Raw genomic sequence first — 56,486 nt, 5'->3', positions numbered from 1 at the left:
TCACGGTCACCAAAGGCTGTATCATCAAGGCCGAGCTCATTGCCGGCAATCAAAGCACCATTGATGCACACAATGCCAAGCTGGCAGATGATCCCATGACCGGTGTGCTTGGAGAGCTGGGTTTTGGCACGCAGGTGCTGCCGGTTTCCGGTGCCGACATTCAGGATGAAAAGGTGCTCGGCACCTGCCATCTGGCCACAGGGCGTGACGATCATCTGGGTGGGCACATCACTCCTGCTCAGTTCAAGCGGCACCAGAACGCGACGCACGATGACATCCTCTTTGCGCCGCACAAGACGCCGAACTTCGACATCAAGCAGACGCGCATGTTCCGCGATGGCAAGGTCACCGTGCTGAACGAGCATTTCCAGCCCTCGAAATATCTGCTGGAAGCTCTGGCCGCCGAATAAGCCATCCTGATGAACATCTACGAAACGCGTCGGCTGCTCGACGAATACCTGCTCTTCCACTACGGCCAGCCATCTGAGGTGCTGCCTTGGGAGAGCGGCCCGCGTGAAGCGCTGGGCTTCCCAGTGCGCACAGTCATGGAGCTCATCGATCTCCCGCGCACGCCCTGCGAGGCCGTTGCGCTTGATCTCGGCTGCGCCGTTGGCAGGTCGAGTTTTGAGCTGGCGAATTTCGGCGTGAGCGTTTTGGGAATCGACTATTCTCAGAGCTTTGTAGATGCCGCTGCCGTACTGGCACGTGAAGGCAGCATGTCTTACGAACGCGTGGACGAAGGCAGCGCAAAGACCGCGCTGGTAGCACGCGTACCAGAAAACCTGCGACGCGACCGTGTGCGCTTTGAGCAAGGCGATGCGATGAACCTGCGCAGCGATCTCGGCGACTACGACATCGTGCATGCGGCCAATCTGCTCTGCCGGCTTACCGATCCGCTGAAGCTCATCGAGCGCCTTCCCCAACTGGTGCGTCCCGGAGGCCAGCTCCTTCTGACCACGCCTTGCACCTGGCTGGAGGAATTCACGCCGCACGGGAACTGGCCCCAAGGCTCCACTCGCGAGTGGCTGACGTCTTTGCTGGAGCCGCACTTTGACCTCGGAAAGACGGTGGACATGCCCTTTTTGATCCGAGAGCACGCGCGTAAGTATCAGTGGAGCGTGGCTTTGGGCATGAGGTGGCGCCGGAAAGTCGAGGAGGTTTGAGTTTGTGAGATTGATTCCCTCCGGCGTTTACGTCTAGGCTGGGTGATCATGAAAAACGCGCTCCTTTTTGCATCCCTCCTGACTGCTGCCGCACAGGCACAGACCCCCAGCTTTAAAGAGCAGCAGATCGATGATGCCGTGGGCATCGGATACGGTCTGGCTGTGGCGGATGTGAACGGGGACCAGCGCACAGACATTCTGCTGGCGGACAGCAAGGTGATTGTGTGGTACGAAAACCCGACGTGGAAGAAACACATTATCGCCGAGCAGCTCACGGAGAAAGACCATGTGTGCATCGCGGCGCGTGACATCAATGGCGATGGCAAATGCGAGATCGCCGTGGGGGCCGAGTGGAATCCTGGAGACACCACGGGCAGCGGCGCGGTGTTTTATCTCATCCCACCGGCGGACCGCACCCAGAAGTGGGAGCCGGTGAAACTGACACACGAACCCACCACCCACCGCATGAAGTGGGTGCGCAATCGTGGCGGGCGCTATGACCTCGTAGTGGTGCCGTTGCATGGTCGGGGCAATGACAAAAACGGCGAGGGAGCCGGTGTGCGGGTGCTGGCCTACCACTTGCCGGATGATCCTCACAAGGAGTGGAACACCACCCTGGTGCAGGGCACGATGCACAAGACACACAATCTCGACATCATCCCTGCGCCTGGCACCGAGGCCGAGAGCCTGCTGCTCTGCGGGCGCGAAGGTGTGGTGCGGCTGGACCCGACTGACAACGGCTGGAAGGAGCACTGGATCGCGCAGCATCCAAAGGACTCCACCGAGCTGCTCGGCGCGGGAGAGGTGCGCTACGGGGCTTTTGCGGGTGGGCAGCCCTATGTGGCTACCATCGAGCCCATGCATGGTGACAAGCTCGTCATTTACACTCCCAAGCCCGAAGGTCCCAAAAACGGCACCTGGGAGCGTCGTGTGCTGAGTGGGGAACTCGTGGACGGCCACGCCATCGCCACGCACGACCTTCTGGGCCTGAACAACCGCCAGATCGTGGTGGGCTGGCGTGCGCAGCAAAAAATTGGCAAGGTGGCCGTGAAGCTTTTCTGGACCACCAAGGAGGATGGCAGCGGCTGGAACGAGGCCATGATCGATGATGGCGGCATGGCCTGCGAAGACGCGGTTTGTGCCGATCTTGATGGAGATCGTGATCTTGAGATCATCGCCGCCGGTCGTCGCAGTAAGAATATCAAGATTTACTGGAATCAGCGAAACCAGTGAAATGTAAAAGTTGCTCGCCGCTTTAGCAGACGGGTTGCACAGGCTCGAAACGTGCTCCTAAAATCGCGTCTGCTATGAAAGCCGCACGTCTCATCATTTCTACTGTTGGCGCCCTGCTTCTGAGCCAGTGCTCGCTGCCTGAGTTCCCGCTGTTTTCATCTCGTACTGAGGTGGTGCGTCGTCCTATGACGATCATGCCGCCGTTTGCATCCCAGCCTGTTCTTTATGTGTGGAATGGCAGCGGCAAACCCGGGCCTATGAGCGTCAATATCGACCTTAGTGAGCAGAAGGCGTACTTGTTCAAAGGCGGTCAGAATGTGGGCTGGACTTATGTGGCCTCTGGCCGCAGTGGCTTTGCCTCGCCCACGGGCACCTTCCACATCATGGAAAAGATTGTGGACAAGCGTTCTAACCGCTACGGCATGATCGTGGACCGCAACGGTGATGTGGTGAATGGCAACGCCACTGCGGGAGTTTCCCGGGTGCCTGCCGGCGGTCGCTTTGTGGGTGCCAAGATGCCCTATTGGATGCGGATCACCGGCTACGGCGTAGGTCTTCACGCGGGAGCAATTCCCAATCCAGGTTCTCCAGCCTCCCACGGCTGCATCCGTCTGCCTTACAGCATGGCGGAGACGATCTTCCAGAATGCCCCGGTGGGCACGCGCGTGACGATCATGCAGTAGCCATCGCGGCGGCGAGGATTTCCTCAAAGCGCTGCAGCCAGACTTCCGTGTTGGTTTCGCGCAGCAGCCACTCGCGGCCCGCAGCGCCGAGCGCCAGTCTTCCCTCAGGCGGCGTGGCTTCCATGGCCAGCACATCCTGCACCAGTCCGCGTACGTCTCCCGGCTCGTGCTGCAGGCCTATGACACCGTGCTGCACGATCTCACAGAGCCCGCCGGATTTCGCTGCCAGCACCGGCTTGAGATAATCATAGGCCTCATACACCACGAGGCCCAGGGGCTCCCACCAGGTGGAGGGTACGATGACCGCACGGCAGCGGCGCAGGGCCTCGCGTTTGGTCTCTCCGCCGATGTGGCCGAGCTGGCCGATGTAGGGATTGGTGCGCAGCCGCTGCTGCACGGTATTGTTCAGCGGGCCTTCTCCTGCGATGTGGAGCAGGGGCGTGTTTTTTCCCAGCTGGCGGTGCAGTTCATCCCAGGTGTCCAGCAGCGTTGTCACTCCTTTGGTTTCCGCCAGACGGCCAATAAAAAGATAGTAGCCTGCATCCTCCACCACCGGAGTCTGCGGCAGCGCATTCCAGGAATGGCGCAGGGTGTGCACCCGGGCCTCCGGCAGAGCACCGGATGATACCAGCTTTTCCCGCATGAAATCTGACACGGCGATCCATGCCTTCACACTTTTCAGCCAGCCGCTCAGGTGCAGCCATTTCAGCATGAGGGCAAAGACAGCGCTCTTGACCACGGAGTTTTGCCAGGAGCCTGAGCACACTTCCTTCCAGTAGCCGCCGTAGAGGGCATCCGGAGTCAGCTTGCCGTTGACCAGCAGCGTGCCACCCACGGAAAACGGGCGGAAATTGTGCAGAAACTGCACCACCGGCAGGCGGTTTCTTTTGGCAGCAAGATAGAGGGCAGGGGAGCCCACGGGGTAGATGTTGTGAAACACCGCCGCACCCGCACCGCTGGCATCCAGCGCGGACTCAAAACGCAGACGCGCGTCCTTGTTGTAAAGCAGCCGCTTGGCCTGCTGAAACTTTGAGGGGGCGTTCTCACCGGTCCACTCCGCGCTGTCAAACTGGCACCAGGTCATCTCGTGCCGTGTGGAGAGATCGGCGTGGATTTTGTCCACGATCAGCTCCTCGCCCCCCTTGTAGAGGTAGCGGTTGAAAACATGCAGCAGGGCGCGGGGGGGATTTGGGGAGACTTGAGCCATCTAAAAGCGGAGAGTACGGAACCCAGCGCCACAGACAGATCGGAAGCAGGACGCAGGCCACGCGGGTCAATCTTGCATGGAAAGCAGAGCCGTCTTGCCTAATTTCGGGCCACATGATATTCCCGTAAACCATGAAGCCCGCCAGCCGCAGCCTCTTCATAGGGGGATTTTTCGTTTTTTCGCTTAGTGCCTTTGCAGAGGATGCCGCGCTTCGGCCGTGGAAGGATGCACAGGGGCGGATCATCCAGGCTGCCTTTGTCAGCGCCACAGCAGACAGCGTGACCCTGCGTATGGCAGATGGGAAGGAACATCAGGTGCCTCTGGGGCGCTTGAGCGCTGAGGACCAGGCATTTATCAAGAGTCAGTCTGCAGATGGCAAGCCCCCTGCAGCACCAGCCACCGCCCAAGGTGCCTCTCCCGAAGTCAGCGCCTCAGCCATGGAGCGCCTGCCGGCTGAAAAGCGCACCTGGCCGGAAAACGTGGTGGTTCCCACCAAGTCCATCGAAATTCAGATCGCGGAGGAAAACCCGGCAGCGCGAAAGTGCGTGTACCGCTCTGAGGGCTTTGAGTTCACCTCCCAGGCCAAGCTGGCTGGCAGCGTGATGAAGGAGGTGGCGCGTACGTTTGAGGCCACCAAGACGCTCGTCTCCTCCCTGCCATGGGGGGTGGTGTGCCGCCCGCCTGAGGGCTTTGAGCGCTACCAGGCAGCACTCTATGAGACGCGGAAGGATTACATCGATGCCGGCGGGCCGGAAAACTCCGGCGGCGTATATATGAGCGGGGACAAGGTCTTCCGCGTGCCCTTTCCAAGCATCGGCCTCAAACTACTGGGAAAGACCTACGCCAAGGATCAAAACTACGATGGCGGCACGCTCATCCATGAGATCACGCATCAGGTCATGGACGCCTACCTGACCTTCCTCCCCGTGTGGGTCATCGAGGGCACGGCGGAGTACACCGAGATGCTGCCCTACAATGCAGGGAAATTCCGCGCAGACGCGCACCAGAAGGGACTCAAGGACCACATCCAGGAGATGCAAAAGCGCGGCTATGCCGTGGAGATCGGCAATCTGGAGACGCACCTGACCATGAACCGCGCCACCTGGTCCGGCATCACCAACGTCTCCAATAAGAAAATGGGGGAGCTCTACTTCCGCTCCGTGCTGGCGGTTTACTTCTTCTGCCATCTGGACGGCGACAAAAAAGGCACCCGCTTCATCAAGTTCATGGATGCCGTCTATGGCGAGACCGAGGCCCTGCGCACCTTCTTCAAAGACCCGCGTGTGAAGCGCTTCCCAGACGGCCGCTTCAGCTACCCCACCAATTTTCCGCCGCCAGATATGAAATCTGACAGCGCCCCCTTCAAGCATCTGGACCTGCTGCTGGATGGGCGCGGTTATTCACAAATCGCCAAGGAGATGACCGAGGCCTACAAGGCCATCGGGGTCAAAATTTCCGTGGATTGAGCCCATAGGGCCAAAAAAGCGGCTTTCTGGGCGTCTATTTCACGTCTTTTGCACCCCCGCGTTTGACGCACCGCATCGACTGTGCAAGATGCCGCGCTTTCCGGCCCCCGTAAAACAGGCTGCCAGCCTGTGATGGATGTCCTGACCCTGCTTTGCGGCACCTGAAAGCGCCCAGATCATACGCTTTCAACTCTCCGAAGATTCATCTTCCCCCATTCGCGCGCAGCGCCTCTTCATTCCATGCCCAAAGACACCACCATCAAACGCATCCTCGTCATCGGTTCCGGCCCCATCGTCATCGGCCAGGGCTGTGAATTTGACTACTCCGGCGTCCAGGCCTGCAAGGCCCTGCGCGAAGAAGGATATCAGGTGGTGCTCATCAACTCCAATCCGGCCACCATCATGACCGATCCGGAGTTCGCCTTCCGCACCTACATCGAGCCGATCACCCCGGAGATGGTCGAAAAGATCATCATCAAGGAAAAGCCTGACGTGCTGCTGCCTACGCTGGGTGGCCAGACCGCGCTGAACTGCGCCATGGCTCTGCACCGCGCCGGCACGCTGGAAAAGCACGGCGTGCGCATGATCGGCGCCAAGCCGGACGCCATCGAGAAAGGGGAGGACCGCCTGCTCTTCAAGAACGCCATGCTCAAGATCGGTCTCGACCTGCCGCAGTCCGGCGTGGCCCACACGATTGAAGAAGCGCGCAAGATCGCCGAGGAGATCGGTACCCTGCCGCTCATCATCCGCCCCGCCTACACCCTGGGCGGCACCGGTGGCGGCATCGCCTACAACCGCGAGGAGTTTGAGACCATCACCGCCCGCGGCCTGGATCTCTCCCCGGTCAGCGAAGTGCTCATCGAAGAGTCCCTGCTTGGCTGGAAGGAATTCGAAATGGAGGTCATGCGCGACAAGGCAGACAACTGCGTGATCATCTGCTCCATCGAAAACCTCGACCCCATGGGCGTGCACACCGGCGACTCCATCACCGTGGCACCGATCCAGACGCTGACGGACCGCGAATACCAGATCATGCGCGACTTCTCCTTTGCCTGCATCCGCGAGATCGGCGTGGAGACTGGGGGATCTAACATCCAGTTCGCCATCCATCCGGACACCGGCCGCATGATCGTCATTGAGATGAATCCGCGCGTGAGCCGCAGCTCCGCGCTGGCCTCCAAGGCCACCGGCTTCCCGATTGCGAAGATCGCCGCCAAGCTGGCCGTGGGCTACACGCTCGACGAACTTAAGAATGACATCACCCGCGAGACGCCGGCTTCCTTTGAGCCGTCCATTGACTACGTCGTCACCAAGGTGCCGCGCTTCACCTTCGAAAAATTCCCCGGCGCGGATGAGACGCTGACCACGCAGATGAAGTCTGTGGGCGAGGCCATGGCCATCGGCCGCACTTTCAAGGAGTCCCTGCAGAAAGCCCTGCGCAGCCTGGAGATCAAGCGCTTCGGCCTCATCGGCGACGGAGCCGACAAGGAAGTGGATGACGAGACCCTGACCTCCAAGCTCACCGTGCCAAATGCCGAACGCATCTTCTTCCTCGGCCAGGCCTTTGCCAAGGGCTGGAGCGTTGAGAAGGTGTTTGAGCTGACGAAGATCGACCGGTGGTTCCTGAGGCAGATTGAGGAGATAGTAAAACAAACCAAATCTGAAGCCGACTCCATCTGGGATTGTTTGTCGGACCTGAACACGGACGAAGTCTGCTCGGGTAAAGCGAATACTAATACTATCGTCGCATTACAGAGCACTATGCGCAAAGCCAAGCGGCTTGGTTTTTCCGACCGCCAACTTTCTTTTGGAACTGGCGTGCCAGAGTCTGAGATTCGTGATGTGCGCAAGAAGGTCGGCATCACCCCCACCTACCGCCTCGTGGACACCTGCGCGGCAGAGTTCGAAGCCTACACGCCCTACTACTACAGCACCTACGGCATCGAGGACGAAGTGCGGGACAATGAGAAGAAGAAGGTCATGATTCTCGGCGGCGGCCCGAACCGCATCGGTCAGGGCATTGAGTTCGACTACTGCTGCGTGCACGCCTCCTTCGCTCTGCGCGAGCTGGGCTATGAGACGATCATGGTCAACTCGAATCCCGAGACTGTCTCCACCGACTACGACACCTCCGACAAGCTCTACTTTGAGCCCCTCACCCTGGAGGATGTGCTGAACATCTACGAGCGCGAAAACCGCAACGATCAGGTGCTCGGAGTCATCGTGCAGTTCGGCGGCCAGACCCCGCTGAACCTCGCCAAGGGCCTCGAAGAAAACGGCGTGCGCATCATTGGCACCTCGCCCAAGAGCATCGAGCTGGCGGAAGACCGCAAGCTCTTCGCCAAGCTGCTCGACGACCTCGGCCTGAACCAGGCCCCGAGCGGCACCGCCACCTCTCTGGAGGAGGCCCTGGCCATCACCGCCAAGATCGGCTACCCCAGCCTCGTGCGCCCCAGTTTCGTGCTCGGCGGCCGCGCCATGCAGATTGTCTATAGCGATGCCGAGCTGACCCACTACATGAAGAACGCCGTGGAGGCCACGCCAGACCGCCCCGTGCTGGTTGACCGCTTCCTGGAAGACGCCACCGAGGTGGACGTGGACTGCATCAGCGATGGCGAGACCACCGTCATCGGTGCCATCATGGAGCACATCGAAGAGGCCGGCATCCATTCCGGCGACAGCGCCTGCGTCATCCCGCCTTTCTCCCTCAGCAAGGAGATGCAGGACCGCATCCGCGATGCCGCCAAGAAGCTGGCCAAAGCCCTCAATGTTCGCGGCCTCATGAACATGCAGCTCGCCGTGAAGGGAGACGACCTCTACGTCATCGAGGTCAATCCCCGCGCCTCCCGCACCGCGCCCTTCGTCAGCAAAGCCATCGGCGTGCCGCTGCCCAAGCTCGCCGCCAAGATCATGGCTGGCAAGACGCTCAAAGAGCTCGGCTTCACCGAGGAGGTCATTCCTGCCCACCACAGCGTCAAGGAAGCCGTCTTCCCCTTCAGCAAGTTCACCGGCGTGGACATCATCCTTGGCCCGGAAATGAAGAGCACCGGCGAGGTCATGGGCATCGACGCCGATCTCGGCCTCGCCTTCGCCAAGAGCCAGATGGCTGCCGGTGGCACCCTTCCGACGAAAGGCAATGTCTTCATCAGCGTCAAGGAAGCCGACCGCCCCAACGTGGTCCGCATCGCCAAAGGCTACGCCGACCTCGGCTTCACCATCTACGCCACCAGCGGCACCGGCGGCGTGATCAAAGAAGCCGGCATCCCGGTGAACATCCTGCCGAAGCTCGCCAGCGGCCAGCGTCCGAACGTCATCGACCTGATGAAGAACAAGGACATGGCCCTCGTCATCAACACCCCCAGCGGTAAAAACCCGCGCGAGGACGAGATCAAGATCCGCACGGCTTCGATGCAGAACCGCATTCCGATCATGACCACGCTGCGTGGTGCTGATGCCGCGCTGCGGGCGATCAAGTCACTGCAGGCCAGCGAGGTGCAGGTGCGGGCGCTGCAGGAGTATCATAAGTAGGCCTGACTCATAGTGGGCGATGAACCTCACGAAGCGCGGACGAAAGTCCGCGCTTTTTCGTTTCTAGCAGGTGCAGCCATCTTGCAGTATGAAACGCTCATGAACGACCACCCACTGCCCACCCTCCGCAACCAGCTTCTCAGTCTGCACAAGCAGCTCATGAACACCGAGCGCACGGCGTATGAGGCGGCTGGGAATGTCATTCAGTCGCCTATGCAGTTTCTTCAGCTTCTCATGGAGCACGAGCGCTTTGCCTGGCTGCGGCAGCTTTCTCAGCTCGTGGTGATGATGGATGAGGCAATGGAGGAGAAGCCACCGATCACGAAAGAGCGCATGGATGCGCTGGTGGCGGAGGCAAAGCATCTGCTCACGGGCTCGGAAGAGCCGGGGAGTTTTGCCGTGCGCTATGCCAAAGCTCGCGAACATGCCTCCGCAGTGGCGGCGGCGCATGTCGAGATCATCAAGAGCTTGGGATAGGCTCGAAGTGAGCTGAGGTCGAGGGGAGCGCGGGCACTCCTGCCCGCTTCATTAATATGGCGGCGAAGCCGCGTGGGTAAAGAGGCGGACAAGAGTGTCCGAGCTCTCTTTGAATGCTGCGATTGGTTTATGATGCTGAAGATCACAGGTTTCATGTCCGTATGGCAATGGAAGCCCCGTTCGCAGTCACCCATGAATTTCACACGCACTCTTCTCTCCCGGATCCTCGCTCTGCCTGTCTTGTTTTTTGTCTCAACGGCCGACGCCCAAAATGGGGACGCAATGGTGAAGGTGCCACCTTCGCTGGTGCCGGCGGAGCTTGTTCCGGACACGCGGGCTTTGTCTGCGGATGAGGAATGGAAAACCTTCCAGGTGGCACCGGGCTACCGGGTGGAACTGGCAGCCAGTGAGCCGCTGGTGGGGGATCCGATCTTTGCGCAGTTTGGTCCGGATGGGCGGCTCTGGGTGGTGGAGATGCTCGGGTACATGCCGGACATTGAGGGCAATCGTGAGGATGAGCCGGTGGGCCGGATCGTGGTTCTCAAGGACACCGATGGCGACGGGCGCTTCGATCAAAGCAAGGTCTTCCTCGATCAACTCATCATGCCCCGCACGGTCCTGCCGATTGGCGAAGGCGCGCTGGTGGGCGCACCGCCGATGCTGTGGTATTGCCCGGACAAGAATGGCGATGACAAGGCGGATGAGAAGATCGAGGTGGCGAAGGATGCCGGTGCACAAACCATTCCTGGCCGCCCCGAACTGGCGAACCCGGAACATGGCGCAAACTCGCCGCTTTGGGCGCTGGACAACTGGATCTACTTTGCGGAATACGCGGCGCGTTTTCGCTGGCGTGGCGCGGGCGCTTTCGAACGCAGCCTCTCGTCCATGCGCGGACAGTATGGGCTCAGTCAGGATGACTTTGGCCGTCTCTATTACAACTTCAACTCCGGCCACTTGCAGGGCGACATGTGGCCCTCCCATTACCGTCTGCGCAATCCGAACTATGAGAAGTCAGGAGGTCGCATCAGCCCGCCGGTGAACCAGGCCGTGTGGCCCATCCGTGTGACCCCCGGCACGAACCGCGCCTACATTCCTGAGAACATGGCGGGATACAAACTGAAGAACTTTACCGCCGCGTGCTCGCCATGGATTTACCGGGGCGATCTCTTCCCGGAGGATGCTCTCGGCAATGCCTTCGCCTGCGAGCCGGCTCTGCATCTCGTGAAGCGCGACATTCTCACCCTCGAAAAAGGCAAACTCGTGGCGCGTGAAGCCTACGATCAGCGTGAGTTTCTCGCGTCCACGGATGAGCGCTTCCGTCCTGTCAGCATGACCACGGGCCCCGATGGAGCGCTTTACGTCATCGATTTTTACCGGGGCATCATCCAGCATCGCATCTCACTCAGTCCCTATCTGGAAAAGTATATCCAAGAGCACGATCTGGTGAATCCACGCGGCCTGGGACGGATCTGGCGCATCGTTCCTGAAAATGCGAAGACACGCCCTGCACCCAATCTGGCGAAGCTTGGCAGTGCAGAGCTCGTCCCCATCCTCGCGCACACCAATTCCTGGCACCGGGAAACCGCCCAGCGCCTGCTTGTCGAGCGTGCGGATGCAGGAGTTGTCCCCGCACTGGAAGCTCTCACGCGCAGCGATGCCGCGCTAGGCCGCATGCATGCCTTGTGGACGCTCGATGGCATGGGCAAGACCACTTGGCCGGTGATCGAGGCAGCGCTCGCTGACGCCGATGCCCGCGTGCGCAACAGTGCCGTACGCATCGCTGAAATGTTCCTGGCCGGGAAAGGGCGCGCCGCTGCGGTGACCAGGCTCATCGCCCTCTCCGCCACCGAACCGGATTCGCAGGTGCAGATTCAAATCGCCCTGACGCTTGGCGAGTGCCAGGACTCGGCGGCCGATCAGGCCATGGCGGCGATGGCCAGCCGCGTGCCCGATCACCCCTATCTGACCGACGCCATCCTCAGCGGGGTCAAAGGCCGCGAGCTGGAACTGCTGGAGCATTGCCTTGCCAGTGGAAGCGGCAAGCATCTGATCCCAAGCCTGGCGGGCTGTGTGGCCAGCGAACGCAATCCAGCCCGTGTCTCACGGCTCCTGGCGCTCGCGGAAAAGGCCGGGGCCACGCCTCGCAAAACGCTGCTCGCCGGCTTCACCGCCAATGCGGCGGACTTCACACGGCGGAAGGTAAAGCTCGAAGCCAGACCTGCTTTTCTCGACACTCCCGGCACCGAAAAGGTGGCGGACATGCTGACCTGGCCGGGCAAGCCTGCGCCCGCAGGGTTCAAGCCGCCGCGCCCGCTGACGGCGGATGAGCTGAGCCGTTTTGAGATGGGCAAGGCGCTGTACTCCGGCATCTGCGCCGGCTGCCATCAGCCAAGTGGTTCAGGCCTCGATGGCATCGCCCCACCGCTGATTGATTCCGAATGGGTCAATGGCTCGCCCGAACGGCTCAGTCGAATCGTCCTCCACGGCGTGCGCGGCTACATCACGGTCAAAAAGAGGCGTTACCAGCTCGACATGCCTCCGCTGGGTGCTTTGGGCGATGAACCTCTGGCGGCCATCCTCACTTATCTCCGGCGTGAGTGGGAGCACGGTTCGGACCCCATCTCACCGGATTTTCTCAAAGCGGTTCGCGAAAAGGAAGGGAAACGCACCGATTCCTGGACGGAACAGGAGCTGCTCAAGATTCCGTGACCGGGCGTCTCGCCGCGTTGCCCCTTTCGGCGTTCTCCAATACAACAGGCCTCGGAGCCGCATCAAGCAGCTCCGAGGCCGTGACTTCCTGAAAGGAGCAAGGCTTGCTTACGCCAGCGCCTCTTTGCAATACTGCACGCACTTCTTCACCTCAGCGATGGCATCAGAGCCCTCAGGGATCTTGTATTCCAGCTCGATCTCGGCGGGGAAGGTCCACTTCTCTTTCTTCATGAGCTGCAGCACTTCCTTGATCGGGGTCTGGCCTGTGCCCCAAGGCACGTTGCCGCCGTCGGCGGTGCGGTCCTTGAGGTGCAGGTTGGTGATGCGATCGTGGTACTTCTCCAGCACGGGGATGGGGGATTTGCCCTTGGTGCCCGCGACGTAGTGGCCGATGTCCAAGTTCAGCCCGATGTACTGGCCGAGTTCCAGGATGGAGTCGAACTTGTCCATCTCCGGCAGATTGTTGGTGTGGTTGTGAAAGCCGACCCAGATCTTGTGCTTGTCCGCAAACGGGGCGACGCGCGCGGCCAGGATGGCATTGCGCTCGGTGGTCACGGCAGTGCAGCCCAGCGCCTTGGCCACGAGGAAGTTAAACTCGATTTCCTCATCCGACTGGCCGAAGCCCATCTTGTGGATGTGGATGTTCACGCCGGCGTCATTGTACATCTTCCGCATTTCGGCGCACTTGGCCAGCTGCTGCTCACGCTCGGCGTCGGTGATCTTGCCACCTTTGAGGCCTGCGTAAAGCTGGGTCGGCCCGCCCATGAGCTCGGTCTCGCTGAGGCCGTCATCGAGCAGTGCCTTGAGCGTCTCCTCAGCCGTCTTGGCCATGCTGCGGTAGCTGTAGGTGATGCAGCCGATGCGCACGCCGTTGAAGACGGAGTTCGGCTTCTCAGCGGCAGAAGCAAAACGAGGAAGCGTGAAGCCGGTGGCGGCGGCGATTGCGGTGCCAAGGAAGGAGCGGCGGGAAACGGGCTGTGATTTCATGAGAGGAAACAAGGTTGGATTCAGCGGAGCTAAATTTCAGCCATGTGTTTGCCACATTCCCCTCATGAAGTCACGCCAAACCGCCGAGAAGAGATCCGAGGTGTTTGCGCTCCTTTCTTGCCACCTTCAGACCTCACGCTATGGGAAGACCATGACAATCACTCTTCCTAAATGGTTTGATCTGCACACCCACTTCCGCCAGGGCCCGGCCATGGCGGCTTATGTGAAGGCGCATCTGGATATGGGCTGCGCAGGCGCGCTGGCCATGCCCAATACCCAGCCACCAGTGGCTCGGGTGTCCGGCCCTGCGCAGGCGGATGCCTGGTCCATCGAGGGGTACTCGGCGGAGCTGCGCGCCGCAGGGGCTGCCAGCTTTGAGCAGCTCATCGTGCCGCTCTATCTCACGCGCCAGACCACGACGGCGATGATCGCTGAAGGCGCTGCTTCGGGACTGCTGAGGGCCTGCAAATACTACCCGCCGCACGGCACCACGAACTCCGAGCACGGCATGCCGATGGACGACCTGATCGGCAGCGAGGTACTTCGTGCGATGGAAGATCACGGCATCGTGCTCTGCATCCACGGCGAGCAGCATGCGCTGAGCGGCCCGGACTACATCGACGCCCAGCAGAATGCAGAGACCCGGTTCTACACGGAGCGCATGCCGCGCCTGCTGGAGGCGCATCCGAGGCTGAGGATTGTGTGCGAGCACATCACCACACGAACGGCGGCGGAGTTTGTGGCGGCGGCACCGGAGCATGTGGGGGCGACGATCACACCGCAGCACCTGCTCTACACCCTGGGGCATCTGATCCAGGGGCTGAAATATCACCTCTACTGCCTGCCGATTGTGAAGTTTCAAGATGATCGCGCCGCGCTTCGCCAAGCCGTGACGCGAGCTGGGCAGGCAAAGTTCTTTGCTGGCACAGACAGCGCTCCGCATACCACCAAGGCCACCGCCTGCGGCTGTGCAGCAGGCTGCTTCACCGGCGGCTGCGCACCGCAGCTCTATGCGATGGCGTTTGAAGAAGCGGGCGTGGATTTCAGCACGGCGGTGGGACAGGCGATGTTTGAGCATTTCCTCTGCCTGAATGGACCTGCGTTCTACGGCTTCCCAGCTTCGCAGCAGAAATTCACCATGGAAAAAGCCCCGCAAAAAATGGAGCTGCTGGAAACGCCCGCCGGTCCTGTGACCCCTCTGCCCGTGGGGCTCAGTCTGGAGCTGACTTGGAGCCTTGTTGGCTGATAGAATTTCAGGCGTGCGGACCGTTGGTTTCTAGCACGCTGCTGAATTGACCGTTCTTCAGAGCTGCGTCACTCTTTTCATCTGCCAGCCGCCATGATTCAAAACGCCCGCTCCTCCCGTCGTCAGTTTCTCTCGCAGGCCAGTGCGGCAGTGGCCGGATTGGGGCTGGGGAGAGCGGGGGCTGCTGGCAAGGTCACGCTGCCCTTTGCCAATGGAGAGCGCCAGATGATGCAGTTCCCGCAGAAGCGTCCGCTCATCCTGCTGACCACACGCCCTCCGCAGCTCGAGACTCCGATGGAGGTCTTTAAAGAGGTCATCACACCGAACGACGCCTTTTTCGTGCGTTACCATCTGGCCAATGTCCCGCGCAGCGTGGATGCGGCCGCCTTCCGCCTGGAGGTGAAGGGCCTGGTGGACAAGCCGCTGCAGCTTTCCCTCAAGGATCTCAAGACGCAGTATGAGCAGGTCGAGGTGGTGGCGGTGAACCAGTGCTCAGGAAACAGCCGTGGCTTTTTCCAGCCACGCGTGGGCGGCGGCCAGCTGGGCAACGGCGCCATGGGCAATGCCCGCTGGCGAGGCGTGCGGCTGAAAGATGTGCTGGCCAAGGCCGGCGTGCAGGCTGGAGCAAAACAAGTGGTGTGCAATGGTCTGGACACTCCCGTGCTGCCACAGACGCCGGACTTCATCAAAGCCTTGGAAATGGATCACGCCTTGGATGGCGAGATCCTCCTGGCCTATGAAATGAACGGTGAACCGCTGCCGCTGCTGAACGGCTACCCCCTGCGCCTCGTGGTGCCAGGCTACTACGGCACCTACTGGGTGAAGCACCTCAACGAGCTGAATGTGGTGAAGGACGTGTTTGACGGATTTTTCATGGCCACGGGCTACCGCATCGCCACCACGCCCGGCGGATGTGTGGAGCCGGGCACCACACCCACGAGCACGGTGCCCATCACCCGCTTCAAAGTGCGTTCCTTCCTCACCAGCCATCTGGACGGTGCGCAGGTGCAGGCCGGTGTCGTCACACAGCTCAGCGGCATCGCCTTTGATCACGGTGCAGGCATCACCGAAGTGGCGGTGTCCGACGACGGCGGCCGCACCTGGCAGTCGGCCGAACTGGGCAAGGATCTGGGCCGCTACTCTTTTCGTCCTTGGACATTCGCCTGGAAGCCGCAAAAGAAAGGCCCCTGCGAACTGAAAGTGCGTGCGGTGAACCGCATTGGCGAGAGCCAGGCCATGGAACCGCTGTGGAATCCTCAGGGCTACATGCGCAATGTGGTGGAGACCACCCATGTGACAGTGGCATGATCATTCACGCATCACCTTTTTCCGCAGCATTATGAACAAGACTTTTCTCTGCCTGCTCTTCACTGTGGCCAGTGCCGCCTGCGTTTTTTCCGCAGACAAGGCCGCTGTTGCTGGTGAGCCTGACTTTTCCAGCTTTGTGTGGCCGGTGGAAACCGGCACCTACAAGCCCGGTACGGGTGCCGAACTGGCGCAGAGCCTCTGCATCACCTGCCACTCCACCGAATATGTCACCACCCAGCCGCCTCTTCCCCGCAAGTTCTGGGAGGCGACGGTGAAGAAGATGAAGGAAAAGTACGCGGCGCCGCTGCCCGAGGACAATGCGGCGCTGATCGACTATCTGACCAGCGCCTACGGCGCGAAGTGATCTCTCGAGTGCTTACTTGGCCGCCTTCTTGGGCGGTCCACCTTGAGGCACCACTTTGACAGCATCGGTCGGCACCGGGGCCTGGGCTGGCGTGACAAGGGGGAGATCGTCAGGAAGATGCTTGAGCAGGAAGTCCTTGTACTGGATCTTCATGGGCGGACCACGATGCACCTGCACGGCGATGACGCCTTCGAGCGCACGGCCTTTTTCATCGAGGTCGATCACATCCACCGTCTGCACACCGTCGATCCAGTGCTGGTGATGATTCCCTTCCACCAGCACTCGGTAGTCATGCCACTGCTCGGAGGGAAAGCTTTGAATCGGCAGCTTGCCCACCACCCAGGGCTGGGCCTGGGTGTCGATGATGACCTTCTCCCCGGTGTGGGCAAGAATGCGGCGGCCGCGCTCCTCGTAGAGCATGCCGTTGTAGTCGTCTTTGTCAGGCACCACATCGCACTGATACCCTGTGACGACCCACTCGCCGAGATCGGGGCGTTCCTGACCGCGATACTGCAGGCCGCTGTTGCCGCCTTTGGTGACTTTCACCTTCACGCGAAGCTCGAAGTTTTTCACCTTCCCCTCCTTCCAGGTGATGAAGCGGTTGAAGTCGAGCTTTCCGTCGGTGACACCGGTCAGACAGCCGTCTTCGACCGACCACCAGGTGCTGCCGCCGCTCCAGCCGCTGAGGTCTTTGCCATTGAAAATGGGAGTGAAACCTTCAGGCGGGGCAGGTGCCTTGTCCTCGGCTGCGAGGGGCAGGGTGATGGCGAGCGAAAGGAGGCAGAAAAGAGTACGGTGCATGTGCGACTAAACGCTTCAGCAGGCCGTCTCTTGTGAAATGTTTGCTTCTCTTCACTCCGGCGAGGCCGCCAGCCGCACGCTGCGCACCTTCATCCATGCACCGGCTTCACCGCTGCCCACCGGATCAATCCGCAGGCGCACCATGGCTCCGGAGTAGGCAGGGATCGAGGACAATGGAATGACATGGCGGTGAAACTCACCATCAGCGACCAACGGAAAAGTGGCGGCGGTCTTCGGGTCATAGCTCTTCGCGCCGTGAGGTTGCAGCATCACCACACCCTGCTTTTGGCTGGTATGAAAGGCGGCATCGATGACCAGTGCAGGTGCTTCTGCCGCCTGCCAGAACGTCAGCGGACTGATGAGCTGCGGATCATCCTGCTCCAGCAGGACCTGCAGGTGGTCCTTCACTGGCCAGCCGGTGTCCTGGGCATTCTGGTAGTGCCAGCCCTGACGGTCTGCGGAGAAAATCCACGCAGGCGTTCCCGGTGTGCGATGTGTGGCGGCGCGCTCGCGGATCTCTTGCACGGTGCCGAGCACGAGCTCGTAGCGAAATTCATACTCGATGTTGTGGTCCAGAATCTCCTGCCCCTGGCCTGCCAGATAGCCTGTGCTGTTTCCATGCGTGTCATTCGGGCCCGGCTTTCCCGCAAAGCCGCCGGTGAAATGCACTCGCCCCGGCGTGACGAGGCCAAGGCCGTAGTCTTTGTCATCCAGCAGCGCGGCCCAGCCTTCTGTCCCCGTCCAGAGGGTCCATGGATGCTTGGTCTGAGACTTCGGCATCACGGAGAAAGCTTCGTCGGTGAACGGTTTGGTGCCAGTGTAGCTGACCACGCGCGGAAAGGCGGCATTCGCATACACGGCAGGCAGCTCCTGCAGTCGCGCCGCATACTGCGTGTGGTCGCTGCGTGTGTTGGTGATCCGCGCACGTGCCTTCACCACAGCTCCGTCCAGCTCCAGCCAGGAGTCAAAGGTGCACTCCCCCGGCACGTTGTTCAGCGGCCATTGCAGGGGCACACAGCTCAGGTGGATGTGCTTGCCATCGTTTTCATGAGCCAGGATGCGGCTGGCGTTTTTAAAGTCGTCGCCGGTTTGAATCGGATTCCACCCGATGTGCCGCCAGTGCTCGGCGGGCTTCTGCCCATTGGCCTCAAACGGCACCGGGCCGGAGAAAAACGAAAGCTGCACCTGCCGCCCGAGGTCGTAGTTGTTGATCACATTCGCACCATCCTTCGTGCTGGCCAGAAAAGTGATCGCTCCACCCAGGTCGAGATCCACTCCGAGCTTGATGCGGTCATTCTCCAGCCAGCTCATTTTTTCCGCATGTGCGGTGGCGGCGAGAAGCAGCAGGGCTGGAAGCAGTCGTTTGGCAGACATGGTCATGGTTAAGACAACATGCTGTACCTGCCGCTTTCAGCAATCGCTGAAGAAAATGGATGCGTGCTGGAAAGCGCACGCTCTTTTCGGCTCATGATTTCCCTCAATGTCATCGCCACGCTGCGCACGTGCTACACCGACAAGTTTGGCGTGCCACGCCAGCCCGGGTTGGTGCCCAGTGCGTGGGGCATCATCGAGTTTGAGCCCGCCTACCGCCGCGCCGAGGCGGTGCGTGGCATCGAGGAGTTCAGCCACCTATGGCTCATCACGCAGTTTCATCTGGTGCAGGAGGAGCCGACATCTCTGACCGTGCGCCCTCCCCGGCTGGGTGGAAATCAAAAGCGCGGTGTCTTCGCCACCCGCTCTCCCTTTCGCCCCAACCGGCTGACCTTGAGCGTGGTGAAGCTCGACCGCGTGGAGCTGGAAGGCACCACCGGCCCACGACTCTTTGTATCCGGTGTGGACTTGGTGGATGGCACCCCGATTCTCGATATCAAGCCCTACATCCGCTACGCCGACTCCATCCCGGAGGCGCGCAGCGGCTTTGCAGACGTGGCTCCGCAGCGCCTGCCGGTTCAGTGGGACTGCGAAAGCCGGGTGCCAGATGATGTGCGCCTGATCATCGACGAATCACTCGCCCTGCAACCCCAGCCCGCCTACCACGAGGACGATGCCCGGGAATACGCCACGGAGATCGCTGGATGGCGCGTGCGTTGGGCGGCAACAACGGCGGGAGCCCGCGTGAAATCGTGCGAATGGGTGGGTTGAGTGCTAGCCTCTTGCATCATTCATGACTGAGACAGCTCTTCCCATCCGCGCCGCCACTGAGACCGCCATCGCCCATGGCATCACGCCAGACCGCTGCGACATCCTGCAAAACAGCAGCACACTCGTGCTGCGCCTCACAGGGACACTGGTCGCACGTGTGGTGCAGGACACCGGCGGCCCGCGCCAGGGCACGGAGTGGTTTGCGCGGGAAAATGCCATCGCGCATCATCTCACCGCGAATGGTGCTCCGGTGATCCCCCTGCATGCGGAGCTGCCCCCCGGCCCGCACGAGCACCTGGGATATCCGATGAACTTCTGGCAGTTCGTCACCCGCATCGATACCGAGCCCGATCCGCAGGAAATCGGTCGTACGCTCCGCCAGTGCCACGACATCATGAGCCGCTTTGCCGAGCCGCTGCCGCATCTGGCCATCATCACTGAAAGTCTAGCCATCTTGCACGATAGGGAGCTGTTCGCGCAGGACGTTCAGCAGATGCTGCGGGATCACCTGACGCATTCTATCGAGGCGCTAAACCAGCGTCCCCACCAGCCGCTGCATGGAGATGCCCACATGGGCAATCTCATGAATACCACTCGCGGTCTGCTCTGGACTGACTGGGAGGACACTTTCTCAGGTCCGGTAGAGTGGGATGTAGCCTCCATCATCTGGAATGCGCAGATCCTGGAGCAAGACCACGATACCGTGAAAAAGATCTGCGACGCCTATTGCGAAGCCGGCGGAGTCATTGATGCCGGGACACTGCAGCAGTGCCTCATCGCCCGTGCTGCGGTCATCACCGCCTGGTATCCCATTCTCTACCCCAATCCTAATGCCGACCGTCAGGAGAAGCTGGCGCGGCGCATCGAGTGGCTGCAGCAGCGGGCGGTTGTTTGACGCCGGGGCAAAAAAGCGCATCATTTTTTGTCACCACCGCGCAGTCGGCGGCCACTGGAGGGTGTCATGAATACTGCAACTCTCATCCCCCGAACTTCAGACGATGCCCAGCTCGTGGAACTCAGCCTGCAGGGCGATACCCGCGCCTTCGGCAGTCTGGTGGAGCGCCACCAGTCACTCATCTGTGGCCTGGCCTATAGCGCGTGTGGCAATGTGCATGTGAGCGAAGACCTGGCGCAGGAGACCTTCATCACCGCCTGGCAGCAGCTCCGCAACCTGCGCGAGAGGGGCAACATCCGTGGCTGGCTCTGCGGAATAGCACGTCATGTGATCAACAATTTCCACCGCCGCCAGCAGCGCACTCCCACTGCGATGGCCGCCGAGATTGATGACGCGACACATCCCGCATCCGCCGAACCAGCACCAGATGAAAGCGCGATCCAGGAGCAGGAGAGTGCACTGCTCTGGCGGACGCTGCAAACGCTGCCCGAGACCTATCGCGAGCCCATGGTGCTCTTCTACCGCCAGAATGAATCCGTGGCGGCAGTGGCCGAGTCTCTGGATATTTCCGAGGACGCAGTGAAGCAGCGGCTGGCGCGTGGCCGCGCCATGCTGGCAGAGCAGGTGGAACGCAGGCTGGGCAACACCCTGCGACAAAGCATGCCTACGGCCGCCTTTACCTGCTGCGTTATGGCAGCTCTGCCGCTGGCCACCACGTCTGCCTCAGCGGCTACTGCCGGGATGACGCTGGCCAAAGGCGGCGCGAGTGGAAAACCGCTGGTCTTGGCCCTGCTAAACGGGGTGCTGAGTCCGCTGCTGGCCTTTGTGGCGGCAGGCGTTGGCTACAAGGTCAGCATGGACAGCGCACGCTCCATGGAGGAGCAGAGAATGATCAAAAAATTCTTCCGGGTGATCCTGGCGGCGATCCTGTTTTTCTGCGCTTACACCGTGGCGCTGATAGTGTATGGCAGGTGGCTTGCTCTCCAGCATCCAGCCGCGTATGTCACACTGCTGACGGGCATGGTGGCGGGATGTGTCCTCTTTTGTGCCGGAGGTATCACATGGGCGCTGCGGCAGAGCCGAAAAGTGGCGTCCGCAGAAGCTGCGATAGCAGAGGCGGCCAGTCTGCCCGTGGGAAAATGGGGTGTGCCGCACCTCGAATATCGCAGCAGACTCACGTTTCTCGGCCTGCCACTTGTGCACATGCGGCTGGGCAGAAAGCGTGGCCAGCCCATCCGCCCTGTGAAGGCATGGTTTGCCATGGGGGATTTTGCCGTGGGTGTGATCGGTGCCTTCGGTGCCTGCACCATCGCTCCGATCAGTGTGGGGGCCTGCTCGCTGGGATTGATCTCACTGGGTGGTCTGGCGGTGGGAGCTGCATGCTGGGGTGGCCTCGGGATTGGCCTGTGGGCCATTGGTGGCTGTGCGCTTGGCTGGCAGGCCTATGGGGGCTGCGTCGTGGCCTGGGAGGCCGCGCAGGGCGGCCTTGCCGCAGCTCATCACTATGCCTGGGGAGAGGTGGCAGTGGCGCAGCATGTGAACGATGCCGTGGCCAAGGCTGCGATGAAGTCGAGTCCCTTCTTCCAGTTTGCCCGATGGGCCGTGAAGTATGCGGCTCTTCTCAACCTTGTCTGGTTCCTGCCGCTGGCACTGCTGGTGCGCAAGGCACGGCAGCTCAGGGAGCAGGAAAGCAGGGGCTGATAATCCTTGCTCAACGTGAGCTGGCTGCTTGCAGCTCAGGCACCAGCTTCGGATCATACGTGGCGCCTTTGGACACCTGGATCAGCGTCATGCGCACCTTGGTGGGAAAGAACTTCTCGGGATCAGGGCGCTTGTGGGCGTGCAGGTTGTGATCGTCCTTCAGCACGAGGTGCATTTCTTTGATGCCCTGGTCCCAGAGGATGTCGTTGTTCTGCCAGAAGGTGGTCATGGAAAGGTCCTTCTCATGCACGCCAGTGGTGGTGTAGGGCCCGGTGCCGATGCAGCCATAGCCGTGGTTCTGCCCCTTGTAAGGGATGTAGCAAACACTCCAGGAGGTGGGCTGATCTCCCGCTGGCTTTTCGAGAACCTCCAGACGCAGGTGCACTGTACCGTTTCTGTAATCCACAGGCGAGGTCCAGTCTTTGGGGCGCGACGGATTCAGTCGGTCGCTTTTCACGTAATAGTGCGACTGGCTGGGCTTCGAGGTGAGGGCGTCCTCTTGAGTGAAAGTGAAGGTGACATCGAACAGCACAAACTGATCGGCGCGGCCAAGGCTGGCGTTGGCCAAAAGCAAAAGGAGAGAAACAAGAAGAGCACGGGTGTTCACACCGTGAATCATGATGGAGGACGGAGCCCGGTCAATGCTGGAAGCGAAGCAGTGAAGCGATTCACAAGACAGGCGCAAAAGGCACGGTGAATCCATCGTTTCAAATGAATGCGCCTTCTTCTGCTCCCTCTGTTGTTTTGCTCCTCCGTCATTGCCGGTGAACTTCTTCATGAAGATTTCTCCGCCGCCGCACTGCCCAAAGGCTGGACCACTGGCGGTCGAGCCAATTCATGGACGGTGCGGGAAGGCGTGCTGCAAGGCGTCTGTGCCAAGGATGATGACCATGGCCCGGCGGCATTTGCGCCGCTCTCTGGCCGCGATCTGGACCTGAACTGCAAGGTGAAGCTGGATGAAAAAGGCAACTGCCTGATCCTCGTGGACGGTGAATCCGCTTTTGGCGGCTCCGCGCATCTGCTGCGGGTTTCCATCTATGGCAATACGCTCGCCATCGCGCAGGACCGCGGCTCGCCGCAGTCGCACATCGAGCACGGAAAGCTGCGTGCCGCACTGGCCAAGGAAGGCAAAAAAGTACCACCGCCCACGCCTGAGCAGCTGGCTGATCCGGCTTACTACCGCACCGAGCGTCTGGCTACCGCACCGCTGCAGGCCAAGCCCGGCGAATGGATCAAGCTGGATGTCGCTCTCAGAGGCAACAATGTGACCGTGACGGTAAACGACTCGCAGAAGCTTGAGGCAAAAGGGACAGTGTTTGATGTGGCGAAGTCACGTCTCGTTTACCTCGTGGGCCAGGGCAGAAAGCTCTGGGTCGATGAGGTGAAAGCCTCGAACCCGTGACCCAAAAGAAAAACGCCGAAGGATGCGTGATCCTCCGGCGCAGCGATTTTGATTTCTGAATTCGGATTACTTGGCGGCCGTGGTCGGCTTGAAATTTTTCACAAACTCCAGGCACTTGGTCACGTCAGGCTGGCTGGTTTCCCAGTCCTTTTCCCACTCGGCATCCAGCGGTCCGTAAAAGCCCTGTTCGGCAAAGAGGTTCAGCACGGCGGGGATGTCAGACTTGCCGGTGCCCCAGATCATGTCCTTGGCCTCGCGCACGCCAAAGGCTTCCAGATCCTTCACATGGCTGTCAAAGATGCGGCCTTTGAGGATCCGGATGGCATCGGTGGGCTTCACGCCGGAGCGCACCCAGTGGCCGATGTCGGCGCAGGAGCCCATGCGAGGATCGCGGTCCTTCACCAGGCTGAGCACATACTCGGGGTCCCAGTAGCGGTAGCTGCGGTCCAGCGGCTTTTTCGGATGGTTGTGGATCGCCATCTTGATGTCGTATTCCTTCACCAGTTTCTCGATGAGATCGAAGGCATCTTCCGCTGGCTCGCTGACCACGATTCCGACTCCCATGTCCTTGCAGAAGTCAAAGATCTTGCGGCACTCAGCCTCATTGTTGGCCAGGCGCACCACGCCGTAGCCCACGGGGGTGAGTCCCAGCTCCTTGAGCTTGGCCTTCACCGGAGCGCGTTCCTCAGCGGTCGTGTTATGGTCAAACTTGGACTTCGGATCGGCTTTGTTCACCAGATGGCCAGGGAAAAACTCCACCGTCTTGCCACCGCAGGCGGCGATCTTTTCCAGCGCCGTCATCAGGTCAAAAGACTTGAAGGTGTAAGCCTGGCAGCCGGCATAGAACTGGCCGACTTTGGCACTTTCAGGGAGAGGCTCTGCGGCAATGGCCAGCGAGGCCGTGCCGAGAACCAGGGAGAGAAATGTCGTGCGTATCATGGAGCGAGTCAACGGACTGCGCGTGGAGTTCTTGCAAACATGCTCGGCGGCTGGAGGCCAGATAAAGAGTTCGTTGAGATTTCTGACTTTGCTTGCACTGCCGGATGAAGAGGCCATTTTCGATCTCATGAACATTATGAAGCCTGCCTTGCTCGCCGTCATGCTTGTCTGTGTCCTGTCTGCTCGCTCTTCCTCGGCTGCGGATGTAAAAGGCGGGAAGGATCACCCGCTGCTTAAGCGCTACGACGGCTCGACCATGCTCTGGTATGAGCAGAAGAACTACGACGCGCTGAGGCTTGCTCTGGAGTGCATTGTTTTTGATTACGGAGAAGGAAAGATGAAGCCCTTCAAAAAGGTGGATGCCGAGGGTCGCAAGACCACGCTGTACTACAATCTACCCTCTGGTATCGGCACTCTGGAAGGTGCTCGTCAGTATGAAAATGAACTGAAGGAAAAAGGCTTCGAGATTCTCTTTCGCGGAACTGGCGAGGAGATCGAAAAAAACAAGGGGGACAACCTGGCCATGGAAGTTTATGGCATGACTTCGTCAAATACAGACAGGGAGCACCCTCAGTTCATGGCCATGCAGGGAGTGGACAAAACCAAGTCAAATTATCTTGCCGCCCGCCTGGCCCGATCTGAAGGAGATGTTTTTTGCTCCGTGTGGGCCTTCGAGGCAGCATGGACCGCCGCCAGTCTGAAAGCTCCTGAAAAAAGCACAGTGGTGCGTGTGGACATCTGCGAGGTGAAGCCAATGGAGCAGAAGATGGTGCTCGTAAAAGCCGAGGAGATGGAGGGGCAGATCGCACTGAACGGCAAGGTGGCCCTTTACGGCATCCTCTTTGACACAGACAAGGCATCCATCCGTCCGGACTCGGAGCCTACTCTGGTTGAGATCTCAAAGCTTCTTCAAAACAAGCCTGGCCTGCGCGTCCTTGTGGTGGGGCATACAGACACGCAGGGCAGCTTTGAATACAATCGCAGTCTGTCTCAGCGCCGTGCTGATTCAGTGGTGGCAAACCTGGCAGGCAGGGGGATTTCCAAAGAGCGGCTGTTTCCGGTGGGAGTTTCTTTCGCTTCGCCTGTGGCTGCAAATGCCACTGAGGAAGGCAGGGCAAAAAACCGTCGTGTTGAACTGGTGGACATGGGCGATGCCAAGGCCAGGTAAGCAGTCTCCTCTCAACGAAGCGCCACGAAGTCACCCTCATAAAACACGCAGGCCCTGCCTTCGTGAATGACCTGCACTCGGAGTCTCAGGTGTGCTTTGCCAGTATCTTTAAAAGTGGTCTTGAAGGCAGCCATCTCAACTTCATCAGGACTCTGGCAAACAGCACGTAAAATCCCGCGCACGGGGTGCTTATAGCGGATGCTGCTCTCGCGCACAACGATGTGCGCTTGTCTATCCCCCAGTTGCAGCCAGAGCATGGCGTATCCGGCCAGAGTGGTCAGTGCGCTGAGGCTGCCGCCAAAGGCGGTGCCAAGATGGTTGTGATTGGGCTCCAGCGGCGCTGTCACGATGAGCTGCTTGCCGTCGTAGCTTTCCAGCCGCACCCCCATCGCCTGGGTGAGCGGCATCTGCTCATGCAGAAAGCGTTCGGTATCGCGCAGGAGGTCGTCGTTCATCGGTGCAGGACTTTCGGGATGCTCCGCCAATTCGCAACGATCTTCGCGATAGGCAGCGGCATTCCCCGCGTTTTCACCCGCACAGTCACCATGAAAATGCTTCCGCGCTTCCTTGTCGCCACCTTCTGCCTCGGTCTGCCAGCCAGCCTGCTGGCCGAGCTCTCGCTGCCTCATTTTTTTAGCGACCACATGGTGCTGCAGCGCGAGCGTGCGGCCGCCGTCTGGGGCAAAGCGAGCCCGCAGGCCGAAGTCACACTTGAGTTTAAAGGCAAGACCGCCTCTGCAAAGGCAGACAAAAAAGGCCGCTGGCGCACCAGCATTGAAACAGGTGCTGCAGACGCCAAAGGAGCGACTCTGTCCGTGAAATCCGGCTCTGACAGCGTCATGATCAATGACGTGCTCGTGGGCGAGGTCTGGCTCGCCTCGGGACAGTCAAACATGTATTTCACCATGGACCGTGTGCCGGCCTATGCGGAGCTGATTTCCAAAGCCGACTATCCCGGCCTGCGGATGTTCAATGCGCCTCTGGTCACCGCTGCCGAGCCGCAGGAAGACATCGCAGGTACATGGTCGCAGAGCAGCCCGCAGACGGTGCCCGGCTACTCGGCAGTGGCGTTTTTCTTTGCTCTCAAGCTGCATCAGGAGCTTGGCGTGCCTGTGGGCGTGCTCAAGACCGCCTGGGGCGGCAAGCCGGTGGAAACCTTCACCAGCCGTGAAGCACTGAACACACTGCCCGGCACCAAGGAAATGGTGGACAAGCTGCTGGCAGAAGCCGCCAGCTATGACGCCGCCAAAGCTCAGGCTGCTTATGAGGCCAGTCTTAAAAAATGGCAGGAAACCATGGCTGCGGCCAAGGGCAAGCCCGCTGCGGACCGCAAGCGTCTTCCCAAGCGACCCGCCGCGCCCAAGCCGCCGCTGGAGACAGAGGGAAAGCCCGGCGTGCTCTTCAATGCCATGATCAATCCCTTTGCCGGCTACACCATGCGTGGTGCCATCTGGTATCAAGGAGAAGCCAATGCCAAGCCCGGCGCCGTGCCTTATGACCAGACCCTGCCGCTGATGATCCGCGACTGGCGCCAGCGCTGGGCGGATGAATTCTCCTTCTACTTCGTGCAGCTGGCCAATTTCCATGCACCCTCCACTGAAGCCGGCACGCCAGACCCATGGGCACTGCTGCAGGATCGCATGCGCCACATTTTGACTTCAACTCCCAAGACCGGCATGGCCATCATCAATGAAGTAGGAGAGGCCAATGACATCCATCCCAAGGACAAAAAGACACCCGGCGAGCGCCTCGCCCGCTGGGCTCTGGCCAAGGACTACGGCCGCGACATCATCTACAGCGGCCCCTTGTTTAAATCGAGCCAGGTGGAAGGGGGCGCTGTGCGCGTGATCTTTGATCAAGCCGGCTCCGGGCTGAAAGCGCGCGATGGAGCTGCCTTGAAGCGCTTTGAAATCGCCGGTGCAGACCACGCCTGGAAATGGGCGGATGCAAAAATTGATGGCAAAGACAGCGTCATAGTCAGCAGCGCGGAAGTAAAGCAGCCCGTGGCCGTGCGCTACGCCTGGGCGGCCAACCCCGAAGGGGCCAATCTGGTGAATAGCGACGGCCTACCCGCTTCCATTTTCCGCACCGATGATTGGAATGATGTGGAGGTCGCTGCCGCAGCACCTGCGGTGGACGACCGCCGTGCTCTCGCCACCGAAATCAAGACGTTGAACGCCAAGCTCCAGGGCATGGATCGCAAAAGCCCGGAGGCCGTCGAGCTACGCAAAAAAGTGCAGGAGATGCTGACGAAATATAAAGCCACCGCTCCCAAGAAGTAACAGCGCTGCTTATTTTGCCCACCAGCTGGACAGGCAGGCCTTCGGCGTGTCCGGCTTGATCAGCGTATCCTCGGAGTAGTGAGAGGTGTCGTTGAAAAGCATCAGACGTGCGCGCACCGGGTCCTTGAAATCCACCACGTTCAGCGCGGCCGGGTTCTGATCCAGATTGTCGCGGTAGCGGCGTGGATCGAATCCGAGCAGCGAGCTAAGCAACAGGCGGATCGTTGCCTTGTGGGAGACGACGATGATCGATTCCCCCTCATGCTGCCGCACGATCTCCATCAGCGCGGGCAGGGCACGTGCGGTGACAGCCAGACCGCTCTCCCCGCCCTCTGGCGCAAAGGTGAAAGGATCCTCATCCCAGGCCGCTGCTTCGCTGGGAAACTTCTGTTCCACCTCCGCGCGCGTCAGCTGCTCCCAGTGGCCATGGGAGATTTCTTTCAAGCCCTCTCTTGGATGCACCTCCAGCTGGTGCGCCGCAGCCAGAATGCGAGCTGTCTCCATGGTGCGGTCCAGTGGCGAGGCATACACCGCTGTCACTGGCAGGCCTTTGAGCCGCTGTGCCAGGCGTGCAGCCTGGTTGCGGCCTTCCTCAGATAGCGGCACATTCGTGGCACCGGCAAATCGGTCTTCAGCAGTCAGGATGGTGGCGCCGTGGCGGATCAGGTAAATGCGGGTAAGAGCCATGGCCAGCCTATAGCACAGGTCATTCGGCTGTTACGAGCAGATTTGCATTCAGCTCATCGGCTATGCTGGCTCTATCAGCGGCGGCCGTGATTAAAATCCACCGGATTATTCACCGTCTTCGCTCCTTGGTTGTGGTCGATCAGCGTGTTCTTGCAGCTCGGATCCACCACGATGGTCGCGGCCTTGTTTTGGAAAGTGTTGCCGCTGAACTGCAGGTCGTGGCCGTTGGGGGCGAAGGTGACGGCTTCGTCAGGCGCGGAATCGCCGAGGATGAAGATGTTGTCCTTCACAATCACCGGGCCGTAGCTGGCACCCGGCTCATAGATCGTGAAGTACAGCTCCGGAAACTCGCCCGGCTTGGCCGTGCGGTAGGCGATGCGTCCCCGCCGCATGTCAGGCTCATTTTTCGTGGTGTTGTTCACGAACACATTCCCTGTCATGATAAAGTTCACCGGCTGGTTGATCCACGCCCCGCGCCCGCCATTGCGGAAGGTGTTTCCAGTCATCGTCACATCCGTGCAGCTTTTTTCCACGCTGATCACGCGCGAGCCGTTGGTGCCATCCACCAGGTTTCCGGTGATGGTGGCGTTCTGGCAATACTCCGCCAGAAAGAAGGCCCCCATGCGGCTGCCAAGAATGTGGTTGCTTGAGAAAATGACATTCCTGCAGCGCTGAATGTGCATCGTGTCTCCCAGGGCGCTGAGCTGGCAGCCTGTGACGCGGACATCCAGCGCGCCCACGATGTCAAATGCCCCCTTGCCCGGGCCGCTGCCCGTCGGGGCATAAGCTCCCAGGTAGGTGCCGCTGAGATTGAATGCCAGCACGCCACTGCCATCATTGTCAAAACGAATCGCCCTGCCTTTCGGCTGGTCGGCGATCTTGATGTGTTGTGGGGTGGATTCGACCACAAAATACTGCCTGCCACGCACGATATTTTTCGGCAGGCTTGTACCCATGAAGGTGAGCGCTTCTTTGGGATCATCCGTTTCGCTTACGGCGAGCGGGCGTGTGCTGTTGTCAAACTTCACCAAGTCCCCGCTGAAAGTGGCATCCCGAGTCAGGTCCGTGCGGAAGTACTTTCTGGCACGCTCCACCTCCCAAGGCTCATAAGCTTCGGGGAAGGTCATGATCTGCCACAGGTAGCCGTAGTCCCACATGAACTTCCCGCTGCGCAGCAGCGTGCAGCTTTCCACCGCCACACGCTCGGCATAGGCCTTCACCTCGCTCTCGCTGCTTTTACCCACCAGCCCATGCACCCCGATCACGGCTCCCGCCATCCCGTTGGCCTTCACTTCGCGAAACAGGATGTCATGCGTACCGCCTTGTTTGGTCGTCGTGATCTCAATGCCCTTCGTGTTTGCATTGGGCTCCCAGAGATTCTCCTTCTGCGCCGGGTCAAACACATGCCCCACAAACTCCCCACCATGCCAGCTGAAATGCGCGATGTCCTGCCCGGCAAAGACAACCACACGCGCCTTGTCCGGCAGCGTCTCCGGCAGGATGAATCGCGCCCCATGGGCAAGCACCGTCGTGTTCGAGCCAAGCACCAGCGGCTTGTCGCCATCGAGATGGTAGTCTCCTGCCGGAATTGTCACCACACCGCCTTTGGAAAGAAGAGCGGCGATTTTGGCCGAATCATCGGCAAACACAGCGGCGGTCAGCAGCAGGAGGCAAAAAAGAGACTTCATGAGACAAGCAGGACAATGACTGTAAAACGGACTTCAAATGAAAACACGCAGGGTTCGGCCTCCCTACTTTTTAACCTTCTGCACCGGCGTGCTGGGCAGTGACGACACATTCAGCGTGAACGCTTTGGCCGGTTGTTTGCCGAGAAGCTGGAGATCAAACCACTCGGTCATGCGCTCCGTGTCCTGAGGCATCTCCTGCCATCCGCCGTGCCCGGCACCCAGGCGAATAACGAGCTCGCACACCACGCCTTCTTCATGGCAGCGTTTTAGAAAGCGCTGCGATTGAGTGATGGACACCTGTGGGTCGGCATCGCCATGCACGATGAAGATGGGAGGCTGGCCTTTGTGCACCCAGTAGATCGGGGACAGCTCCTTGCCCAATGCCGCACGGCCTTCCTCAGTCGCCGCCTTCGGTCCGAAAGCGCCTGCATAAGCAGCCAGTTTGCCGATGCCCAAGGCATTGTCTCCGGGTTCGAACCAGTTCAGATAATCGGTGGGCGGGTAGAAACATGCCACGGCATTCACGGCGCTGCTTTCACGATCCACGGGATCCACCGCCTTAGGATCTCCCGCGCCGCCGCGCGTGGCCAGCATCAGGCTCAGGTGGCCGCCCGCGCTGCCGCCCGTGACGCCGAGCTTTTGCGGGTCCACACCATATTCTGCCGCATGCGCACGCACAAACCTCACGGCACGGTTGAGGTCCGCCACGATCTCTTCCACCTGAAACCTCGGCTGCGTGCCGTGCACCACCACAAACGTGGTGTAGCCCGCCTTCGGCCAGCCGCCGTCGCTGATGCCATTGTGATTCGACTTCCACCCGCCGCTAATGATTTTGATGATCCCTGCGCCGTTGGGCTTGGCTGGCTTGAAAACATCCATCGTCAGAGCCACGCCATCGTGCTTGGTGTAGATGACATCACGAATTCTCTCTGGCTCCTGGGCCTGTAGTGCTGATGTGGTGAAAAGAAGGAGGGCGCAGAGGAAGGGCAGCGGGTGTTTCATAATAGGAGAGTTTAGCTGAGACTTAGTTTTCAAAACTGGCAATCGCTTTCACCACGGCATCGCGGAAATCAGGTTTCACCACACCGGTGAGGTGGCCTGCGCCTGCGATCTTGGTGACCGGCCAACCGGGCCGGATTTGAGTGAGCGGCGCCACATACAGCCGATCCACAGGATCGTGGTCGCCCACGATGACGGCGGTGGGCATTTGCAGGGCTTTGACCTCCGCCTCAGTGACAGCGAGCCTGGCCATGCCCTTCATGCAGGCAGAGCCGCTGCTGCCGCCGAGCAGTCGTTTGCGCACTGGAATGTGCTCCCAAAATCCCTGCAAAGCGCTGCCATCCGGCAGCCAGCCCATGCCGCACAGCAGCAGCCCCTGCACACGCTCTGGGTGAAGCACCGCCGTTTTCAGTGCGATCATACCGCCCATGGAATAACCAACGATGTGAGCTCTGCGGATGTCGAGATGGTCAAGAAGTGCGACGACGTCCTCAGCCATGGCGGCACCATAGGCATCTTCGGTTTGAGGCTTATCCGATTTCCCGTGGCCTCGGCAGTCCACGACAATAACCCGATGCGTCTGCGCCAGAGCTGCCGTGATGCCTGGCATCGTCCAGTTCATCGCGCCGCTGGAATGCAGACCGTGGATCAGCACCACCGGTTTCCCGCTGCCCTGGACGGTGTAGAAAATTTTGACGTCACCAGAGGTGAACTCGTCAGCCCATGCGGCAGCAGTCACAACCAGCAGGCAAATCAAACTGAGGCAGGATTTCATGGCGGTAGGATACAAATGAAAGCAGGGATCTCTGGTTTCACTTTTTTTCCCGCAGCATCCAGCGGTTCTGGATCTGGTCCGTCTCCTGGCTGTTGATCAGCCAGTTCAGCAGTCGCGTGCGCAGATCAAATTCCACCTCCCGCATGTCTGGCTTCCCGGCCAGATTCGTGGTCTCCAGCGGATCGGCCTTGATGTCGAACAGCTCGGCATAACCCTCCGGGTAGTAGCAGTATTTCCAGCGCTCCGTGCGTACCATCTTCGCATCAGGATGGCGGATGCCGCCCACGCCCTGGCCTTTTTCAAACGGCATCTCCGTTTTCCCTCCGGTGATGACCTCAGGAATGATGTTTTCACTGAACACTTCCGCATGCGGCTCGTAATTCCTGCCCATGTCTGCAATCAGTGGTGCCAAGCTGCGCCCCTGTACCTCACGCGGCTCTGGAATGCCGGTAAATTCCAGCAGCGTTGGCAGCAGATCCACGGTTTCGATAAGCTGGTCATGCTGGGCGTTCTTGATACGCCCAGGCAGGCTGATCATAAACGGCACTCGCACCGAAGGATCAAAGAAGCAGTTCTTGTCCGTGATGGCATGTTCAAAAAGCTGATCGCCATGATCGGAGCTGAAAACAATGAGCGTGTTCCCGGTTTTGCCTGAGGATTCCAGCACATTCAGCAGCAGACCGATTTCGTAGTCCACATGGCTGATGGTGCCATAATAACTGCGGTAGGCCCACTCCAGACGTTCGCGGTTCAGCTTTGGCTCGCCATTGCGCAGCGCCAGCTTTTGCACCGGCAGAGGCAAGTTCTTCACGGTCTCGATGCTCACCGTTTCGGGAATCGGGATCTCCACGCCGTCATACATCGAGTCATACGGTGCCGCAACTTCATAGGGCGAGTGCGGTTTCCAGAACGAAACATAATAAAAGAACGGCCGCTCATCTTTTAACAGCTCCTTCAGCACCGCGCGGGACCGTTCGCCAGTCCACGCGGTGTCGGTGTACTGCACTTCAAGAGTGGAGCGAAATGGGTTTTTCCCCGGCTCGATGTCCTTGGCTGTGGCACGGTAATACATCTTTCTACTGGGCAGGGCTTCGTGCAGCCACCGGACATAGTCTGACCACAGGTCCGTGATGGACGAGCCGTCATGCAACTCTGCGTAGTCAAACCCGGTGCGCAGCGCCTCCTCCTTGTTGGGCGGGTAGTAGTGCAGCTTGCCCACGGCTGCGGTACTGTAGCCCGCCTCCTTGAACCGTGCCTGCATCAGCACTTCGTTTCGGTCCAGCGGTGTGTAGTTTACGCGGTTCTTATGCGAGTGCGCATAGCGCCCCGTGAAAAAGCTGATGCGTGAGGGCACGCACACGGGCGATGAAACAAAGGCATGCGTGAAATTGGCCCCTCGTGACGCCAGTCGGTCCAGATTTGGCGTCTTGATGATCTTGTTGCCGTTTGCCCCGATGCAGTCCCAGCGGTGCTGGTCCGTCATGATGAAAAGAATGTTCGGTCGGGCCTTGCCACCGACCTGAGTCTGAGCCTGCAGCCCTGAAGCTGCAATGAGCATCAAGGCCGAAATGTGGCGTTTTAAAAACAGGTTCATGCAGATGGATTTATTCAGGCGCACTCCTGAGCTAGCGCTTCCGCCACTTCAGCCAAACTCGGGGCGGATGGCCGACCTCCTGATCTGCGCACGGAAAGCGATCCAGCCATGGAGGCAAAGCGCAGCGCCTCCCTCAGTGGCATGCTGCGGGCCATGGCAAAGGTGAATGCGCCGTGGAAAATGTCGCCCGCTGCTGTGGTGTCCACAGCAGTGGCAGGGAATGCGGGCAGTTCGTTGAATCCTTCGCCCGCATCATAAATCAGGCCGCGCTCTCCCAAGGTGACGATGGTGATGGTGCCAAATTGGCCGCGCAAACGTCGCAGGCACTCCTTCCGGTCTTTCACATCCTTCAGGCTTGTCATGCCCGTAGCTTGCAGGGCAAAGCGCTCTGATGCCGCTAAGTAGTGAACTTTGCCCGCAAGTGCAGCCGTGCCCTCGCGCCATGATCCCGCATCGAGAATGGAAATCGCGTCCGGACATTCCCGCATTGCGGTCAGCGAAGCCCCCAGCTCATGCCCATCGAATAGCAGTACTCGCGGAGACAGCGCACGCACAGCACTTGCGTCCAGAGACAGCGCAGCGCCCTTGGCCTTGCGATTGATGATAGTGCGGCTGCCGTTCTGTCGATTCACGAGAATCATAGACAACGGCGTGACATGCCCCGAGCGCAGATCCATCAGCGACACATCTGCTCCTGCGGCGATCAATTCATCCAGGGCGCGCACGCCATGCACATCATCGCCCACGAGTCCCGCAAATCCTGCACGGATTCCCCAGCGTACAAGCAGCCACGCCGCATTCGCTGCAGGGCCACCGCAGCCTTCGAGAGACTCGTGAGTTTCGCATTTGGAGTTCTCCAGCGGATAGTGCTCCACGAAAAGGCTCACGTCACAGGCGGCATGGCCGACGCACAAGACATCAAGGTTCATCGGCAGTTTCATGGCGACTCTCTCGGCAACGTTGAGGGTGCCGGTTACTTTCCCGTTTTGCCATACGCGGCCACCGCCGCCTTCATGAAGCCGCCATACATGATCTTCTGCTCCTCTCCAGTCATGTCAAAACGCTCCACCAAAATCACCATGGCGATCTCGTTTTTTGGGTCGATCCACATGGCCGTGCGGCGCGCACCACGATGACCGAAACTTCCCACACTCGGGCCTTCATCCTCCTTGAGCTTGATGGAGAATCCAACGCCATAGGCTGAGTCAGGACTTACTGGGGTTTCTCCGGTCTGGATGGAGGACAAATGTTTGACCGCCTGCTCAGAGAGATAGCGTTTTCCATCCAGCGCACCAGCATTCAGCAGCATGCGGCAAAAGGTGCCAATATCCGCGGCGGTGGAGAAAAAGCCGCCCGCAGGCTCGCCATAGTGTTTGGCATAATTAAAAGCGATGCCCGCTCCCATGTCCGCCGTCACAGATCGAGGCACATGCACTCCTTCACTCCATTTGTCGATGATGCGCTGTTCGGCTCCTTTGTCCTGCTGGATCTCCTCCAGTCCCTTCTTGTCAGCGGTGAACCGTGCCGTGTGGGCCAGTCGTGCAGCCTGCTCTTCATTCGGCCAGAAGGTGGTGTCCTTCATTCCAAGCGGTTCAAACAGACGCTTCTGCATGAAATCAGCGTAGTTCATGCCGCTCACCACCTCAATGATGCGTCCACCGGTGTTAATTCCGCAGTTGTTGTATTCATACTTGGTGCCCGGCTCCTGCCGCAGCGGAAACCGTGCATACAGCGCCACATTATCCTTCAGCGACTGCGTCTGCCTCAGCGTTTTCTCATTCGCCAGCACCATGCCGCTCGTGTGGCACATCACCTCGCGCACCGTGATCGGGTGCTTTGGCGCGCGCAGGATGCCGTCTGCATCCTTGACCTTCTGGTCTTTGAACTCAGGCAGGTATTTTTCCACCGGATCATCCAGGCTCACCTTGCCCTCATCCACCAGCATCATCAGCGCAGTGCCGGTGAGTGACTTGCTCATGGAGGCGATCCAAAACACTGCGTCTTTGCGTATGGGCGTCTTGCTGACCAGGCTGGCATAGCCTGCGGACTCGAAGTCGAGCACCTTGTCCTTGTTGGTGACCAGCGTCACCACACCAGGGGCGATGTGCTTGTCCACCAGCGACTCCAGCACTGGCTTGATCGGGCTGGGGCTTGTCTCACCAAGCAAGAGCGAGGCGAGGGCAAAGAGGCTGAAAAAAGTGAGAAGTTTCATCATTTGAGTTATGGAGAGGTGATTTCGCTGTCCGCCATGCCGCTCTTATAGGCGATGGCCTTGACCTGAATGCCCGGCTGCACGCTGATGGCACCGCAGTACACATAGCCGCGCGTGCGCGTCGGTGTCGTGCCGTCGAGAGTATAGCGGAACCACGCACCCTGAGTCGACGACTTCAGCGTGATGATCTTTCCATCGTTGCCGAACTCTGGTTTGCCACAGGGCTCCTTACCCTCCTCATACAGGCCGCAGTCCGGATAATTCTTCACCACATCCCACGCGAGGCGTTCGATCACGCGTGCTTGCTCCGGGGTAAGCGTGGTCTCGATGGGCAGCGTCTTGCCCTCCGGCGCTTCACGGTAAAAAGCGGAATACCAGGTGAGATCCACCAGATACGCGCCATTCGCCGAATTATGGATCGGTCCGCTGGCAGGATGCACCTGGTCATTGAAAAGCAGCGGGTAAAAGGAGCCAGGTTTCACACCGGGAAACTGCCCGTGATCGATCATGTTTTTGATCCAGCCCATTGCCAGCGCGCTGGGGATGATGTGCGCGGTTTTTCCATCAGAGATCTGCGGATTCAGCCGGTGCTGCAGTTCTTCCACATACAGCAGCATGGCGCTCATGGATTCCTCCCAGGTCAGCGCCGGAAAGGTCTTCTTCATCTGATAGCTCGGCACGGTGCCGGCATCACTGGGGCGTGCTCGTTTCATTTCCACCCACTCGCAGTACAGCCACGGCTGCATATCGGGCGACTTCTCGCGGAATTTGCGGATGAAGCTGATCTCGGCGGCAATTTCCTTGTCCAGATCAAAGTCGCGCGGCTGCAGCGTGATCAGGTCCACCTTTCCGATCTTGCTCCAGTGTTCGTCCCACGTCGCGGTGCCGCGTTTCTGCGACTGCATTTCCTTAGCAGTCGCCAGCTTGTCATTTTTGTACTCACCCGTCGCCACGGCCCAGTTCTCACGTGTCAGCGCACCAGGACGCAAAAACGACTCCTGATGGTGCGCATAGCCCGCCGTGCGCGCATAGCGCCAAAAGCCGCCGCAGGTTCCGGTGAGACTGTTGCCGATGTGTGCGGTGAAGAGTCCCGACTTAGTCTGGTCCTTCACCAGATAAGTCACCGGCACCGGCAGACTTGGTGCTGCACGATCAGGATCAATCGTGACGGCTGTAATCGTAGTGTTCTTCTCTACATGGATCGGCTTGCTGTAGGTCTCTCCATGCTCCACAGTCGGTGTGCTGCCATCCAAAGTGTAGCGAATGATGGCCTCACGCGGGCCGCTCAACTTCACGTCCGTCGGCTGGTCCAGATCGTTCCCTGCCGGATTAAACGCAGGCCGGTTGGGCGTGGCCGTGGCAAACAGGTCAAAACCGATCGCGCTGTCGTTCACAGCGTCTTTGCCTTCCACAAAGGGGGTGAAGATTGCCCCTTTGTTCTCACCTCCCGCGAGCAGTCGGTCTCCCGAATACACCTCCACCTTGCCCATCTTGGCCGTCGCACCGGCAGGCATGGAAAGACGTAGCCAGCGGTAGAGTTTCACGTTCTCAAACTTCACTTCGCTCCAGCTCTTCGCTGCCACCGCGTTGATCGTTGTCAGCGTCACATACCCTTCTGTGCGGGAGGTGTTGGAGCCCTCCAGCTTTGCACCCACCATGGCCTGCTCCGTGCCGGGCAGCGGCTCAAAGCGCAGGCGATTGCATGCGGGGAGGGCCTTTTCAGCCGCATGCAATGTCATGGCCGAAACTGCTGTCAGCCACAGAGATACAAGCAGGGACATTCCTCCCAGCGGATGGGGTGGGTTCGTTCTCATAAAAACAAAGGGATAAGCTGCCTTGAGCGATTACTGTGGCCAGTACTGGGCGATCTTCTTCTTCAGGAACTCCACACTGCGAGCGAGCTGCTCCATGCCATCGACGCCGTCTTCGATGCTGATCCAGCTGTCGAAGCCCTTGCTCTTCAGCTCGGAGAAAATAGCATCGTAGTCATTCAAACCTTTGCCGATTTCGCCATGGCGCAGGCGCTTGGCGTAGCCCATGGCACCACCTTCCTCCTTGCGCAGATCTTCGATGGTTCCTTCCGCCAGATAGCGGTCGCTGGCATGCATCGTCACCACGCGGTGGGAGACACGCTTCAGCAGTTCCACCGGATCTTCTCCTGCCAGGTAGGTGTTGGAAGGGTCGTAGTTCACCCCAAAGTTCGGATGATTCACCGCATCCACCAATTTGCAGAAAACATCCATCTTCTGCGCGAATTCGGGATATTCCCAGAAATCATCCTTGTAGTGGTTCTCAATGATCAGCGTAATGCCGCGTTCCTGCGCATAGGGCAGGCAGGCGTAGATGGAATCTGCCGCCAGCTTCACTCCTTCATCAATCGACAGCTCCGGGCGGCGCTGCCCGCTGAGCACGCGGCAGTAGGAGCCGCCGAGCGTGTGTGTCATATCGATCCAGCGCTTCTGTTTGGCGATCTCCTTTTCGCGAAAGGCTGCATCCGGGTGCGTGAAGTCGGGGGAGCAGCACATCATCGGGATCACCTTGCCGGTGTCCTCCACTTCCTTCCGGAAGCACGGCCAGTTTTTCTCATCGGCCATTTCCAGAAATCCGGCATACCATTCCAGGCCCTGCACATCGAGTTTGGAGGCGAGCTGGATCCATTCGGACACGGTCATGGTTCCTTCTTTGCAGAGGGCCTGCATGAAGGCTTTGGGGAAGGCGGCGAGCTTGGGCATGGTGGGGTGTTATTTGGAAGGGATGGTGGAGGCGTCTTTCGGCGGATTGCGGCCGATGAAGGGATGCTGCTCCAGGTCAAAGACCTGGCCGCTGATCGGGCCGCACTCGTCGGCCAGCAGCCATGCGGCGCACGCGGCGACTTCATCCGGCCACAGGATGCGTCCTGCGGGGGCATAGACCTTGGGCAGGTCGGCATACCAGTCTTCGCGCAGGCCGTGCTCTCGTTTGCGCTTGGCTTCGTTTTCGGTCAGCACCCAGCCGGGATTGATCTGGTTTACGCGCACGCCGTTTTCACGCATCAGCGTGTCTCCCAGGTTGCGGGTCAGTGTCATGAGCGCGCCTTTGCTCACGCTGTAGGGCATCAGGTTGGGTTCGCCGCTGTAGGCGTTCACGCTGCCGATGTTGATGATGCTGCCATGCGTTGCGCTCAGATGCGGCAAAGCGGCACGGATGATCAGATAGGGCACCACGCAGTTGATCTCCAGCATGCGGCGAAACCACGCACCATCCGTGGTCTGGATGTTACCCGTGCCAACCTGTGCGGCGTTGTTCACCACCGCATCCAGTTTGCCAAAGGCCTTCACGGCGGCGTCCACCAGCAGCTGCGGGGCGGCCTCATCTGCCAGATCCTTGATCACCAGTGTTGCATTTTCAGCGCCGAGTTCGGCGACGGTTTGCTCTCCCAGATCCTGCTCCAGGCCATGGACGATGACTTTGGCTCCTTCGGCGACGCAGCGTTTGGCGATGGCCTTGCCGATACCGGTGACACTGCCGGTGACGATGATGACTTTGTTTTGAAGACGAGACATGTTGTTTTTAGGAATCAGTAAAAGGACCGGCGTTCTGCCGGGCGAGGGCCTCACGCACACGCTGACCATTCAGCGAGGCCACCGCGGTTTTCTCGGTCAAACTCATGGCTGCCGCGCATCCCGCCGCCTCGCCCAGAGCCATGGCGGTTACAGTCACGCGGGTGGAAGCATGAGCACCACGTGTGGCGCTATGGCAGCGGCCTGCCACGAGCAGATTTTCGATCTTCTGTGGCACGAGCGAGCGGTAGGGGATGTCATAGGGCCCGGGCTGCACCTTCTCCGGGTTAAAGTCATTCGCGCTGCCCACCACGGTCTTGTTCGGGTGCAGATCCAGATACCAGCAGCCGGTGGCGATGGCGTCGTCAAACCGGCGGCCCTGCATGACTTCCTTCTCATTCAGCACATGCTGGCCGATCAGGCGGCGCGACTCGCGCACACCGATCCATGGATACGCTTCGAGGAAATAGGAGTCCGCAAAGGCGGGGATGTCCCGCTTCCACGCACGATGCATGGCCAGCGCATCAGCGCGTCCTTGCATCTCGGCTCGGCTCAGGTCGGCGGCATCGGTTGGGTTGGCTGGCACGCGCACGCCGTGGATGTAGATCTCATCGTTGGCATACATGAACATCACGCCCGGGCCGTAGAAATGCGGCAGTTCACCAAGCTCCTGCGCTTTCACCAGCGCGGCACGGCAAAGTTTGCCGATGTCCGGCACCTTCTGCACTTTGCCGATGCGGAAATGCAATGTCAGGGGCTGCACCTCGGCGCTTTGCTCTGTAGGCGCACCCGCCCAGGCGGCCACATCAGCGTCTCCGGTGCAGTCGATCACGACCTTGGGTTTGATGCGGACCAGCCCGTCCTTGTTGGCGATCACCACGGAGGTGATGCGACCGTTGGAGGACTCGGCATCGCAGGCGAAGGAATTGAAAAGCACGGTCAGCCTGTCGCCACAGGCCTGCAGTTCGCGGTCCAGCAGCACTTTAAACTCAAAGGTGTTCGGTATCGTGGGGTTGTGCGGCTTGATCTCCTTGGCATCCGCCTTGCACACACCCGTCTTGGCCAGCAGTTCCAGCGCGATACCACGCACCACCACGCGATGCGTCTTGATGTCTGCGATGCCATCAAAGTAGGGCAGGCCCACGCTCGTGATGATGCCGCCAGCAAAGGGCGCTTTTTCCACCAGCAGCGTCTTTGCACCATTGCGTGCCGCGCTCAGCGCCGCTGCCGTGCCAGCACAGCCTCCGCCGCACACCAACACATCCGTCTCAATCTCACGGATAGGTGCCTTGGTCGTCGCCTGCTGCGCAGACGCCACAGGAGCCGCCGCGACGACGGCAGACGCCTTCACAAAAGCACGCCTCGTGTGGCGGTCACTGCTGGTTGGGCTGGGATTCATGACTTGGAGCATTTAACGGAACTTCATCCACCAGTTCCACGACAAAGTCTGTGTGAAATGCGCCAGGCTGCAAGGTTTTGCATCACCGCCATTTCCAGACACAAAAACGCCGGGGCTGTTCCCGCCCCGGCGCTCGATGAATCAAAATGGTCCCTCAGTATTACTTCGCCACGCCCTTGATGCTGAAGTCGTCGTAAATCACGTCTACTTTATTGGTGGTGATGCTCACGACCGTCTTGTGATCATGCGCGACTCCGGGAGACTGGAACGTATTGACGACCTTGCCGTCGATGCTGGTTTCCACCACGTCGCCATGAGTGCGCACGGTCAGCGTGTGCCACTCTTTGAAGGACACCGTGGTGGGTGTCGACTTCGTCCACTTCTGCATATTGGCCTTGTCCTCGGCGGTCAGTGTGGGTGGAACGGCTTTCTTGCGTGTGTAAATATCGTTGCTGAACGTGCCGGTCTTGGCATCGGCCACCACGACTGCCTTCGGATTCACCGTGATGCTGCAAATGTGTCCGGCGTGCGAGCCTTTGTAGTCCTTGTCATCCAGCCAGATGTTGAAGCCTTTGGCCTGGTCGCTGACGAGCTGGAACTTTACAGACACTTCCAGATCCGTCTCCGGTGCGATCCGGATCACATCCACAGCGTTGTGGTCCGATTCCGGTGCCGTGATGCCCACCAGCACTCCGCCTTTCACCACACTCGCGCTCTTGTAATGGCCCCAGGCCTTGCCGAAGCCGTCGGCGGAAAAGTCGTCGGAGAAAATGACACGGGGGTAATCAACGGCAAAAGCGGCCGTGGAGAGCAGGGCGAGGCAAAGAAGGGATTTCATGGCAGGTGTGGAATGAGAGAAGAAAGTACGGCAGGCGTCCTCCCATTACACAAGCTATTTCACGAACTTCTTCACAAAGTCCAAAACCGAGCGCGTGAAGGTCCATTCGCCGGTTTCAGGCAGGCATTTGGAAGGCGCGCTCACCCAGCTTTCAATCACGATCTGGTCCGGCCTGCCGTCCACGGCGGCGTAGTCATAGCCCTGCTGCATGATGGAGGTGTACCAGGTGCTGTCATCTGCCAGCCCGCGCTTTTGCATGCCGGGATAGCCGGAGGCCCAGTAGATCAGGGAAAAGGGCAGCTTCTTCTGGCGGCAGTAGAGCTCCAACTGCCGCACCTCCTTCCATGAGCCTTTCTGCTGCACGTTAAAGCGCAGCCAGTCCACATCCAGGCGGTAAAAATCCAGCCCGCGCACCTTCTTTTCCGCAAGATTCTGCTGCAGTCCCTCAATCCACTTCTTATGCTCTTCGACGCTCGCAGACGGATAGGCCTCGATGTCGCCAATGAGCACATCCGTGAAATGCTGGCGCACCAGCGCGATGTAGTTGGCGGTCTCCTTCATCGCATACTCATCGCTTTCGTGGATCTGCTCGCGGGCGCAGACCAGCGGTTCGTCCATGGCGATGGCGTAGAGATTCGCCCCCAGGCTTTGCAGATGCTCCCAGTTCTTGCGCTCGGCATTGAAGCACGCTTCGCCGGTCTTGCCCCAGGGCTTTACCGCTCCGACCTCCATCGCCAGCCGCAGCTTCCACTCCTTCATCATGCCGAACCACTTCCGCAGCTCATCATCACTGAAATGGCGCTGCAGGTTCAGGTCCGTGATGAACAGCACATCAATATGCGCTCTCGTTTCCTTCCATGCGTCCGGCTGCTCAAAAAGCTGCCGAAAGGCCAGGCACTTGTCCTGCCCCGGCGGACTGATCCAGACCGAGGGTTTGGGGGCTTGTGCCTGGGCCGAGGCCATGCAGCCACAGACGGACAGCGCTGCCGCTGCCAGGAGTCGAAAGCTCATGAGATGAAAAGAGTGGGTGGTTACACCGGACGCAGCACGCTCTTCACGACTTCGCCCTTGTGCATCTTCTCAAAGGCTTCGTGCCATTCGGTCACGGGCCAGACGCCGCCGATGATGGGCTTCACGTCAAACTGACCGCTGCTGAGCAGGGCGATGACGCGTTCCCAGATGGGCCAGTTGTGGCTGAAGCTGCCTTGAAGGGTGATGTTTTTCTGCACCAGCGGGTCGAGGTTGAAGCCCAGAGGCTGCGGGCCCCAGCCCACCTTGCTGATCCACCCGGCCGGACGCACGATGTCGAGCGCGATTTTCAGCGTGATGCTCGCACCTGCAGCGTCAATCACTCCATCGCAGCCCAGGCCGTCGCGGGCAGTGGCCCAGGGCTTGGCATCACCGATGATGACCTCGCAGCCATACTGCTTGGCGATTTCAAGTCGGTGCGCATCCTGCGGCAGGCCGACGATGGCCACCTGTGCACCGCAGAGACGTGCCATGGCAGCGCAGAGAATGCCGATGGTGCCTGGCCCGAGAACGACCACGCGGTCGCCGGGCTCGATGCGGGCGTTTTTCACCACAGCACTGTAGGCTACGCAGCAAGGCTCGGTGAGGCAGGCCTGCTCAAAGGGAAGCTGGTCCGGCACATGGTGCAGGATGCGGCTGGGTACGCGCACATACTTCGTCATGGCGCCATTCACGCCGTAGCCGAAGCCCTTGCGGGTCGGGTCCAGATTGTAGAGCCCGCGCTTGGTCATTGGGTTGTTCGGGCTGATGATCGCGGCGGTTTCGGAGACGACGCGGTCGCCCACTTTCCAGCCTTCCACTTCCTTGCCCACTTCCACGATGCGTCCGCCAAACTCATGGCCGAGCACGACCGGGTAGTTCACCGGCCAGGAGTGGTCGGCGGTCCACTGGTGGAGGTCGGAGCCGCAGACGCCCACATTGGCCACTTCGAGGAGCACGTCCTCGCTGCCGATGGTTGGGGTTTCGATTTCACGGACTTCGACGGAGCCTTTTTCAGGCGCGTAATTGACGACGGCGGCGGATTTCATGGGGTTGGAAAGAGGTGGAATTAAAAAGCAGGAACGTCCTGAGCATGCACGGCCTCGCAAATCATGCGCAGGGAGGCCTCAAGATTGCCGTCGGCGGTTTTGAAGGCGTCGGCGTCGATGGTCAGCGGGGCGCCGAGAACGACGAGCGGAGCGCCATACTTCGGGCACTGGATGGCCTGCTCTAGGCTGAGGCCGCCCACGGCCTGCACGGGCACTTTGACGGCGTTCACCACCTCGCGCAGCTGGTCCAGCGGGCTGGGCATGCGCTTGCCGGCGGCGGCGATGCCGCGGCGCTCGTCGTAGCCGATGTGGTGAATCACATAGTCACAGCCCAGATCCTCCAGCCACTTGGCTCCGGCCACCATGTCTTCAGAGATCATGTTGTCTCCCATGACCTTGCAGCCAAAGTCTTTTCCGGCTTTGACGACGCATTTGACGGTTTCTGCGTGTGCGCGGGCCATGACCACGACGTGTGTGGCTCCGGCCTTGGCCATCATTTCGGCTTCCAGGTAGCCGCCGTCCATCGTCTTCAGGTCGGCCACGATGGGGGTGTTTGGGAAAGCCTTGCGCAGGGCGCGGACACCGTGCAGACCTTCGGCGAGGATCAGCGGCGTGCCGGCCTCCAGCCAGTCCACTCCGGCACGCATGGCCAGGGCGGCGGTTTCGAGCGCTTCGTCAATGTTCGTCAGGTCGAGGGAGATTTGAACGATGGGTTTCATGGGCGGTTGTGAGTGCAGATTAATGCAGAACCACGCATCTGCGTCACGACAAAGATTATTCGAAATGCGACAGGCGGTCTTGGCCGGGGGATCTGCCGAACTTGCGCCGGTAACAGCGGATAAAATAATTGGAATCACGGAAGCCGCAGGCGTGCGCGATTTCAGTGATGTTTCGATGCGGAACCTTCAGCAAAGGCTGGGCGCGCTCCAGCCGCGCCTGCAGCAGGTAATCGAGAAAAGACTGTCCGCTAAACTCCCGGAACAGCCTGGACACGTGGTTGGGATGCAGATGGAGGAATCTCGCGACATCCTGCCTGCCGATGGGGTGATGGAGGTTCTCCTGTAGAAACCTGCAGGCTGCCAGCCAGGTGAAGCGCGCCTTGCCAGCAGCGGAGGCCGGAGGCTCTGGCTGCGCGGCCACCTCAGCGGCCATAACGAGCAGGAGTTCCACGAGGCGGCGTGCGGCCAAGTCATCAGGCGGTGCATGGCGGCGGTTTTGCAGGGCCTGGAGAAAGTGCCGCCCATCCTCATCCAGCGCCCGTGAGGCATGATGAGCCTGCAGAAACCGGTGGCCGGCCGGGCCTTTCTTGGCCAGCAGGAAACGTGTCATTTCCGGCGTGAAGACGAAACCCATGGCAAGATAGCGCGCTGATGTGTGAGGCTCCATCAGCGCGTGCGGCGCGGCCACGATGGCGTCCCCGCGCTGCAGCGTGATGATTTCCTGCTTCTGCTGCCGCAGGACGATGTAGCGCCCAGTGCCGGAGAGGCAGATGGAGAAGCGCGGGCTGTCATGCACGGGCAGCCCGCCGCGCAGGGATGGAGTGCCGGACTCCAGGGCCAGATGCACACGCCGGGGCCAGCCGCGCCTGAGCTGGCGGCGTATCCATGTGGGCCATGGGCCGGCTGGGGCGTGGGCGTCGGGCATGTTTCGTTTGTGCTATCTTTGTTAACAACTTGGGCTGGGAAGCTGGGGGTGAAAGCCGCAGACTGCAACGCGTACTCGCTGCCTGGAACCCACCATCGTCTTTCTGTCATGAAGCCCGCTCCTGCTGATTTTTCCCGTCGTCATTTTCTACGTGCTGCACTCGCAGGTCCGGCCGTGCTGCCTTCTGCCACCTGGGTGTCTGCTGCTGAGGGACCGGGCGATGCCGGGACATTTGACGAGCCCAATCGCACTGTGCCGCTGGTCAACGACGCGGATGTCATCGTCTGCGGTGCAGGGCCTGCGGGTGTGGCGGCAGCGGTGGCTGCGGCGAGGTCGGGTGCGCGGGTGCGTTTGTTTGAAACGAACGGCTGCCTGGGCGGTGTGTGGACGGCGGGCCTGCTGACCTGGATCTTTGATTTCGACAAGCCGGGGTTTACCCGTGAGATCCGGCGGCTGCTTGATGAGCGCGGTGCGCGTCGAGGCACGGATGCAGGGCGCTTTGTCTATGAGCCGGATGAAATGAAGCTGCTGCTGGAGGATCTATGCAGCGAAGCGGGTGTGAAATTCCGCCTGCACACGCGTTTGGTGGCAGCTTATCGCGAGGGAAGGCAGCTTACTACCGTCATCACCGAATCACGCTCGGGGCGGGAGGCGTGGCGGGCTCCTGTGTTTATCGACACCACGGGTGATGGTGTGCTGGGGGCGCTGGCGGGTTGCAGCTGGGATCTGGGGAAAATGGCGCAGGACGACAAGTCGGTGGAGTGCGCGTGCCAGCCGCTGACCATGAACGCGCTGGCGGTGGTGCGGGATGTGACGCAGATGGGGAAATATATCTCGTTTTATCAGGGCGACCTCAAATGGCACGTGGAGGCAACAGCCAACTTTAAGGCCGAAATCCAGCGCGCTGGTGTGGATCCCTCCTATGGGATGCCGACCATTTTTCATGTGCGCGACAACATCGTGCTGCTGATGCTGAATCATGAATACGGCGTGCGGCCGGATGACGCCGATGCCATGACTACCGCCACGGTGCGGGCACGCAAGGAGGTCTTTACCATCACCCGGGCGCTGCGGAAGCTGGGCGGGGTGTGGGACGGGCTGCAGGTGGTGGCCACGGCGGAGCAGATCGGCGTGCGGGACGGCAGGCGCATTCATGGCCGTTATGTGGTGACGAAGGAGGATCTGACCCAGGCGGCGCGGCACCCTGATGCCGTGGCGCGCGTGACCTTTGGCGTGGACATTCATGCGAAGAGCAAGGCGGACAATGACAAGCTGACCATCGAGCGCGGCGGCGTGCAAAAATTCACCCCGTATGACATTCCGCTGCGTGCGCTGATCGCCAAGGATGTGGACGGACTCATGATGGCAGGACGCTGCATCAGCGGTGATTTTGTGGCCCATGCGAGTTACCGCGTGACGGGCAATGCGGTGGCAATGGGGGAGGCCGCCGGTGTGACGGCGGCACTGGCCGCACTGAACAAGCGCCAGCCCCATGAAGTGGCCTGGGAGGACTGCCGCACGATGCTGGAAAAGATCGCGCGCTGAGCCCGCAGGCCAGTTGCACGCGGGCTGCGTCACGCCATCCTGCTTTGCGTGACAACCCCAAGGCGATCTGATGCACCCTTGAGACCCCGCGAGCGCCCCAAGCGCTCTGCGGCGGAAATTGTGCGCTGGAGGAGGCAACGGGCCGCATGGATGGCCGCGCTGGAGCCAACACTGCTGTTTCAGCGTCTTTTTGACCACATCCCAGGCGTGTATTTTTTTGCCAAGAACAAGGCCGGGCATCTGATGTTTGCCAGCGAGGGGCTGATGCAGCGCTACCAGATGCCGGACGATTCCGAGATCATCGGGCGCACAGACTTCGACCTGAACCCGGACACCATGGCGCAGGCCTATGTGGATGACGACAAGCGCCTCCTGGCCGGCAAGGCGGAGGTGATCGAACGGGTGGAGCTGTGGTGGGACTCGCAGGGTATCCCAGACTGGTTTCTGGTGACGAAGCTGCCGCTTTTTGACCGCAGGCGGAAAATTCAGGGCGTGATGGGAACGCTGAGGCGCCCGGATGAAGCTGAACGCAGGCTGCCGGTGTTTCAGACCGTGGCGCAGGCGGTGGAAATCATCCGCCATGACTACGCCAAGCCGCTGCTGATTGAAGATGTGGCCAAATCCTGCGGGCAGTCGCTGCGCCAGCTGCAGCGGCGGTTTCAGAGTGCGTTTGGCATCACGCCGCAGGAATTTCTGATTAAGACGCGGGTGCTGGCGGCGGTGCAGCTGCTGGAGCGGACGACGATGACCGCCAGCGAGATCGCGCAGCAGTGCGGGTTTGTGGATGCCAGCAGCTTCACCCAGCACTTCCGCAAGCGCATGGGCGAGTCGCCGGCGGCGTATCGGCGTGCACGAAGATGAAACTCAGTGCAGCTCATCGCACAAAGCCAGCGCCTTCAAGGCCTGGGCGGTGGCGATGTAGGTGATGTAGTGGTAGTTGCCCCGGTAGAGCGAGTGCATCCACCAGCGGCCGGAGACGCGCTGCTCGCGCTTGAGCCAGGTGACGGCGCGCTGGATGCGCTCATCGCTGGCGGGGATGTTGTTTTGACGCATCAGAACGACTGCAAAGGCAGTCATGTAGGCGTCGCTCTCCGGTTTGGCAGCGTCAGGGAGGTTGCTGACGAGTTTCACCACGGTGTCGCTCATCTTGAAATGCCAGTCGCTGAGCGCGGACATGTCGCGCAGTGACCAGCCGCCATCGGCGTGCTGTTTGGACGAAAGCAGGGCCAGAGCTGCATCTCGCTGCGCCTGCGGAACGAGATCGGGCATGTAATGGGCGAGCTGTAAATGCAGGATGCGGTCATAGTCGTTCTTCGGCTCGGCAGTGCGCAGCCAGGACTTCATTTTCTCGATGCGAGCGAGCAATTCCGCATCCTTCAGGCCGGATAGCCAGCCGGGGGCAGAGGTGACGGCGCGGGCGGCTTGCAGGGTAAGCTCGAAGTCGGTGGTGATGTGGGGAATTTCCACCTCGCCATAGCTGACGAAAGAGCCGTTGGCAGACTGGCGCATGAGCATCTCATGCAGGGAGCGCTCAGTGTGTGCGGAGAGCTTGCCGGTGACGTGTTTGTCCCATTCGGCGAGGCCGAGGGAGCGCCAGATGCTGGTCCAGGAACCGCCGTAGTATTTGATGCCATCCTTTTCCGTCTCCTTCTGCGGCTTGACCTCTGCAGGCACGGTTTTGACAAAGTCTGCCAGCACTTCCTCCAGAGGCTGTCCGAATTGTCGGGAGAGGGCTGGGCGCTCGCTGAGGTAGGGGCCGGTGGTGTGGCAGTTGACGCAGGTCTTTTCACGCACCCAGCAGATGGCGCCGTCATCGAGGTACTTGGCAGCGGCCTTGATGGTGTCGGGACCGAATGCCTTCACGCGGGGCTCATCTGCCGTGGGAATGCTGACCTGGATGCCTTCGGTCTTGTATTGAAATTCGGGCTTGGGTTTTGGGTCAGCGGCGACAACCATGGAGGTGGTCAGCAGGAGGAAAAGGGCGTGCTTCATGCGCCTGACTGTACGCTGCGACTTTCTGCGATTAATCGCCCGAGGGAAACTGAGTCATCCACATACAACCATTTGCGCATGGCTGCCGAGATTTGCGGCCATTCGTGGTCGAGCATGGCAAACCAGGCGGTGTCGCGGTTTTCGCCCTTGATGATCATGTGCTGGCGGAAGATGCCTTCAAAGGTGAAGCCGAGGCGGAGGGCTGCATTCCTGCTGGGTTCATTGCGTGCGTCGCATTTCCACTCCATGCGGCGATAGCCGAGTTTTTCGAAGCAGTAGCGCAGCAGCAGGTAGCAGGATTCGGTGTTGGCCTTGGTGCGCTGGGCTGCTGGTGCGTACCAGATGTTTCCGAGCTCTGCCACGCCGTGCTCGGCACGGATGCTCATGAGCGAGATGCTGCCGAGGGGCTGGTGGGTGCCGCTCGTGCGCACGGTGAAGGCGATGACATTGGGCGTGGCCTGCCATTCGCGGAGAAAGGCGGCCTGCTCTGCGACATCGGAAAAAGGACCGCGGGGCATGAAGCGCCAAAGTTTGCGTGTGGTTTCATCGACATGCGAGATGGCGTGGAGTTCTGCCACATCCGCAGCCACATCCAGCGGTGTGAGGGTGACAAAGCGGCCTTCGAAAATCTGGGGGGCGGGCTGGGGTTTCATGTCAGTTTTCTGGCTGAACAATGACGTCTGTCTTGATGGAATTGGCAATGAAGCACTGCTCATGGGCAAGATGATGCAGGTGCTCGACTTCGGTGGCAGAAGGCTGCTTTTCGCCACCCCAGATGATTTTAGGATGCAGGGTGATGCGGCTGATCCAGAGCACGCCGCGCTCATTTTGCGTCATGATGCCTTCTGCTGCGTCTTCATAGCTTTCAGGGAGGAATCCGGCGTCGCAGGCGACGTGGAGGAACCAGAGCATGTGGCAGCTGGAGACAGAGGCGACGAACAGCTCCTCGGGGTCGATGCCGGCGGGATTGGACCACGGGGCGGGCACGATGTGCGGCGAAGGGGAGCCTGGCATGACAGCGCCGCCGTCGAAATGGAGCGCATGTTCGCGCGAATAACGGCGGCTGAGGAAATCAGGGCCCTGGTTTTTCCAGCGGATGGTGGCGGTGTGGGTGGACATCAGAGGCACTCCTTCGTCATCTGGGCGGTTTCGCGGTCGGTCTGATCGGTGCTTTTTTCGAGCATGGCGATGACTCCGGGCGCATCTTGTGGACGATTTTGGCTGAGCTTGAACTTGCCTTCGAGGCGGGTGATCTGGATCTCGATGCCGACGATGCCTTTCATGAGACCGTCGCGGAATTCGGGGGGAAGCTGGCCATTCCAGCGGTTAGGGCGGCCGGATTCGTAGAATTCGACGAGGTCATGGAGCATCTGGGCAAAGCGATCGTGCTGCGTGACGATGCGCGGGATGCCATAGGCATGCACGGCGGTGTAGTTCCAGGTGGGGACGGCGGGCTGGGTGGCATACCAGGCCGGGGAGATGTAGGCGTGGGGGCCGGTGAAGATGACGAGGACCTCGGACGAGGTGAAATGACGCCACTGAGGATTGGCGCGCGCCATGTGAGAAATGAGCGTGTTTTGTGTCGGATTCAGCAAAAAAGGCAGGTGAGTGGCCTGCGGGACGCCGCCCTCCTGGGAAACGAGGGTGGCAAAGCTGTGGCGCCGGATGAATGCGTGGAGCGTGCCGAGGTCGTCGATCTGGAAGTGGGCGGGGGTGTACATGGGGCCTACTTTTGCTTTTCGGGGAGCGCGGGGATGGGGGTGGGGTCGATGGTGACTTCGATGCCGCGAAGGGTTTTGTCGATGAACTGCTTGGAGCGGGTGACGACCTCGGGGTTGCTGACGGAGCTGTGGCCGCCGTCGGTGATGGGGATGAGGATGGAGGGAACGCCGACCTTTTGGAGGGCGGAGTGGATGGCCTGGGCGTGGAGGAAGGCGACGCGTTTGTCGGCGGAGCCGTGGAAGGTGATGAAGGGGGGATCGTCCTTGGTGACGTAGGTGACGGGAGAGGCGGCGACGGCTTCGGCGTGCTTTTCCATGAAGTTGCCACCGAGAAGACCAATCACGGCGTTGTCATTGAGGGTGGGCTGGTTGTCTTTGCCGAACATGAGGGCCTGGGTGAAATCTTCGGGGCCGCAGTGGTTGACCACGCAGTGGACGCGGCTGCTGAAGGCGGTGTTGGGGCCGAGGTCGCCTTCGAGTTCTTTGACGTCGCCACTGGTGCCGATGAGGGAGGAGAGATGGCCGCCTGCAGAGCTGCCCATGACGGCAATTTTGTCGGGATCGAGATTGAACTCCTTAGCGTGAGCGCGGACCCAGCGGATGGCTGCCTTGCAGTCGTAAACCTGTGCAGGCCAGCGGGCTTCTTCGGTGAGGCGATAGCCGACGGCGACGGTGGCGTAGTCGCCGGTGCGAGCGATGCGGATGGCGGTTGCGGAGTAGCCAAGGCGATCTCCATGCACCCAGCCACCGCCGTGGATGAGGGCGACGACCGGGAGAGGCTTGTCGGTGTTGCGTTTTTTGGGGAGGTAGAGATCGACTTTCTGCTTGGGGTTGTCGGTGCCGGCGTAGGGCTGGTCGAGACGGACTTCGAGCTGGCTTTTTGCAGCGGCTTCCAGGGCTTTCTTTTTCTGGGCTTCGAGGTCCTGGGCAAGAACGGGGGTGACGGCGAGAAGGAGAAGAAGGAGGTGTTTCATCGTGAGAAGAGAACGTGGAGGAAGGCGGGAACTAGCGGTCAGCATCCTATCAGTGCTTGAGGCGCTTGAGGACGAATTCCTCCAGGGTGTTGATGGCGGGATTGTCGGCGCGATGCTTCAGGAGGGAGACGTGGGTGTCGGCGAGTTTTGGGAGGAGCGAGGCATCGACGGCCTGCAGTTCCGGGGGGATCATGGTGTGGGGCATGACGCTGATGCCCATGCCTGCTTTGACGGCGGCGACGGTGCCTGCGTAGCTGGGGCTGGAAAAGACGAGACGCCAGGGTCGGCCTGCTTTTTCGAGGGCTTTGATGGCGGAAGCGCGATAGACGCAGGGCGCGGGTGAGAGGACGAGGGGGACGGGTTTTTTGCGGTTGATGAGAATGGGGTCTCCGACCCACTTGAGAGGCTCTGACCAGACATCGAGGCCGTTGGGGAAGTCTTCGGGCCGGTTCATTTTGACCAGCACGAGATCGAACTTCTTCTTTTTGAAGCGATCGAAGAGGTTGAGCGTGAGGTCGCATTCGATGTTGAGAAGGATGCGGGGGTGAATGCGTGAAAAATCGGCGAGCACCTCGGAGAGGTAAACGCTGGCGAAGTTTTCCGGCAGGCCGAAGCGCACCTCGCCCTCGAGCTCGGGAGTGGTGAAGCGGTCGAGCGCCTCGCGATGGAGAGCGAAGATCTGCCGGGCATAGCCGAGGAAGATTTCGCCCTCGGGCGTGAGGCCGAACTGCCTGCCTTTGACGAAGAGAGGCTTTCCGAGCAGGGCGGCCAGTTTGGTCATCTGCTGGCTGATGGCCGACTGGGTTCTGCCGACGCGCTCGGCGGCACGGGTGAAGCTGCCGGTTTCAGCGACGGCGATGAAGCATTGGAGGGTGATGGTGTCGAAGATCATTAGAAGAGCTAATGTGATGTATAAGAATAATGATCTTTTCTTATATTATCAAGGCTAATATGTGTCCGGTGTAAGCCAAGAAAAACTAATACCCACACATGAACATGACGCACGAACAAGCTGAAGCCCTCCTGTATCCGGACCCCCTGGCCGCCATCATGGTGGCGCTGGTGGTATTCATCGGTGTGTGTGTCGGCAGCTTTGCCGGCCGCTACCTGAAGGGGGACACGAGATACCGCGCCTTCTTCATCCAGCTGGGGCTGCTGGTGGCAACCCTGGCGGTGATGGTGAGCGCGAACCACCTGGTGGTGCTGCTGGTGGCATGGATGGTGAGCAACCTGCTGCTGGTGCGGCTGATGGTGCATAAGACGTGCTGGAGGGCGGCGCGGGCCTCCGGAGTGCTGGCGGCGAAAAACTATACGCTGGGCGCGGTGTGCATGGCGGCCGCTTTTGGACTGCTCTACCAGGCGACGGGTGAAACAAGCATCCAGGCGCTGCTGCACAAGCCGAATGAGTCCAGCCTCATCATTCCTGCACTGGTGCTGCTGCTGGTGGCTGCGATGACGCAGTCGGCCATCTGGCCTTTCCACCGGTGGCTGACGAGCTCGCTGAACTCTCCGACGCCGGTCTCGGCGATCATGCACGCGGGGCTGGTGAACGGGGGCGGGTTTCTGCTGGCGAGGTTTGCGCCGCTCTACCTGAAGCACAGCGGGCTGCTGAGCGTGATCTTTGCGGCTGGAATCATCACCGCGCTGGCGGGGACGCTGTGGAAGCTGATGCAGAGCGATGTGAAGCGGATGCTGGCCTGCTCGACGATGGGGCAGATGGGGTTCATGCTGGCGCAGTGCGGGCTGGGGCTGTTCCCGGCTGCGGTGGCACACCTGGTGTGGCATGGGATGTTCAAAGCCTACCTCTTCCTGGCGAGCGGTGGCGCGGCGCAGGAGAAAAGGCTGGACCCCAACTACCCGCCGAAGTTGCTCAGCCTGATCTGCGCGCTGATCTGCGGTGTGGTGGGCAGCCTGGGATTTGGCTACGCGAGCGGCAAGTCCTGGAGCGCCGGTGACTCGACGCTGGTGCTGATGGTGGCGGCCTTCCTGGCGGCGAGCCAGTTTGCGCTGCCGATGCTGAGGCAGCAGCCGCTGAAGGGGCTGCCGCTGGCGCTGGCGGCGGCGATCTGCGCCGGGCTGGCCTACGGAGGAAGCGTGCACCTGATTGTGGCGCAGATGGAGACGATGGAGCTGATGAAGCCGCAGCCGCTGAACGGGCTGCACATCGCCGGATGCGTGGTGCTGGCAGCGGCCTGGCTGACGATGCTGATGGTGCGCCGCAACAAGACGGACAGCCAAGTCCATGAATGGGCCATCAAATATTATGTCACAGCACTTAATGCCAGCCAGCCACACCCAAGCACCGTGACGACACACCGCAACCACTACCAGTATCAACCGACGATCCAAGGAGCCTAAACCCCTGAACCCACTGAAAGCTGACATGAAAACTGCCACAAAACCACCCCACCCCGCCGAACTGACGAAAGAAGCGTTTGGCAAAATAGCGCCCTTCTGGCCGCTGAAAAACCTGATCGCGGTGAACCCGCTGCAAGGTCTGGAGGACCGGCCGATCGAGGAAGCGCTGAAAGCGGGAGCCGCGAGCTTTCAGCAAGCAGACCTGCCGGAGGAGATGCTGGCGGTGAATCGCGAGACGATCAAATGGCTGCAGGCCTTCTTTGACCAGGGGCAGGCGACGATTGCCATGCCGCTGCGGAGCCAAGGGCTGTATGCAGCCTGGAAGCAGCTGGCGGTGCATGACAGCAAGCTGCATGGCCACAACAAGGACAAGCAGGCAAGGCTGAAGGCTCTGCCCGAGAGCGCGGAAGAGGCGGCGGCCGACTGCCTGAACAGGCTGGGCATCGAGGATGACGAACTGGCGACCTTTGCGACCCTGATGCTGACGACGCTGCCGGGCTGGGCGGCGTATGTGAAATACCGGACCGAATGGGCAGGGCTGGAGGCGGACCATGCGCACCCGGTGACACAGACGGACTATCTGGCTATACGGCTGGTCATCACCAGCCTGCTGTGGCCGGAAGCGCAAGGACTGCTGCAATGGCATGCCAAAGCGCTGAAAAAGGCTGAGAAGGCAGAGAGCCCGCTGGTCAAGATGCAGGCGGCGGAGAAGGGATACCGCAAGCCGCTGCTGGACAAGCTGGCGGCGCAACCAATCAAGCCGGCGCATGCGCCCAAGGCGCAGATGGTGTTCTGCATCGACGTGCGCTCCGAGCCTTTCCGGAGGGCACTGGAGTCCACCGGGGACTACCAGACGCTGGGGTTTGCCGGATTCTTCGGCGTGCCGGTGAAGATCACGGATGCGGTGACCGGTGACACCCATGCCTCGTGCCCGGTGCTGCTGACGCCGAAGCATGAGGTGGTGGAGTCTCCCTGCTGCTGCGGGCATGAAGAACTGCATGCGCAGCGCCAGGGCCATGAGAGGCTGAGCGGATTCAAGCGGCTGTATCAGTCTGTGAAATACACCTTTACCACGCCCTTTGCGCTGGTGGAGGCGATGGGGATGGCGAGCGGTGTGTGGATGGGGCTGCGGAGCCTGGCACCGCATGCTGCGACGAAGCTCAGGACTGCTGCGTCCGGGATGATCCGGAAGCCAGCAGAAGTGGAGCCCTCTCTGGACAGCATCTCAACGGCGGAGCAGTGCGCGTATGCGGAAGGGGCGCTGCGGACGATGGGGCTGACGCACTCCTTTGCGCCGGTGGTGGTCTTCTGCGGGCATGGGAGCACGACGCAGAACAACGCGTATGCCACGGCGCTGGACTGCGGAGCCTGCGGCGGGCGGCATGGGGCGAGCAACGCGCGGATCCTGGCGGGGATCATGAACCGCGCCGAGGTGCGGAGCCATCTGGCGAAGCAGGGGATCGAGATCCCGGAAGGGACGCGCTTCCATGCAGCCGAGCACAACACGACGACGGACGAAGTGACCCTCTTCGGCGATGCCAATGACGCTGCGATCCAGAAGCTGCGGGAGGACCTGGAAAAGGCGCGGCAGATCAACAGCGCCGAGAGGCTGAAGCAGATGAAGGTGAAGAATGGAAACGCGCACCATGCCTGGCTGCGGGCGCAGGACTGGGCGCAGGTCCGGCCTGAATGGGGGCTGGCGAGAAACGCCGCCTTCATCGTGGCGCCACGTGACATCACCGCCGGGGTGAACCTAGAGGGGCGGTGCTTTCTGCACTCCTATGACTACACACAGGACAGCGAGGGGCGGGCGCTGACGGTGATCCTGACGGCACCGATGGTGGTGGCCGAGTGGATCAACACGCAATACCTCTTCTCCACGCTGGACAACGTGGCGTATGGCGGGGGCAGCAAGATCACGAAAAACATCACGGGGAAAATGGGGATCATGCAGGGGAACGCGAGCGACCTGATGACGGGGCTGCCGCTGCAGTCAGTGCATCTTAGCGACGAGGAAGCCTACCATGAGCCGCAAAGGTTGATGGCGGTGGTGTATGCGCCGCGCACGATGCTGGACAGCATCATCCAGGCGCAAGCGGTGCTGCAGAAGCTGTTTGGCAACGGGTGGGTGCAGATGGCCTGCATCGAGCCGGATGACCGCACAACCTACTATCTCAACCGGGATCTGACATGGAAACCCGCCCTGTGACACTGTGCCGGGCCTATGAGGGGAGCTGCATCGTGCTGAGCACGAAGCATGCGAAGTCCGGTGCGCTCTCCGCGCCCTTCTGGAACACCCTGAAGGCGAGCATGATCGAATGTCCGGTGGACACCGATCTGCTGGGCAGCTTTTCGAGCACAGGCTCGCGCGCGGGAAACGCGATCGAGTGTGCGCGGCGCAAGTGTCAGATGTCGCTGAGGCGACTGGGAGAGAAGGTGAAATTTGCCCTGGCGAGTGAAGGCAGCTTTGGGCCGCATCCATTTCTCCCGGGAAGAGCCAGCGATTTTGAAGTGCTGTATTTCATCGACCGAAAGCATGGGTTTCAACTGCATCTCTCGTGCCTGAGTGCGAAAACGAATTTCGCCATGAAGGCCGTGGGATCGATGGAGGAACTGAGGGAGTTTGCGGCGAAGGCGCTGTTTCCGACGCATGGCCTGATCCTGCGTCCGAATCGGAGCGTTGATCCAACGCTGGTGTTCAAGGGGGTGGATTCAGAGGGGGCGCTGGAGTCGGCGTTCCGAGAGTGCGTGAAACATTCCGCC

Annotated in this window: 51 protein-coding genes (2 of these 51 only partly in view); 22 read left to right on the top strand and 29 right to left on the bottom strand. The window is 60.3% G+C overall.

Going from position 1 to position 56,486, the window contains the following annotated elements; translation table 11 throughout:
* From HNQ65_RS09980 to HNQ65_RS09965, 4 genes are all read left to right on the top strand, one after another.
* Positions 1–410, top strand: partial view of a M29 family metallopeptidase gene (locus HNQ65_RS09980; RefSeq protein ID WP_246438002.1) — the 3' portion only. Its footprint begins 760 nt before the window's first position; only the last 410 of its 1,170 coding nucleotides appear in the window; its start codon lies beyond the left edge, outside the window; its stop codon occupies positions 408–410.
* A 9-nt stretch (positions 411–419) separates the two neighbouring features.
* The gene (locus tag HNQ65_RS09975) at positions 420–1,163 is read left to right on the top strand and encodes a putative 4-mercaptohistidine N1-methyltransferase (RefSeq protein ID WP_184339377.1); all 744 of its coding nucleotides are present in this window, start codon (positions 420–422) and stop codon (positions 1,161–1,163) included.
* Between the two features lie 48 nt (positions 1,164–1,211).
* A complete protein-coding gene (locus HNQ65_RS09970) occupies positions 1,212–2,396 on the top strand; it encodes an FG-GAP and VCBS repeat-containing protein (protein WP_184339376.1) in 1,185 nt (394 codons plus the stop codon).
* Between the two features lie 74 nt (positions 2,397–2,470).
* A complete protein-coding gene (locus tag HNQ65_RS09965) occupies positions 2,471–3,079 on the top strand; it encodes a L,D-transpeptidase (protein ID WP_184339375.1) in 609 nt (202 codons plus the stop codon).
* Here the strand turns inward: HNQ65_RS09965 and HNQ65_RS09960 are convergent.
* On the bottom strand, positions 3,069–4,286 hold the full coding sequence (locus HNQ65_RS09960) for a glycosyltransferase family 4 protein (protein WP_184339374.1): 1,218 nt from the start codon (positions 4,284–4,286) through the stop codon (positions 3,069–3,071). The two genes, HNQ65_RS09965 and HNQ65_RS09960, sit on opposite strands and share 11 nt — an antisense overlap.
* A 131-nt stretch (positions 4,287–4,417) precedes the next feature.
* Between HNQ65_RS09960 and HNQ65_RS09955 the strand changes: the two genes are divergently transcribed.
* The 4 genes from HNQ65_RS09955 (at position 4,418) to HNQ65_RS09940 (ending at position 12,466) form a co-directional block, all read left to right on the top strand.
* Positions 4,418–5,752 carry an SHD1 domain-containing protein gene (locus HNQ65_RS09955; protein WP_184339373.1) on the top strand — a complete coding sequence of 445 codons (1,335 nt, stop codon included), beginning with the start codon at positions 4,418–4,420 and terminating at the stop codon, positions 5,750–5,752.
* Positions 5,753–5,992: 240 nt separating this feature from the next.
* Positions 5,993–9,280 carry a carbamoyl-phosphate synthase large subunit gene (carB, locus tag HNQ65_RS09950; RefSeq protein WP_184339372.1) on the top strand — a complete coding sequence of 1,096 codons (3,288 nt, stop codon included), beginning with the start codon at positions 5,993–5,995 and terminating at the stop codon, positions 9,278–9,280.
* Between the two features lie 99 nt (positions 9,281–9,379).
* Complete coding sequence (locus HNQ65_RS09945) at positions 9,380–9,757, top strand: hypothetical protein (protein WP_184339371.1); 378 nt, start codon at positions 9,380–9,382, stop codon at positions 9,755–9,757.
* A gap of 192 nt (positions 9,758–9,949) precedes the next feature.
* On the top strand, positions 9,950–12,466 hold the full coding sequence (locus tag HNQ65_RS09940; protein WP_184339370.1) for a DUF7133 domain-containing protein: 2,517 nt from the start codon (positions 9,950–9,952) through the stop codon (positions 12,464–12,466).
* Between the two features lie 108 nt (positions 12,467–12,574).
* Here the strand turns inward: HNQ65_RS09940 and HNQ65_RS09935 are convergent, their stop codons facing one another.
* On the bottom strand, positions 12,575–13,453 hold the full coding sequence (locus tag HNQ65_RS09935) for a sugar phosphate isomerase/epimerase family protein (RefSeq protein WP_184339369.1): 879 nt from the start codon (positions 13,451–13,453) through the stop codon (positions 12,575–12,577).
* Between the two features lie 64 nt (positions 13,454–13,517).
* On the opposite strand from HNQ65_RS09935, the gene HNQ65_RS09930 reads away from it, so the two are divergent.
* The 3 genes from HNQ65_RS09930 to sorB all read left to right on the top strand — a co-directional run bounded on the left by HNQ65_RS09930 (position 13,518) and on the right by sorB (position 16,371).
* The gene (locus HNQ65_RS09930) at positions 13,518–14,699 is read left to right on the top strand and encodes an amidohydrolase family protein (RefSeq protein ID WP_221306106.1); all 1,182 of its coding nucleotides are present in this window, start codon (positions 13,518–13,520) and stop codon (positions 14,697–14,699) included.
* Between the two features lie 93 nt (positions 14,700–14,792).
* Positions 14,793–16,007 (top strand): SorA family sulfite dehydrogenase catalytic subunit, encoded by a 1,215-nt coding sequence (gene sorA / locus HNQ65_RS09925; RefSeq protein ID WP_184339367.1) that lies wholly within the window; start codon positions 14,793–14,795, stop codon positions 16,005–16,007.
* A gap of 31 nt (positions 16,008–16,038) precedes the next feature.
* A complete protein-coding gene (gene sorB, locus HNQ65_RS09920; protein ID WP_184339366.1) occupies positions 16,039–16,371 on the top strand; it encodes a SorB family sulfite dehydrogenase c-type cytochrome subunit in 333 nt (110 codons plus the stop codon).
* Positions 16,372–16,383: 12 nt separating this feature from the next.
* Here the strand turns inward: sorB and HNQ65_RS09915 are convergent, their stop codons facing one another.
* On the bottom strand, positions 16,384–17,172 hold the full coding sequence (locus HNQ65_RS09915; RefSeq protein ID WP_184339365.1) for a 3-keto-disaccharide hydrolase: 789 nt from the start codon (positions 17,170–17,172) through the stop codon (positions 16,384–16,386).
* Positions 17,173–17,223: 51 nt separating this feature from the next.
* Positions 17,224–18,546 carry a hypothetical protein gene (locus tag HNQ65_RS09910; protein ID WP_184339364.1) on the bottom strand — a complete coding sequence of 441 codons (1,323 nt, stop codon included), beginning with the start codon at positions 18,544–18,546 and terminating at the stop codon, positions 17,224–17,226.
* A gap of 93 nt (positions 18,547–18,639) precedes the next feature.
* On the opposite strand from HNQ65_RS09910, the gene tsaA reads away from it, so the two are divergent.
* The 3 genes from tsaA (at position 18,640) to HNQ65_RS09895 (ending at position 21,910) form a co-directional block, all read left to right on the top strand.
* Complete coding sequence (gene tsaA, locus HNQ65_RS09905; protein WP_184339363.1) at positions 18,640–19,314, top strand: tRNA (N6-threonylcarbamoyladenosine(37)-N6)-methyltransferase TrmO; 675 nt, start codon at positions 18,640–18,642, stop codon at positions 19,312–19,314.
* A gap of 22 nt (positions 19,315–19,336) precedes the next feature.
* A complete protein-coding gene (locus HNQ65_RS09900; RefSeq protein ID WP_184339362.1) occupies positions 19,337–20,209 on the top strand; it encodes a phosphotransferase in 873 nt (290 codons plus the stop codon).
* A gap of 66 nt (positions 20,210–20,275) precedes the next feature.
* Positions 20,276–21,910, top strand: a complete 1,635-nt coding sequence (locus HNQ65_RS09895) for an RNA polymerase sigma factor (protein ID WP_184339361.1) — start codon at positions 20,276–20,278, stop codon at positions 21,908–21,910.
* A 10-nt stretch (positions 21,911–21,920) separates the two neighbouring features.
* On the opposite strand, the gene HNQ65_RS09890 is transcribed toward HNQ65_RS09895, so the two are convergent.
* Entirely contained in the window at positions 21,921–22,484 is a 564-nt protein-coding gene (locus tag HNQ65_RS09890) for a hypothetical protein (protein ID WP_221306105.1), read from the bottom strand.
* 141 nt (positions 22,485–22,625) lie between these two features.
* On the opposite strand from HNQ65_RS09890, the gene HNQ65_RS09885 reads away from it, so the two are divergent.
* On the top strand, positions 22,626–23,312 hold the full coding sequence (locus HNQ65_RS09885; protein WP_184339359.1) for a family 16 glycoside hydrolase: 687 nt from the start codon (positions 22,626–22,628) through the stop codon (positions 23,310–23,312).
* 66 nt (positions 23,313–23,378) lie between these two features.
* Here HNQ65_RS09885 and HNQ65_RS09880 read toward each other — a convergent pair whose 3' ends face one another.
* The gene (locus HNQ65_RS09880) at positions 23,379–24,251 is read right to left on the bottom strand and encodes a sugar phosphate isomerase/epimerase family protein (protein WP_184339358.1); all 873 of its coding nucleotides are present in this window, start codon (positions 24,249–24,251) and stop codon (positions 23,379–23,381) included.
* Between the two features lie 136 nt (positions 24,252–24,387).
* On the opposite strand from HNQ65_RS09880, the gene HNQ65_RS09875 reads away from it, so the two are divergent.
* A complete protein-coding gene (locus HNQ65_RS09875; RefSeq protein WP_184339357.1) occupies positions 24,388–25,419 on the top strand; it encodes an OmpA family protein in 1,032 nt (343 codons plus the stop codon).
* Between the two features lie 11 nt (positions 25,420–25,430).
* Here HNQ65_RS09875 and HNQ65_RS09870 read toward each other — a convergent pair whose 3' ends face one another.
* The gene (locus HNQ65_RS09870; RefSeq protein ID WP_184339356.1) at positions 25,431–25,874 is read right to left on the bottom strand and encodes a YiiD C-terminal domain-containing protein; all 444 of its coding nucleotides are present in this window, start codon (positions 25,872–25,874) and stop codon (positions 25,431–25,433) included.
* A gap of 90 nt (positions 25,875–25,964) precedes the next feature.
* On the opposite strand from HNQ65_RS09870, the gene HNQ65_RS09865 reads away from it, so the two are divergent.
* A complete protein-coding gene (locus HNQ65_RS09865; RefSeq protein ID WP_184339355.1) occupies positions 25,965–27,701 on the top strand; it encodes a sialate O-acetylesterase in 1,737 nt (578 codons plus the stop codon).
* 9 nt (positions 27,702–27,710) lie between these two features.
* On the opposite strand, the gene HNQ65_RS09860 is transcribed toward HNQ65_RS09865, so the two are convergent.
* The 16 genes from HNQ65_RS09860 to HNQ65_RS09785 all read right to left on the bottom strand — a co-directional run bounded on the left by HNQ65_RS09860 (position 27,711) and on the right by HNQ65_RS09785 (position 45,133).
* Positions 27,711–28,388, bottom strand: a complete 678-nt coding sequence (locus HNQ65_RS09860; protein ID WP_184339354.1) for a histidine phosphatase family protein — start codon at positions 28,386–28,388, stop codon at positions 27,711–27,713.
* 74 nt (positions 28,389–28,462) lie between these two features.
* Positions 28,463–30,076: a right-handed parallel beta-helix repeat-containing protein gene (locus tag HNQ65_RS09855; protein WP_184339353.1), complete on the bottom strand. Its 1,614-nt coding sequence runs from the start codon at positions 30,074–30,076 to the stop codon at positions 28,463–28,465.
* 63 nt (positions 30,077–30,139) lie between these two features.
* Positions 30,140–31,078, bottom strand: a complete 939-nt coding sequence (locus HNQ65_RS09850) for an alpha/beta hydrolase (RefSeq protein WP_184339352.1) — start codon at positions 31,076–31,078, stop codon at positions 30,140–30,142.
* A 22-nt stretch (positions 31,079–31,100) separates the two neighbouring features.
* The gene (locus tag HNQ65_RS09845; RefSeq protein WP_184339351.1) at positions 31,101–31,850 is read right to left on the bottom strand and encodes an alpha/beta fold hydrolase; all 750 of its coding nucleotides are present in this window, start codon (positions 31,848–31,850) and stop codon (positions 31,101–31,103) included.
* 37 nt (positions 31,851–31,887) lie between these two features.
* Positions 31,888–33,444 carry a sulfatase family protein gene (locus tag HNQ65_RS09840; RefSeq protein WP_184339350.1) on the bottom strand — a complete coding sequence of 519 codons (1,557 nt, stop codon included), beginning with the start codon at positions 33,442–33,444 and terminating at the stop codon, positions 31,888–31,890.
* 14 nt (positions 33,445–33,458) lie between these two features.
* Positions 33,459–34,373, bottom strand: coding sequence for a PfkB family carbohydrate kinase (locus tag HNQ65_RS09835; protein ID WP_221306104.1), 915 nt, complete (start codon positions 34,371–34,373; stop codon positions 33,459–33,461).
* A gap of 44 nt (positions 34,374–34,417) precedes the next feature.
* Positions 34,418–35,659: a serine hydrolase domain-containing protein gene (locus HNQ65_RS09830; RefSeq protein WP_221306103.1), complete on the bottom strand. Its 1,242-nt coding sequence runs from the start codon at positions 35,657–35,659 to the stop codon at positions 34,418–34,420.
* Between the two features lie 5 nt (positions 35,660–35,664).
* Positions 35,665–37,437: a chitobiase/beta-hexosaminidase C-terminal domain-containing protein gene (locus HNQ65_RS09825; RefSeq protein ID WP_221306102.1), complete on the bottom strand. Its 1,773-nt coding sequence runs from the start codon at positions 37,435–37,437 to the stop codon at positions 35,665–35,667.
* Positions 37,438–37,500: 63 nt separating this feature from the next.
* Positions 37,501–38,388 (bottom strand): sugar phosphate isomerase/epimerase family protein, encoded by an 888-nt coding sequence (locus tag HNQ65_RS09820; RefSeq protein WP_184339346.1) that lies wholly within the window; start codon positions 38,386–38,388, stop codon positions 37,501–37,503.
* A 9-nt stretch (positions 38,389–38,397) separates the two neighbouring features.
* Positions 38,398–39,198, bottom strand: coding sequence for an SDR family NAD(P)-dependent oxidoreductase (locus HNQ65_RS09815; RefSeq protein ID WP_184339345.1), 801 nt, complete (start codon positions 39,196–39,198; stop codon positions 38,398–38,400).
* Between the two features lie 7 nt (positions 39,199–39,205).
* Positions 39,206–40,594 (bottom strand): FAD-dependent oxidoreductase, encoded by a 1,389-nt coding sequence (locus tag HNQ65_RS09810; protein WP_184339344.1) that lies wholly within the window; start codon positions 40,592–40,594, stop codon positions 39,206–39,208.
* A gap of 160 nt (positions 40,595–40,754) precedes the next feature.
* Positions 40,755–41,432, bottom strand: coding sequence for a hypothetical protein (locus HNQ65_RS09805; RefSeq protein WP_184339343.1), 678 nt, complete (start codon positions 41,430–41,432; stop codon positions 40,755–40,757).
* Between the two features lie 54 nt (positions 41,433–41,486).
* A complete protein-coding gene (locus tag HNQ65_RS09800) occupies positions 41,487–42,443 on the bottom strand; it encodes a hypothetical protein (RefSeq protein WP_184339342.1) in 957 nt (318 codons plus the stop codon).
* Between the two features lie 20 nt (positions 42,444–42,463).
* On the bottom strand, positions 42,464–43,489 hold the full coding sequence (locus HNQ65_RS09795) for a zinc-binding dehydrogenase (RefSeq protein ID WP_184339341.1): 1,026 nt from the start codon (positions 43,487–43,489) through the stop codon (positions 42,464–42,466).
* 20 nt (positions 43,490–43,509) lie between these two features.
* Positions 43,510–44,208 carry an orotidine 5'-phosphate decarboxylase / HUMPS family protein gene (locus HNQ65_RS09790; protein ID WP_184339340.1) on the bottom strand — a complete coding sequence of 233 codons (699 nt, stop codon included), beginning with the start codon at positions 44,206–44,208 and terminating at the stop codon, positions 43,510–43,512.
* 55 nt (positions 44,209–44,263) lie between these two features.
* Positions 44,264–45,133 (bottom strand): helix-turn-helix transcriptional regulator, encoded by an 870-nt coding sequence (locus tag HNQ65_RS09785; RefSeq protein ID WP_184339339.1) that lies wholly within the window; start codon positions 45,131–45,133, stop codon positions 44,264–44,266.
* A gap of 108 nt (positions 45,134–45,241) precedes the next feature.
* Between HNQ65_RS09785 and HNQ65_RS09780 the strand changes: the two genes are divergently transcribed.
* Both HNQ65_RS09780 and HNQ65_RS09775 read left to right on the top strand, forming a co-directional pair.
* Positions 45,242–46,678: an FAD-dependent oxidoreductase gene (locus HNQ65_RS09780; protein ID WP_184339338.1), complete on the top strand. Its 1,437-nt coding sequence runs from the start codon at positions 45,242–45,244 to the stop codon at positions 46,676–46,678.
* A 78-nt stretch (positions 46,679–46,756) separates the two neighbouring features.
* Positions 46,757–47,539, top strand: coding sequence for an AraC family transcriptional regulator (locus HNQ65_RS09775; protein WP_246437989.1), 783 nt, complete (start codon positions 46,757–46,759; stop codon positions 47,537–47,539).
* Positions 47,540–47,542: 3 nt separating this feature from the next.
* On the opposite strand, the gene HNQ65_RS09770 is transcribed toward HNQ65_RS09775, so the two are convergent.
* From HNQ65_RS09770 to HNQ65_RS09745, 6 genes are read right to left on the bottom strand one after another with little or no spacing between them, the layout of a single operon-like run.
* Positions 47,543–48,670 carry a prenyltransferase/squalene oxidase repeat-containing protein gene (locus HNQ65_RS09770; protein WP_184339337.1) on the bottom strand — a complete coding sequence of 376 codons (1,128 nt, stop codon included), beginning with the start codon at positions 48,668–48,670 and terminating at the stop codon, positions 47,543–47,545.
* Positions 48,667–49,323: a GNAT family N-acetyltransferase gene (locus HNQ65_RS09765; protein WP_184339336.1), complete on the bottom strand. Its 657-nt coding sequence runs from the start codon at positions 49,321–49,323 to the stop codon at positions 48,667–48,669. Before HNQ65_RS09765 ends, HNQ65_RS09770 begins: the two co-directional genes overlap by 4 nt.
* A gap of 1 nt (position 49,324) precedes the next feature.
* Positions 49,325–49,789 carry an OsmC family protein gene (locus tag HNQ65_RS09760; protein WP_184339335.1) on the bottom strand — a complete coding sequence of 155 codons (465 nt, stop codon included), beginning with the start codon at positions 49,787–49,789 and terminating at the stop codon, positions 49,325–49,327.
* Entirely contained in the window at positions 49,789–50,391 is a 603-nt protein-coding gene (locus tag HNQ65_RS09755) for an FMN-binding negative transcriptional regulator (protein ID WP_184339334.1), read from the bottom strand. The genes HNQ65_RS09760 and HNQ65_RS09755 overlap by 1 nt, the downstream gene beginning before the upstream one ends.
* Before the next feature lie 5 nt (positions 50,392–50,396).
* Positions 50,397–51,365, bottom strand: a complete 969-nt coding sequence (locus HNQ65_RS09750) for an alpha/beta hydrolase (protein WP_184339333.1) — start codon at positions 51,363–51,365, stop codon at positions 50,397–50,399.
* Between the two features lie 49 nt (positions 51,366–51,414).
* A complete protein-coding gene (locus HNQ65_RS09745; RefSeq protein ID WP_184339332.1) occupies positions 51,415–52,257 on the bottom strand; it encodes a LysR substrate-binding domain-containing protein in 843 nt (280 codons plus the stop codon).
* Positions 52,258–52,361: 104 nt separating this feature from the next.
* On the opposite strand from HNQ65_RS09745, the gene HNQ65_RS09740 reads away from it, so the two are divergent.
* The 3 genes in view from HNQ65_RS09740 to HNQ65_RS09730 are tightly spaced (at most 25 nt apart) and all read left to right on the top strand, a layout consistent with a single transcriptional unit that may run on beyond the window.
* Positions 52,362–53,723, top strand: coding sequence for a proton-conducting transporter transmembrane domain-containing protein (locus tag HNQ65_RS09740; protein ID WP_184339331.1), 1,362 nt, complete (start codon positions 52,362–52,364; stop codon positions 53,721–53,723).
* Positions 53,724–53,748: 25 nt separating this feature from the next.
* Positions 53,749–55,932 carry a DUF2309 domain-containing protein gene (locus tag HNQ65_RS09735; protein ID WP_184339330.1) on the top strand — a complete coding sequence of 728 codons (2,184 nt, stop codon included), beginning with the start codon at positions 53,749–53,751 and terminating at the stop codon, positions 55,930–55,932.
* Positions 55,914–56,486, top strand: the 5' portion of a protein-coding gene (locus HNQ65_RS09730; RefSeq protein WP_184339329.1) for a DUF6671 family protein. The gene runs 288 nt beyond the window's last position; the window shows 573 of its 861 coding nt (coding positions 1–573); it begins with the start codon at positions 55,914–55,916; its stop codon lies beyond the right edge, outside the window. Before HNQ65_RS09735 ends, HNQ65_RS09730 begins: the two co-directional genes overlap by 19 nt.

The sequence above is a fragment of the Prosthecobacter vanneervenii genome (assembly GCF_014203095.1).
GTDB classification, from domain to species: domain Bacteria; phylum Verrucomicrobiota; class Verrucomicrobiia; order Verrucomicrobiales; family Verrucomicrobiaceae; genus Prosthecobacter; species Prosthecobacter vanneervenii.
This window is presented reverse-complemented; position numbering and strand designations above follow the sequence as displayed.

Coding starts and splice junctions, on each gene's coding strand:
- HNQ65_RS09975 (WP_184339377.1), top strand. CDS start 420: ATGAACATCTACGAAACGCGTCGGCTGCTCGACGAATACCTGCTCTTC.
- HNQ65_RS09970 (WP_184339376.1), top strand. CDS start 1,212: ATGAAAAACGCGCTCCTTTTTGCATCCCTCCTGACTGCTGCCGCACAG.
- HNQ65_RS09965 (WP_184339375.1), top strand. CDS start 2,471: ATGAAAGCCGCACGTCTCATCATTTCTACTGTTGGCGCCCTGCTTCTG.
- HNQ65_RS09960 (WP_184339374.1), bottom strand. CDS start 4,286: ATGGCTCAAGTCTCCCCAAATCCCCCCCGCGCCCTGCTGCATGTTTTC.
- HNQ65_RS09955 (WP_184339373.1), top strand. CDS start 4,418: ATGAAGCCCGCCAGCCGCAGCCTCTTCATAGGGGGATTTTTCGTTTTT.
- carB (WP_184339372.1), top strand. CDS start 5,993: ATGCCCAAAGACACCACCATCAAACGCATCCTCGTCATCGGTTCCGGC.
- HNQ65_RS09945 (WP_184339371.1), top strand. CDS start 9,380: ATGAACGACCACCCACTGCCCACCCTCCGCAACCAGCTTCTCAGTCTG.
- HNQ65_RS09940 (WP_184339370.1), top strand. CDS start 9,950: ATGAATTTCACACGCACTCTTCTCTCCCGGATCCTCGCTCTGCCTGTC.
- HNQ65_RS09935 (WP_184339369.1), bottom strand. CDS start 13,453: ATGAAATCACAGCCCGTTTCCCGCCGCTCCTTCCTTGGCACCGCAATC.
- HNQ65_RS09930 (WP_221306106.1), top strand. CDS start 13,518: ATGAAGTCACGCCAAACCGCCGAGAAGAGATCCGAGGTGTTTGCGCTC.
- sorA (WP_184339367.1), top strand. CDS start 14,793: ATGATTCAAAACGCCCGCTCCTCCCGTCGTCAGTTTCTCTCGCAGGCC.
- sorB (WP_184339366.1), top strand. CDS start 16,039: ATGAACAAGACTTTTCTCTGCCTGCTCTTCACTGTGGCCAGTGCCGCC.
- HNQ65_RS09915 (WP_184339365.1), bottom strand. CDS start 17,172: ATGCACCGTACTCTTTTCTGCCTCCTTTCGCTCGCCATCACCCTGCCC.
- HNQ65_RS09910 (WP_184339364.1), bottom strand. CDS start 18,546: ATGTCTGCCAAACGACTGCTTCCAGCCCTGCTGCTTCTCGCCGCCACC.
- tsaA (WP_184339363.1), top strand. CDS start 18,640: ATGATTTCCCTCAATGTCATCGCCACGCTGCGCACGTGCTACACCGAC.
- HNQ65_RS09900 (WP_184339362.1), top strand. CDS start 19,337: ATGACTGAGACAGCTCTTCCCATCCGCGCCGCCACTGAGACCGCCATC.
- HNQ65_RS09895 (WP_184339361.1), top strand. CDS start 20,276: ATGAATACTGCAACTCTCATCCCCCGAACTTCAGACGATGCCCAGCTC.
- HNQ65_RS09885 (WP_184339359.1), top strand. CDS start 22,626: ATGCGCCTTCTTCTGCTCCCTCTGTTGTTTTGCTCCTCCGTCATTGCC.
- HNQ65_RS09880 (WP_184339358.1), bottom strand. CDS start 24,251: ATGATACGCACGACATTTCTCTCCCTGGTTCTCGGCACGGCCTCGCTG.
- HNQ65_RS09875 (WP_184339357.1), top strand. CDS start 24,388: ATGAAGCCTGCCTTGCTCGCCGTCATGCTTGTCTGTGTCCTGTCTGCT.
- HNQ65_RS09870 (WP_184339356.1), bottom strand. CDS start 25,874: ATGAACGACGACCTCCTGCGCGATACCGAACGCTTTCTGCATGAGCAG.
- HNQ65_RS09865 (WP_184339355.1), top strand. CDS start 25,965: ATGAAAATGCTTCCGCGCTTCCTTGTCGCCACCTTCTGCCTCGGTCTG.
- HNQ65_RS09860 (WP_184339354.1), bottom strand. CDS start 28,388: ATGGCTCTTACCCGCATTTACCTGATCCGCCACGGCGCCACCATCCTG.
- HNQ65_RS09855 (WP_184339353.1), bottom strand. CDS start 30,076: ATGAAGTCTCTTTTTTGCCTCCTGCTGCTGACCGCCGCTGTGTTTGCC.
- HNQ65_RS09850 (WP_184339352.1), bottom strand. CDS start 31,078: ATGAAACACCCGCTGCCCTTCCTCTGCGCCCTCCTTCTTTTCACCACA.
- HNQ65_RS09845 (WP_184339351.1), bottom strand. CDS start 31,850: ATGAAATCCTGCCTCAGTTTGATTTGCCTGCTGGTTGTGACTGCTGCC.
- HNQ65_RS09840 (WP_184339350.1), bottom strand. CDS start 33,444: ATGAACCTGTTTTTAAAACGCCACATTTCGGCCTTGATGCTCATTGCA.
- HNQ65_RS09835 (WP_221306104.1), bottom strand. CDS start 34,373: ATGAACCTTGATGTCTTGTGCGTCGGCCATGCCGCCTGTGACGTGAGC.
- HNQ65_RS09830 (WP_221306103.1), bottom strand. CDS start 35,659: ATGATGAAACTTCTCACTTTTTTCAGCCTCTTTGCCCTCGCCTCGCTC.
- HNQ65_RS09825 (WP_221306102.1), bottom strand. CDS start 37,437: ATGTCCCTGCTTGTATCTCTGTGGCTGACAGCAGTTTCGGCCATGACA.
- HNQ65_RS09820 (WP_184339346.1), bottom strand. CDS start 38,388: ATGCCCAAGCTCGCCGCCTTCCCCAAAGCCTTCATGCAGGCCCTCTGC.
- HNQ65_RS09815 (WP_184339345.1), bottom strand. CDS start 39,198: ATGTCTCGTCTTCAAAACAAAGTCATCATCGTCACCGGCAGTGTCACC.
- HNQ65_RS09810 (WP_184339344.1), bottom strand. CDS start 40,594: ATGAATCCCAGCCCAACCAGCAGTGACCGCCACACGAGGCGTGCTTTT.
- HNQ65_RS09805 (WP_184339343.1), bottom strand. CDS start 41,432: ATGAAATCCCTTCTTTGCCTCGCCCTGCTCTCCACGGCCGCTTTTGCC.
- HNQ65_RS09800 (WP_184339342.1), bottom strand. CDS start 42,443: ATGAGCTTTCGACTCCTGGCAGCGGCAGCGCTGTCCGTCTGTGGCTGC.
- HNQ65_RS09795 (WP_184339341.1), bottom strand. CDS start 43,489: ATGAAATCCGCCGCCGTCGTCAATTACGCGCCTGAAAAAGGCTCCGTC.
- HNQ65_RS09790 (WP_184339340.1), bottom strand. CDS start 44,208: ATGAAACCCATCGTTCAAATCTCCCTCGACCTGACGAACATTGACGAA.
- HNQ65_RS09785 (WP_184339339.1), bottom strand. CDS start 45,133: ATGCCCGACGCCCACGCCCCAGCCGGCCCATGGCCCACATGGATACGC.
- HNQ65_RS09780 (WP_184339338.1), top strand. CDS start 45,242: ATGAAGCCCGCTCCTGCTGATTTTTCCCGTCGTCATTTTCTACGTGCT.
- HNQ65_RS09770 (WP_184339337.1), bottom strand. CDS start 48,670: ATGAAGCACGCCCTTTTCCTCCTGCTGACCACCTCCATGGTTGTCGCC.
- HNQ65_RS09765 (WP_184339336.1), bottom strand. CDS start 49,323: ATGAAACCCCAGCCCGCCCCCCAGATTTTCGAAGGCCGCTTTGTCACC.
- HNQ65_RS09760 (WP_184339335.1), bottom strand. CDS start 49,789: ATGTCCACCCACACCGCCACCATCCGCTGGAAAAACCAGGGCCCTGAT.
- HNQ65_RS09755 (WP_184339334.1), bottom strand. CDS start 50,391: ATGTACACCCCCGCCCACTTCCAGATCGACGACCTCGGCACGCTCCAC.
- HNQ65_RS09750 (WP_184339333.1), bottom strand. CDS start 51,365: ATGAAACACCTCCTTCTTCTCCTTCTCGCCGTCACCCCCGTTCTTGCC.
- HNQ65_RS09745 (WP_184339332.1), bottom strand. CDS start 52,257: ATGATCTTCGACACCATCACCCTCCAATGCTTCATCGCCGTCGCTGAA.
- HNQ65_RS09740 (WP_184339331.1), top strand. CDS start 52,362: ATGACGCACGAACAAGCTGAAGCCCTCCTGTATCCGGACCCCCTGGCC.
- HNQ65_RS09735 (WP_184339330.1), top strand. CDS start 53,749: ATGAAAACTGCCACAAAACCACCCCACCCCGCCGAACTGACGAAAGAA.